Source organism: Georgenia thermotolerans (assembly GCF_009193185.1).
GTDB classification, from domain to species: Bacteria; Actinomycetota; Actinomycetes; order Actinomycetales; family Actinomycetaceae; genus Georgenia; species Georgenia thermotolerans.
Genome location: NZ_VUKF01000026.1, coordinates 1 through 56,639, shown reverse-complemented (window position 1 = coordinate 56,639; position 56,639 = coordinate 1). Strand labels below are relative to the sequence as shown.

53 protein-coding genes and 1 pseudogene (1 of these 54 running past the window's edge) are annotated in these 56,639 nt (G+C 75.0%); 15 read left to right on the top strand and 39 right to left on the bottom strand.

The window, feature by feature from the left end:
• The 3 genes from tyrS to argH all read right to left on the bottom strand — a co-directional run.
• A protein-coding gene (gene tyrS / locus GD970_RS13185) for a tyrosine--tRNA ligase (protein ID WP_152203361.1) crosses the window boundary here: on the bottom strand, positions 1–616 show its 5' end (the start). 653 nt of this gene lie to the left of the window's left edge; 616 of the gene's 1,269 nt are visible here — the first part of the coding sequence; the start codon lies at positions 614–616; its stop codon lies off the left edge, out of view.
• 145 nt (positions 617–761) lie between these two features.
• A complete protein-coding gene (locus GD970_RS13180; RefSeq protein WP_193314937.1) occupies positions 762–1,421 on the bottom strand; it encodes a DNA-3-methyladenine glycosylase in 660 nt (219 codons plus the stop codon).
• A 125-nt stretch (positions 1,422–1,546) separates the two neighbouring features.
• On the bottom strand, positions 1,547–3,028 hold the full coding sequence (gene argH / locus GD970_RS13175) for an argininosuccinate lyase (protein ID WP_152203360.1): 1,482 nt from the start codon (positions 3,026–3,028) through the stop codon (positions 1,547–1,549).
• Positions 3,029–3,328: 300 nt separating this feature from the next.
• Here argH and GD970_RS13170 point away from each other — a divergent pair, with 300 nt between their 5' ends.
• From GD970_RS13170 to GD970_RS13155, 4 genes are all read left to right on the top strand, one after another.
• Positions 3,329–8,041: a multicopper oxidase domain-containing protein gene (locus GD970_RS13170; RefSeq protein ID WP_152203359.1), complete on the top strand. Its 4,713-nt coding sequence runs from the start codon at positions 3,329–3,331 to the stop codon at positions 8,039–8,041.
• Between the two features lie 201 nt (positions 8,042–8,242).
• Positions 8,243–9,523, top strand: coding sequence for an arginine deiminase (locus GD970_RS13165; protein ID WP_152203358.1), 1,281 nt, complete (start codon positions 8,243–8,245; stop codon positions 9,521–9,523).
• Positions 9,524–9,549: 26 nt separating this feature from the next.
• Complete coding sequence (gene argF / locus GD970_RS13160) at positions 9,550–10,575, top strand: ornithine carbamoyltransferase (protein WP_152203369.1); 1,026 nt, start codon at positions 9,550–9,552, stop codon at positions 10,573–10,575.
• Positions 10,572–11,036: an SAM-dependent methyltransferase gene (locus GD970_RS13155; RefSeq protein WP_152203357.1), complete on the top strand. Its 465-nt coding sequence runs from the start codon at positions 10,572–10,574 to the stop codon at positions 11,034–11,036. Before argF ends, GD970_RS13155 begins: the two co-directional genes overlap by 4 nt.
• A gap of 94 nt (positions 11,037–11,130) precedes the next feature.
• Here GD970_RS13155 and GD970_RS13150 read toward each other — a convergent pair whose 3' ends face one another.
• The 6 genes from GD970_RS13150 to argC are packed head-to-tail and all read right to left on the bottom strand — an operon-like array spanning position 11,131 to position 17,447.
• On the bottom strand, positions 11,131–12,411 hold the full coding sequence (locus GD970_RS13150; protein ID WP_152203356.1) for an argininosuccinate synthase: 1,281 nt from the start codon (positions 12,409–12,411) through the stop codon (positions 11,131–11,133).
• A gap of 51 nt (positions 12,412–12,462) precedes the next feature.
• Entirely contained in the window at positions 12,463–12,993 is a 531-nt protein-coding gene (locus tag GD970_RS13145) for an arginine repressor (protein ID WP_152203355.1), read from the bottom strand.
• A 29-nt stretch (positions 12,994–13,022) separates the two neighbouring features.
• Positions 13,023–14,279 carry an acetylornithine transaminase gene (locus GD970_RS13140; RefSeq protein WP_152203354.1) on the bottom strand — a complete coding sequence of 419 codons (1,257 nt, stop codon included), beginning with the start codon at positions 14,277–14,279 and terminating at the stop codon, positions 13,023–13,025.
• Entirely contained in the window at positions 14,276–15,226 is a 951-nt protein-coding gene (gene argB / locus GD970_RS13135) for an acetylglutamate kinase (RefSeq protein WP_152203353.1), read from the bottom strand. The genes GD970_RS13140 and argB overlap by 4 nt, the downstream gene beginning before the upstream one ends.
• The gene (gene argJ / locus GD970_RS13130; RefSeq protein ID WP_152203352.1) at positions 15,223–16,386 is read right to left on the bottom strand and encodes a bifunctional glutamate N-acetyltransferase/amino-acid acetyltransferase ArgJ; all 1,164 of its coding nucleotides are present in this window, start codon (positions 16,384–16,386) and stop codon (positions 15,223–15,225) included. The genes argB and argJ overlap by 4 nt, the downstream gene beginning before the upstream one ends.
• A complete protein-coding gene (gene argC, locus GD970_RS13125) occupies positions 16,383–17,447 on the bottom strand; it encodes an N-acetyl-gamma-glutamyl-phosphate reductase (protein ID WP_152203351.1) in 1,065 nt (354 codons plus the stop codon). Before argC ends, argJ begins: the two co-directional genes overlap by 4 nt.
• Positions 17,448–17,597: 150 nt before the next feature.
• Between argC and GD970_RS13120 the strand changes: the two genes are divergently transcribed.
• The gene (locus GD970_RS13120; protein ID WP_152203350.1) at positions 17,598–18,581 is read left to right on the top strand and encodes a quinone oxidoreductase family protein; all 984 of its coding nucleotides are present in this window, start codon (positions 17,598–17,600) and stop codon (positions 18,579–18,581) included.
• 169 nt (positions 18,582–18,750) lie between these two features.
• Here the strand turns inward: GD970_RS13120 and GD970_RS13115 are convergent, their stop codons facing one another.
• The 7 genes and pseudogenes from GD970_RS13115 to GD970_RS13085 all read right to left on the bottom strand — a co-directional run bounded on the left by GD970_RS13115 (position 18,751) and on the right by GD970_RS13085 (position 25,620).
• Positions 18,751–19,278 (bottom strand): flavodoxin domain-containing protein, encoded by a 528-nt coding sequence (locus GD970_RS13115; protein ID WP_152203349.1) that lies wholly within the window; start codon positions 19,276–19,278, stop codon positions 18,751–18,753.
• Between the two features lie 40 nt (positions 19,279–19,318).
• Positions 19,319–20,164 (bottom strand): SDR family NAD(P)-dependent oxidoreductase, encoded by an 846-nt coding sequence (locus GD970_RS13110; protein WP_152203348.1) that lies wholly within the window; start codon positions 20,162–20,164, stop codon positions 19,319–19,321.
• Positions 20,164–22,797: a phenylalanine--tRNA ligase subunit beta gene (gene pheT, locus GD970_RS13105; RefSeq protein ID WP_152203347.1), complete on the bottom strand. Its 2,634-nt coding sequence runs from the start codon at positions 22,795–22,797 to the stop codon at positions 20,164–20,166. Before pheT ends, GD970_RS13110 begins: the two co-directional genes overlap by 1 nt.
• Before the next feature lies 1 nt (position 22,798).
• Positions 22,799–23,854: a phenylalanine--tRNA ligase subunit alpha gene (gene pheS, locus GD970_RS13100; RefSeq protein WP_152203346.1), complete on the bottom strand. Its 1,056-nt coding sequence runs from the start codon at positions 23,852–23,854 to the stop codon at positions 22,799–22,801.
• A gap of 383 nt (positions 23,855–24,237) precedes the next feature.
• Positions 24,238–24,618 (bottom strand): annotated as a pseudogene (locus GD970_RS13095) (VOC family protein); the annotation flags it as partial.
• A gap of 111 nt (positions 24,619–24,729) precedes the next feature.
• Positions 24,730–25,350 (bottom strand): 2'-5' RNA ligase family protein, encoded by a 621-nt coding sequence (locus GD970_RS13090; protein WP_152203344.1) that lies wholly within the window; start codon positions 25,348–25,350, stop codon positions 24,730–24,732.
• Positions 25,351–25,374: 24 nt separating this feature from the next.
• A complete protein-coding gene (locus tag GD970_RS13085; RefSeq protein ID WP_152203343.1) occupies positions 25,375–25,620 on the bottom strand; it encodes a hypothetical protein in 246 nt (81 codons plus the stop codon).
• 78 nt (positions 25,621–25,698) lie between these two features.
• Here GD970_RS13085 and GD970_RS13080 point away from each other — a divergent pair, with 78 nt between their 5' ends.
• Together GD970_RS13080 and GD970_RS13075 are read left to right on the top strand one after the other, a co-directional pair.
• Positions 25,699–26,142, top strand: coding sequence for a CBS domain-containing protein (locus GD970_RS13080; protein WP_152203342.1), 444 nt, complete (start codon positions 25,699–25,701; stop codon positions 26,140–26,142).
• A 27-nt stretch (positions 26,143–26,169) separates the two neighbouring features.
• Positions 26,170–27,051: a PfkB family carbohydrate kinase gene (locus GD970_RS13075; protein WP_152203341.1), complete on the top strand. Its 882-nt coding sequence runs from the start codon at positions 26,170–26,172 to the stop codon at positions 27,049–27,051.
• Here GD970_RS13075 and GD970_RS13070 read toward each other — a convergent pair.
• From GD970_RS13070 to infC, 5 genes are all read right to left on the bottom strand, one after another.
• The gene (locus tag GD970_RS13070) at positions 27,044–27,733 is read right to left on the bottom strand and encodes a nucleoside/nucleotide kinase family protein (protein WP_226925337.1); all 690 of its coding nucleotides are present in this window, start codon (positions 27,731–27,733) and stop codon (positions 27,044–27,046) included. The two genes, GD970_RS13075 and GD970_RS13070, sit on opposite strands and share 8 nt — an antisense overlap.
• Positions 27,726–28,667: a TrmH family RNA methyltransferase gene (locus tag GD970_RS13065; RefSeq protein ID WP_152203340.1), complete on the bottom strand. Its 942-nt coding sequence runs from the start codon at positions 28,665–28,667 to the stop codon at positions 27,726–27,728. The genes GD970_RS13070 and GD970_RS13065 overlap by 8 nt, the downstream gene beginning before the upstream one ends.
• Positions 28,668–28,702: 35 nt before the next feature.
• A complete protein-coding gene (rplT, locus tag GD970_RS13060; protein ID WP_152203339.1) occupies positions 28,703–29,083 on the bottom strand; it encodes a 50S ribosomal protein L20 in 381 nt (126 codons plus the stop codon).
• Positions 29,084–29,113: 30 nt separating this feature from the next.
• The gene (gene rpmI, locus GD970_RS13055) at positions 29,114–29,308 is read right to left on the bottom strand and encodes a 50S ribosomal protein L35 (RefSeq protein WP_152203338.1); all 195 of its coding nucleotides are present in this window, start codon (positions 29,306–29,308) and stop codon (positions 29,114–29,116) included.
• Between the two features lie 88 nt (positions 29,309–29,396).
• Positions 29,397–30,011, bottom strand: a complete 615-nt coding sequence (gene infC, locus GD970_RS13050) for a translation initiation factor IF-3 (protein ID WP_249043211.1) — start codon at positions 30,009–30,011, stop codon at positions 29,397–29,399.
• Between the two features lie 314 nt (positions 30,012–30,325).
• Here infC and GD970_RS13045 point away from each other — a divergent pair, with 314 nt between their 5' ends.
• Positions 30,326–30,940, top strand: coding sequence for a hypothetical protein (locus GD970_RS13045; RefSeq protein ID WP_226925336.1), 615 nt, complete (start codon positions 30,326–30,328; stop codon positions 30,938–30,940).
• A complete protein-coding gene (locus GD970_RS13040; RefSeq protein WP_226925335.1) occupies positions 30,937–31,659 on the top strand; it encodes a S1C family serine protease in 723 nt (240 codons plus the stop codon). The genes GD970_RS13045 and GD970_RS13040 overlap by 4 nt, the downstream gene beginning before the upstream one ends.
• 13 nt (positions 31,660–31,672) lie before the next feature.
• Here the strand turns inward: GD970_RS13040 and GD970_RS13035 are convergent, their stop codons facing one another.
• The 6 genes from GD970_RS13035 to GD970_RS13010 are packed head-to-tail and all read right to left on the bottom strand — an operon-like array spanning position 31,673 to position 36,550.
• Positions 31,673–32,557 carry an SseB family protein gene (locus tag GD970_RS13035; protein WP_226925334.1) on the bottom strand — a complete coding sequence of 295 codons (885 nt, stop codon included), beginning with the start codon at positions 32,555–32,557 and terminating at the stop codon, positions 31,673–31,675.
• Complete coding sequence (priA, locus tag GD970_RS13030; protein WP_152203336.1) at positions 32,554–33,288, bottom strand: bifunctional 1-(5-phosphoribosyl)-5-((5-phosphoribosylamino)methylideneamino)imidazole-4-carboxamide isomerase/phosphoribosylanthranilate isomerase PriA; 735 nt, start codon at positions 33,286–33,288, stop codon at positions 32,554–32,556. The genes GD970_RS13035 and priA overlap by 4 nt, the downstream gene beginning before the upstream one ends.
• A gap of 49 nt (positions 33,289–33,337) precedes the next feature.
• Positions 33,338–33,976: an imidazole glycerol phosphate synthase subunit HisH gene (hisH, locus tag GD970_RS13025; protein ID WP_152203335.1), complete on the bottom strand. Its 639-nt coding sequence runs from the start codon at positions 33,974–33,976 to the stop codon at positions 33,338–33,340.
• Complete coding sequence (locus tag GD970_RS13020; protein WP_152203334.1) at positions 33,973–34,788, bottom strand: hypothetical protein; 816 nt, start codon at positions 34,786–34,788, stop codon at positions 33,973–33,975. The genes hisH and GD970_RS13020 overlap by 4 nt, the downstream gene beginning before the upstream one ends.
• Positions 34,785–35,402: an imidazoleglycerol-phosphate dehydratase HisB gene (gene hisB / locus GD970_RS13015; RefSeq protein WP_226925333.1), complete on the bottom strand. Its 618-nt coding sequence runs from the start codon at positions 35,400–35,402 to the stop codon at positions 34,785–34,787. Before hisB ends, GD970_RS13020 begins: the two co-directional genes overlap by 4 nt.
• On the bottom strand, positions 35,399–36,550 hold the full coding sequence (locus tag GD970_RS13010; protein ID WP_152203333.1) for a histidinol-phosphate transaminase: 1,152 nt from the start codon (positions 36,548–36,550) through the stop codon (positions 35,399–35,401). Before GD970_RS13010 ends, hisB begins: the two co-directional genes overlap by 4 nt.
• Before the next feature lie 176 nt (positions 36,551–36,726).
• Between GD970_RS13010 and GD970_RS13005 the strand changes: the two genes are divergently transcribed.
• The 3 genes from GD970_RS13005 to GD970_RS12995 all read left to right on the top strand — a co-directional run bounded on the left by GD970_RS13005 (position 36,727) and on the right by GD970_RS12995 (position 41,475).
• A complete protein-coding gene (locus GD970_RS13005; protein WP_152203332.1) occupies positions 36,727–37,326 on the top strand; it encodes a TMEM175 family protein in 600 nt (199 codons plus the stop codon).
• Positions 37,327–37,471: 145 nt separating this feature from the next.
• Positions 37,472–39,184 carry an HNH endonuclease signature motif containing protein gene (locus tag GD970_RS13000; protein WP_152203331.1) on the top strand — a complete coding sequence of 571 codons (1,713 nt, stop codon included), beginning with the start codon at positions 37,472–37,474 and terminating at the stop codon, positions 39,182–39,184.
• The gene (locus tag GD970_RS12995; RefSeq protein ID WP_152203330.1) at positions 39,181–41,475 is read left to right on the top strand and encodes a RecQ family ATP-dependent DNA helicase; all 2,295 of its coding nucleotides are present in this window, start codon (positions 39,181–39,183) and stop codon (positions 41,473–41,475) included. The genes GD970_RS13000 and GD970_RS12995 overlap by 4 nt, the downstream gene beginning before the upstream one ends.
• A gap of 3 nt (positions 41,476–41,478) precedes the next feature.
• Here the strand turns inward: GD970_RS12995 and GD970_RS12990 are convergent, their stop codons facing one another.
• Positions 41,479–41,928, bottom strand: a complete 450-nt coding sequence (locus GD970_RS12990) for a nitroreductase family deazaflavin-dependent oxidoreductase (RefSeq protein WP_226925332.1) — start codon at positions 41,926–41,928, stop codon at positions 41,479–41,481.
• A 40-nt stretch (positions 41,929–41,968) separates the two neighbouring features.
• A complete protein-coding gene (gene hisD, locus GD970_RS12985; protein ID WP_152203328.1) occupies positions 41,969–43,312 on the bottom strand; it encodes a histidinol dehydrogenase in 1,344 nt (447 codons plus the stop codon).
• A 75-nt stretch (positions 43,313–43,387) separates the two neighbouring features.
• Here hisD and GD970_RS12980 point away from each other — a divergent pair, with 75 nt between their 5' ends.
• From GD970_RS12980 to GD970_RS12970, 3 genes are all read left to right on the top strand, one after another.
• Complete coding sequence (locus GD970_RS12980) at positions 43,388–43,618, top strand: RNA-binding S4 domain-containing protein (RefSeq protein ID WP_152203327.1); 231 nt, start codon at positions 43,388–43,390, stop codon at positions 43,616–43,618.
• A 153-nt stretch (positions 43,619–43,771) separates the two neighbouring features.
• Complete coding sequence (locus GD970_RS12975; protein ID WP_152203326.1) at positions 43,772–45,064, top strand: MFS transporter; 1,293 nt, start codon at positions 43,772–43,774, stop codon at positions 45,062–45,064.
• 61 nt (positions 45,065–45,125) lie between these two features.
• Positions 45,126–46,100, top strand: coding sequence for an EamA family transporter (locus GD970_RS12970; protein ID WP_226925331.1), 975 nt, complete (start codon positions 45,126–45,128; stop codon positions 46,098–46,100).
• On the opposite strand, the gene dnaE is transcribed toward GD970_RS12970, so the two are convergent.
• The 10 genes from dnaE to GD970_RS12920 form a co-directional block, all read right to left on the bottom strand.
• Positions 46,063–49,614: a DNA polymerase III subunit alpha gene (gene dnaE / locus GD970_RS12965; protein ID WP_152203325.1), complete on the bottom strand. Its 3,552-nt coding sequence runs from the start codon at positions 49,612–49,614 to the stop codon at positions 46,063–46,065. The two genes, GD970_RS12970 and dnaE, sit on opposite strands and share 38 nt — an antisense overlap.
• 111 nt (positions 49,615–49,725) lie before the next feature.
• Positions 49,726–50,301: a GNAT family N-acetyltransferase gene (locus GD970_RS12960; RefSeq protein WP_226925330.1), complete on the bottom strand. Its 576-nt coding sequence runs from the start codon at positions 50,299–50,301 to the stop codon at positions 49,726–49,728.
• A complete protein-coding gene (locus tag GD970_RS12955; protein WP_152203324.1) occupies positions 50,298–51,233 on the bottom strand; it encodes an RluA family pseudouridine synthase in 936 nt (311 codons plus the stop codon). Before GD970_RS12955 ends, GD970_RS12960 begins: the two co-directional genes overlap by 4 nt.
• Positions 51,226–51,882, bottom strand: a complete 657-nt coding sequence (locus GD970_RS12950; protein WP_152203323.1) for a signal peptidase II — start codon at positions 51,880–51,882, stop codon at positions 51,226–51,228. The genes GD970_RS12955 and GD970_RS12950 overlap by 8 nt, the downstream gene beginning before the upstream one ends.
• 71 nt (positions 51,883–51,953) lie before the next feature.
• Positions 51,954–52,562, bottom strand: a complete 609-nt coding sequence (locus GD970_RS12945; RefSeq protein ID WP_152203322.1) for a DivIVA domain-containing protein — start codon at positions 52,560–52,562, stop codon at positions 51,954–51,956.
• 105 nt (positions 52,563–52,667) lie between these two features.
• Positions 52,668–52,961, bottom strand: a complete 294-nt coding sequence (locus GD970_RS12940) for a YggT family protein (protein ID WP_152203321.1) — start codon at positions 52,959–52,961, stop codon at positions 52,668–52,670.
• Between the two features lie 5 nt (positions 52,962–52,966).
• Positions 52,967–53,455, bottom strand: a complete 489-nt coding sequence (locus GD970_RS12935) for a cell division protein SepF (protein ID WP_152203320.1) — start codon at positions 53,453–53,455, stop codon at positions 52,967–52,969.
• A 154-nt stretch (positions 53,456–53,609) separates the two neighbouring features.
• Complete coding sequence (locus GD970_RS12930) at positions 53,610–54,374, bottom strand: polyphenol oxidase family protein (RefSeq protein ID WP_152203319.1); 765 nt, start codon at positions 54,372–54,374, stop codon at positions 53,610–53,612.
• 17 nt (positions 54,375–54,391) lie between these two features.
• Positions 54,392–55,657 carry a cell division protein FtsZ gene (gene ftsZ / locus GD970_RS12925; RefSeq protein ID WP_152203318.1) on the bottom strand — a complete coding sequence of 422 codons (1,266 nt, stop codon included), beginning with the start codon at positions 55,655–55,657 and terminating at the stop codon, positions 54,392–54,394.
• A gap of 177 nt (positions 55,658–55,834) precedes the next feature.
• Positions 55,835–56,639 (bottom strand): cell division protein FtsQ/DivIB (locus tag GD970_RS12920; protein WP_152203317.1); only part of this gene is annotated, 805 nt, incomplete at its 5' end.

Here is a 56,639-nt window from a genome sequence, read left to right as displayed (position 1 = left end):
GGTCGACGCCGGAGATGAGGTTGCCCCACTGGTCGTTGCCACCGGTCTGGAACATGCAACCGTAGCGACGGTGCAGCTCGAGGAAGTCCAGGCCCTGAAGGATCTGGTAGCTGAACTCGGTGAAGGAGATGCCCTCCTCGCTCGCCAGCCGCCGGGCGACGGTGTCCTTCGCCAGCATCGTGCTGAGGCGGAAGTACTTGCCGATGTCCCGGAGGAAGTCAATCGCGGTCAGCTCGCCGGTCCAGTCGAGGTTGTTGACCATGCGGGCGGCGTTCTCCCCGCCGAAGTCGAGGAACCGCTCGATCTGGGCGCGCAGCCGGGCGGTCCACCCGGCAACGGTGTCCTTGTCGTTGAGGACGCGCTCGCCGGACATCCGGGGGTCGCCGATCATGCCCGTGGCCCCGCCGACCAGCGCGATCGGCCGGTGCCCGGCCAGCTGCAGGTGCCGCATGAGCACGAGCTGGACGAGGTGGCCGTGGTGCAGGCTCGGCGCGGTCGGGTCGAAGCCGCAATAGAAGGTGACCGGACCCTCGGCCAGCATCGCCCGCAGCGCGTCGATGTCGGTTGACTGTGCCAGCAGCCCGCGCCACTGGAGCTCGTCGAGGATGTCAGTCACTCTTGTGCCTCTCGTCGTTCCGCCCGGGACCTGTCCCCGGACACGCCTACCAGTGTGCCGCGCCCGACGGCGAAGCCCCGCATCCGGGCCACGGGAGCCGGGTCACGCCGCGGCGCGACGCCCGAGCCGCAGCCCCGGGTCGGAGTCACCGCCGCCGCGGCGCCGCCGGCCGGTACGTCGACACGGTGGCCTCGCCGTCGATCCAGAAGCGCCACGGATACCGGCCCGCGTCACCTCCGGGGCCGGCCACCCCCACCCGGGGCCCGGTCCGCACGCGGGCGGCGTCCACCGGGGCGCCCAGCTCGAGCTCGGCGCGGCCGCCGGGGGTGAGTGCCAGGCCGCTGTCGGCTCCGGTCAGGCCCAGGCTCTGGGCCAGCCGGGCCGGGCCGCGGGCGAGGTCGCGGTCGGTGCGCGCTGCCCGGCGGCGCTTTCGGGCCAGGTCGTGCCCGGCGACCACCTCGCCCCCGCGCAGGAGCACGGCGGACGCCTGCCCCGCCGGCCCGCACACGAGGTTGGCGCACCAGTGCATGCCGTAGGAGAAGTAGACGTAGAGGCGACCGCCGCCCTCGAACATCGGGGCGTTGCGGGTGGTGCGGCCCCGGAAGGCGTGCGAGCCGGGATCCACCTCCCCGCAGTAGGCCTCGACCTCGGTGAGGCGGATCGAGACGACGCCGACCCGTTCCCCGCCGTCGCCCTCCTCGCCCCCGCCCGGCCGCGACGCGTCGCCAGCCGGCGCAGGCTCCCGGACGGTGAGCACCGAGCCCAGCAGCCGGGGCGCGACGTCGAGGGCGGTGTGGCGCAGCAGCGCGGCCCAGTCCTCCCCCGCGCCCGGTGAGGCGGAGACGTTCGGCCCGGTGCTCCGGCGGCCAGCGCCGTCGGCCGCGCCGCCCCCGCCGTCGGCCTCGCCGCTCCCGCCGCCGGTCGCGCCGCTCACGCCGTCGCCGGCTCCCCCGCGTCGTGGCTCTCCTCGTCGACGCCCTCCGCCCACGCGCGCAGGCGCGCCGCGCGGTCGGCGGCGCGGGCCAGCTGCTCGACGACGCGCACGGGGGCGGTGCCGCCGTGCCCGTCGCGGGAGGCGATGGAGCCCTCCACGGTGAGGACCTCGCGCACCGCCGGCGTCAGGTGCGAGCTGATCGCGGCCAGCTCGGCGTCGGTGAGGTCCCACAGCTCCTTGCCCTGGCCCTCGCACTCGCGCACGCACGCCCCGGCGACCTCGTGGGCCTCCCGGAAGGGCACGCCCTGGCGCACGAGCCACTCCGCCACGTCGGTGGCCAGCGAGAAGCCCTGCGGGGCGAGCGCCGCCATGCGGTCGGTGTCGAAGGTCAGCGTCGCGACCATCCCGGCGACCGCGGGCAGCAGCAGCTCGAGGGTGTCCACGCCGTCGAACACCGGCTCCTTGTCCTCCTGCAGGTCCCGGTTGTAGGCCAGGGGCAGGCCCTTGAGCGTGGCCAGGAGCCCGGCGAGGTCGCCGATGAGCCGGCCGGCCTTGCCGCGGGCGAGCTCGGCGACGTCGGGGTTCTTCTTCTGCGGCATGATCGACGAGCCGGTGGAGTAGGCGTCGTCGAGGCGGACGAACCCGAACTCCTTGGTGGCCCAGACGATGACCTCCTCGCTCAGCCGGGACAGGTCCACCCCGGTCATCGCGACGACGAAGGCGAACTCGGCGACGACGTCGCGCGCGGCCGTGCCGTCGATGGAGTTCTCCACCGCGGCGGCGAAGCCGAGGTCGGCGGCGACGGCGTCGGGGTCCAGACCGAGCGAGGAGCCCGCGAGCGCCCCGGAGCCGTACGGGGAGACGGCCGCGCGGGCGTCCCAGTCCACCCAGCGCTGCACGTCGCGCAGCAGCGGCCAGGCGTGCGCGAGCAGGTGGTGGGCCAGCAGCACCGGCTGGGCGTGCTGCATGTGGGTGCGCCCGGGCATGACGGCCTCGGGATGGGCGGCCGCCTGCGCGACGAGGGCGTCGACGACGTCGAGCACGCCCGCCGCGAGGTCGTGGGCGCTGTCGCGCAGGTACAGCCGCACCAGGGTGGCGATCTGGTCGTTGCGCGACCGGCCGGCGCGCAGCTTGCCGCCCAGGTGCGCCCCGGCCCGCTCGATGAGCCCGCGCTCGAGGGCGGTGTGCACGTCCTCGTCGTCGGGGGCGGGGGCGAACGCGCCCGAGGCGACGTCGGCGTCGAGGCGGTCCAGGGCGTCGAGCATGCCGGCCAGCTCGGCGTCGTCGAGCAGGCCGGCGCGGCGCAGGACGCGGGCGTGCGCGCGCGAGCCGGCGATGTCGTAGCGGGCCAGGCGCCAGTCGAAGTGGGTGGACTTGCTCAGGGCGGCCAGGGCGTCGGCCGGCCCGCCGGCGAAGCGCCCGCCCCACAGGCTCAGGTGCGCGGTGGGCGTGGGCTGGTCGGCGGAGGAGGTGTCCATGGGGCGATCTTGCCGTGCCCGGGGCGTGCGGCGCACACCCGTCCATGCCGCCCGCGCCGGCCGCCCCGCCCCTCCGGACCGGGCGGACGCCGTCCGGGGGCCGCTCCGGGAGGGGTGTCCGATTTGCGGGCGAGGCGCTCACCCGCGTCCGATTCGTCCGTCACCCCGGTAATCGGGCCCCCGATCAACCCCCGGACCGCCCGCCGCGCACGTCCGGTTTCGAGACCCTCACACCGGGCACGACGACGACGTTGCGCCGCCTTGCCTGCTGCTTCCCGACGACGACGGCAGGAGACTCGCATGACCCCCCGACGAAGGACGGCGGCGCTGGCCGCCCTCGCGCTGTTCCCGCTGCTGGTGGGGCAGCTGCCCGCGGCCGCGGCGCCCGCCGCCGCCGTGGACCCGGCCACCGTGCCGCACTACTTCGGGCCCTGGCCCAACTGGGCGAACAGCCCGCTCACCCTCAACAACGCCGCGGTGACGATCGACGGAGAAGGCGCCGGCGCGACCGCCGTCGCGCAGGTGGACCCGGTGAGCGGGGGCATCGCCTCGGTGGAGATCACCTCCCCCGGCCACGGCTACGACCCCGCCACCACGACCGTGACCATCGACGGCAGCACGGGGACGGCCGCGAGCGCCACCGCCACCGTCACGGCCTCCGGCGTCGTCACCGGCTTCACCGACGTCGTCCCGGGCAGCGGCTACACCTCCTTCGGCGTGGAGCTGAGCGGCGGGGGCGGCGCCGGCGCGACGGCGGTCGCCAGCGGCGGCGTGGAGGCGGTCACCATCACCGACGGCGGCAAGGGCTACACCATGCCCACCGTCGACTTCGACCTGCCCGACGACCCGACCGGAACCCGGGCCACGGGGCACGTGCCCATGAAGGCCGCCGGCGACGCCGAGGACGGCATGGACGCCAACGGCACCATCACCACGGTCGTCGTGGACAACCCCGGTTCCGGCTACGCCACGGCGCCGGCGGTGGCCATCCGCAACGGCACCCAGTTCGACCCCGTGACCCTGGCCGACGGCGGCAGCCTCGCCGCCGTGCGCACGACCCTCCAGCTCACCGCCGTCAACGTCGAGGACTTCGGCAGCGGCTACACCGCCGCCCCGGCGGTCACCATCACGGGCGACGGCACCGGGGCGGGCGCCACCGCCGTCACGGACGTCGGCGCCGTCACCGCCGTCACGGTGGACGCGCCGGGCGACGGCTACCTCACCCCCGGCATGCGCAAGTTCGTCGACGACCTGCCCCTGACCTGCACGCCCGGCGACGCCGCCGCCCCGTGCCCGACGGACGGCAGCAGGTACATCCCCAACGCCGTCCCCGCCGAGAAGGACTACGACGGGGTGAAGTCCGACGAGTACGTCATCGGCCTGGTCCAGTACCGCACCCGCTTCTCCTCGGACCTGCCCGACGCCGGCACCCTGGTGCGCGGGTACGTCCAGCTGGAGACCCCGGACAACGCGGCGATCAGCCAGCACTACCCGCTGACGAACACGCTGCCGGACGGCACCCAGGCGCCGGTGACCAACGCGGACGGCACGCCCGTCCTCGCCGTCACGCCACCGCAGTACCTCGGCCCGTTCATCGGCGCCACCAAGGACAAGCCGGTGCGCGTCGTCTTCCGCAACCTCCTGCCCACCGGCGCCGCCGGCGACCTCTTCCTGCCCACCGACAGCTCCATGATGGGCTCGGGCATGGCGCCGACGACCATGGCGATGCCGGAGCCGGTCGACGGCTCCTCAGTCACCGACGAGGTGCGCAACCCCATGTGCAGCCAGTCACCCAAGAGCGACTCCTGCTTCCCGGACAACCGCGCGACCCTCCACCTGCACGGCGGGATCACGCCCTGGATCAGCGACGGCACGCCGCACCAGTGGATCACCCCGGCCAACGAGAGCACCTCGTGGCCCCAGGGCGTGAGCGTGCAGAACGTGCCCGACATGATCGACCCCGCCACCAAGGCGGCGGTGTGCGAGCCGGCCGACGACGGCTGCTCGACGTTCTTCTACACCAACCAGCAGAGCGCGCGGCTGATGTTCTACCACGACCACTCGTGGGGCATCACGCGCCTCAACGTCTACGCCGGCGAGGCCGCCGGCTACACCATCACCGACGACACCGAGAAGCGGCTGGTCAAGGACGGCGTCATCCCCGGCCCGGAGGCCACCCTGCCGCTCGTGGTCCAGGACAAGACGTTCGTGCCGTCCGACCGCCAGCTCTACGACACCACGGACGCCGGCGGCGCCGTCACCGGCTACGGCCAGGACCCCACCTGGGACAAGGCCCGCTGGGGCGGCGAGGGGGACCTGTGGTACCACCACGTCTACATGCCCGCGCAGAACCCCGGTGACCCCTCCGGCATGAGCGCCTACGGCCGGTGGATGTACGGGCCGTGGTTCTGGCCGCCGGCCGCCGACACAAAGTACGGCCCGATCCCCAACCCCTCCTTCGACCCCGCCTGCCGCCTGGACGACCCCGACACCTGGCAGTACCAGACCGACCCGTTCTGCGAGCCCGAGCAGATCCCCGGCACGCCCAACGTCTCGGCCGGCATGGAGCAGTTCAACGACACCCCCGTCGTCAACGGCGTGGCCTACCCGAAGGTGACGCTGCAGCCCAAGGCCTACCGGCTGCGCCTGCTCAACGCCGCCAACGACCGCTTCTTCAACTTCCAGTGGTACGTCGCCGACCCCACCCAGGGCGACGGGACGACGGAGGTCGCGCTCAAGCCCGCCGAGCTCGCCGCCGCCCAGACCGACCCGACCGTCTCCCCCACCCCGGTGGGGGCGAACGACAACGCCGCCGGCCCCGACTGGGTCCAGATCGCCTCCGAGGGCGGCTTCCTGCCCGCGCCGGCCGTCGTCGACGGCCAGCAGCCCACCACCTGGATCACCGACCCGACCCGGTTCGACGTCGGGAACGTCGACAAGCACTCGCTGCTGCTGGCCCCGGCCGAGCGGGCGGACGCCGTCGTCGACTTCTCGAAGTTCGCCGGCAAGACCCTCATCCTGTACAACGACGCCCCCGCCGCCTTCCCGGCGCGCGTGCCGTCCTACGACTACTACACCGGCGCCCCGGACCTCAGCCCCGTCGGCGCCCCGAAGATCCTGGCCGGCTACGGGCCCAACACCCGCACCGTGATGCAGGTGACGATCGCCGACGAGCCCCCGGCCGCCCCGTTCGACCTGACCAGGCTCCGCAACGCCTTCCGGCACAACTCCGGCGGCACCGGGGTCTTCGAGTCCGGCCAGAACCCCGTCATCGTCGGCCAGGACGCCTACGACTCCGCCTACGGCACCAACTTCCCGGCGGCGTCGAACTGCAACTCGCCCAAGACCACGAGCACCAGCTGCGACGGGCTCGTGCGCGTCAGCGACACCACGAGCTTCGGGTTCAACACCCTGCGGGCGCCGGGCACCAAGACCACCCTCAGGCTCGAGCCGAAGGCCCTGCACGACGAGATGAACTCGACGACCTTCGACGAGTTCGGGCGCATGCAGGCGACCATGGGCCTGGAGGCGCAACCGCCCACCCCCGGGGCGCAGAACGTCACGCTCTACCCGTACGTCAACCCGGCCACCGAGCTCATCGACGGCACCCAGCTGCCGCGGGCCGGGGTCGCGCTCGACGCCGACGGGCGCCCCTCCGGCGACGTCAAGGTCGCGCCGATGGGCTCCTCCCCGGACGGGACGCAGATCTGGCGGTTCACCCACAACGGGGTGGACACGCACCCGATCCACTTCCACCTCTACGACGTCCAGGTCCTCAACCGGGTCACGTGGGACAACATCGTCATCCCCACCGAGCCCAGCGAGCTGGGGTGGAAGGACACCGTCCGGATGAGCCCGCTGGAGGACACCATCGTCGCCCTGCGGCCCGTCATCCCCAAGGTGCCCTTCGAGGTGCCCAACGCGGTGCGACCGCTCAGCCCGATGATGCAGCTCGGCGCGACCACCGGGTTCAACAACATCGACCCGCAGGGCAACCCCACCACCGCGATCACCAACCGGCTGGTGAACTTCGGCTGGGAGTACGTCCTCCACTGCCACATCCTCAGCCACGAGGAGATGGACATGATGCGCCCGGTCTCGCTGGCGCTGCCGCCGGCGGCGTCGGACGGGCTCGCCTGGTCCGTGACCGGCACCGGGAGGAACGCCCGGATCAAGCTGACCTGGAACGACCGGTCGGTCACCGAGACGGCCTTCCTCGTCCAGCGCTCGGCCGACGGCAAGACCTGGGCGGACGTGGGCACGTCCGACTCACCGCTCGACCGGCCGAACGTCCACGGCACGCGCAGCTTCACCGACCCGACGGCGAACCCGACGACGCCCTACCGGTACCGGGTCGTCGCGCAGAACACCGTCGGCTACGGGGAGGCCTTCCCGTCCCTCACGGCCTCCTCGACGTCCGAGCCCGTCGGGGTCAACACCCCGGCCGCGCCGTCGAGCCTGGCCGCCACGCTCCAGGCCGGGCCGCGGGTGAGCCTGACGTGGCGGGACAACGCCTCCAACGAGTCCGGGTTCGTGGTCGAGCGCTCCGCCGACGGCGGCACCACCTTCACCCAGCTCGCCTCGGTGCCCGCACGCTCCGGCACGGGCACGGTGACGTACGCGGACACCTCGCCCTCCCTGGGCGCCACGTACGTCTACCGGGTCACGGCGGTGAACGTCGCCGGGGCCTCGGCCCCCGCCCGGCTCACCGTCACGGCCGGGCCGCCGGCCGCGCCCACCGACGTCAAGGGCACGGCCGCCCGGCAGGGCAACAACGAGCGGATGACGGTCACCTGGACCGACAGGGCCGACAACGAGACCGACCAGACGATCCAGTGGAGCGCCTCGGCCACGTTCGCGACGGTCGCCGGGACCGGCACCGCACCGGCCAACGCCACGACGTTCACGACGGGCACCGTGGCCCGGCAGCAGTGGTACGTGCGGGTCCGGGCCACCAACGCGCTCGGGGCCTCCGCCTGGTCCGCCCCCGTGGCGGTGCCCGGGGCCCCGTGAGCGGCTGAGCCCGATCCGGCGGGGCGAGACGGCCGGCGGCGTGGGGGGCGCCGCCGGCCGTCGCGCGCTGCGAGCGCGTGCGCCGCGGCCCGCGGGCGTGCGCTCGCCTCGCCGCCGGTGGCGGCGTAGTTCGTCTTTCCCGCGCGGGTGCGCCGTGAGACGGTGTGCCACGAGCACCGCCGCCCACCCGAGCGAGGAGACATGCTGAGGGAGACGCCCGCACCGGAGCCGGCCGCCGCCGAGGCCCCCGCCCCGTCCGCCGCGCCGGTCCTCGAGGTCGCCTCGGAGGTCGGGCGGCTGCGCCAGGTGATCGTCCACCGGCCGGGACGCGAGCTGCTGCGGCTGACCCCGCAGAACAAGGACGAGCTGCTCTTCGACGACCTGCTGTGGGTGCCGCGCGCCCAGGAGGAGCACGACGAGTTCACCGCGGCGCTGGCCGGGGTGGGCGCGGAGGTGCTGCACCTCTCCGACCTGCTGCGCGAGACCCTGGCCGTGCCCGAGGCGCGCGCCTACGTCGTCGACCACACCTTCGGCGGGCGCCTCTACGGGCCCAGCGCCGCGCCCGCGCTGCGGGAGATGGCCCAGGCGATGGACGACGCCGAGCTCACCGAGGTGCTCCTGGGCGGGCTGACCAAGCGCGAGATGCTCGACCGCATCGCCGCGCCCCGCTCGCTCGTGCTCCACGACCTCGCGCTCGACGCGCTCGTCCTGCCGCCGCTGCCCAACCACCTGTTCACCCGGGACACCTCCTCCTGGGTCTACGACGCCGTCGCGGTCCACCCCATGCGCATGCCCGCCCGGGTGCGCGAGTCCGTCCACTACGAGGCGATCTACCGCTGGCACCCGCGCTTCGCCGGCAGCACGCACCACCGCTGGTCCGCGCCGCTGGCCGACGCCCGCGCCACGGTCGAGGGCGGGGACGTGCTCGTGCTCGGCGGCGGCGCCGTCCTCGTCGGGATCAGCGAGCGCACCACCCCGCAGGGCGTCGAGCACCTCGCCACCCGGCTCTTCGCCGCCGGGGCCGCCGACCGCGTCGTGGCGGTGACCATGCCCAAGGCGCGCGCCTTCATGCACCTGGACACCGTCATGACCATGGTCGACGAGCGCTCCTTCCTCAAGTACGCCGGGCTGGGCATGCTGCCCTCCTCCACCCTCACCCCCGGCCCGGACGGGCTGCGGGTGGTCCACCACGAGGCCGAGCACATGCACGCGGCGATCGCCGAGGCGATGGGCGTCACCGGCCTGCGCATCCTCGCCCCGGAGCAGGACGCCCACGCCGCCGCCCGTGAGCAGTGGGGCGACGGGTGCAACGCCCTCGCCCTGTCCCCCGGCCTCGTCGTGACCTACGACCGCAACCCCACCGCCAACGCCTACCTGCGGGACATGGGCATCGAGGTCGTCGTCGTGCCGGGCGGGGAGCTCGGCCGCGGACGCGGCGGCCCGCACTGCATGAGCTGCCCTACCATCCGGGAGGGCATCTGACACCGAGGAGAACAGGGGTAGTGAGCGTGACCAGCGACCTGCGCGGACGGAGCTTCCTCAAGGAGCTGGACTTCACCCCCGAGGAGTGGCGCGCGCTGCTCGACCTCGCCGCCGACCTCAAGGCCGCCAAGAAGGCCGGCCGGGAGGAGCGCCGCCTCGCCGGCCGCAACATCGCCCTGATCTTCGAGAAGACCTCCACCCGCACCCGCACCGCGTTCGAGGTCGCCGCCCACGACCAGGGCGCCCACGTGACCTACCTCGACCCGGCCGGCTCCCAGATCGGGCACAAGGAGTCCTTCAAGGACACCGCCCGGGTGCTGGGGCGCTTCTTCGACGGCATCGAGTACCGCGGCGCCCGCCAGGCCGACGTCGAGACCCTCGCCGCGTACGCCGGCGTGCCGGTGTTCAACGGCCTGACCGACGAGTGGCACCCCACCCAGATGCTCGCCGACCAGCTCACCATGCGCGAGCACGCCGCCGTCGACGGCCGGCCCAGGGCCGACGAGGAGATCGCCTTCGCCTACGTCGGCGACGCCCGGAACAACACCGCCCACTCGCTGCTGGTCGCCGGGGCGATGCTCGGCATGGACGTGCGCCTGGTCGCCCCGGAGGGGCTCCAGCCCGAGGCCGGCGTGGTCGCCCAGGCCCGCGAGGTGGCCGGTCGCACGGGCGCCCGGCTGACGGTCACCGACGACGTCGCCGCGGGCGTGCGGGGCGTGGACTTCGTCTACACCGACGTGTGGGTGTCGATGGGCGAGAAGAAGGAGGCCTGGGACGAGCGCATCGCCCTGCTGCGCGACTACCAGGTCAACGCCGGGCTCCTGGCGGCCACGGGCAACCCGGACGTGAAGTTCATGCACTGCCTGCCCGCCTTCCACGACCTCGGCACCACGCTCGGCCGGGAGATCTACGCCCGCACCGGCCTGGACGCCCTCGAGGTCACCGACGAGGTGTTCGAGTCGCCCGCCTCGATCGTCTTCGACCAGGCGGAGAACCGGATGCACACCATCAAGGCGGTGCTCGTGGCGACGCTGGCCGGGCCGCGACCGTGACCATCGAGCTCACGCCGGTCGGGCGGGTCCGCTCGGCGCGCGCCGAGGTCCTCGACGACGACTGGGACGCCGTCGAGGCCGCCATCGAGCTCGACGCCGCGCAGTTCGGCCCGGACGCGCTGGCGCAGATCGAGGCCTTCAGCCACCTCGAGGTGGTCTTCCTCTTCGACCGGGTCCCGGCCGGGAGGGTCGAGCGCGGTGCCCGCCGCCCCCGCGGCAACCCCGCCTGGCCGGAGGTGGGCATCTTCGCCCAGCGCGGCAAGAACCGGCCCAACCGGCTGGGGGTGACCGTCTGCGCGCTGGAGGGCGTGGACGGCCTGACGCTGCGGGTGCGGGGGCTGGACGCCGTCGACGGCACCCCGGTGCTCGACATCAAGCCGTGGATGGCCGAGTTCGGCCCGCGCGGCCCGGTGCGCCAGCCAAGCTGGGCCACCGAGCTCATGGCCGGCTACTGGGGCTGACGCCTCCACGCCGGGGGACGCCGTCGTCGTCCCGGCGCCGGGACGACGACGGCCCCGCCCCCGCGGCGCGCGGGGCGGGGCCGTGCCGGGGCGCCTACTCGGCGGAGAGGTCGCCGGTGCCGAAGTCGACGCCGTGGCCGAACTTGACGTCGCGGGCGGCGGCGAGCTTCGAGGTCATCCCGAAGATCTCGATGAAGCCCTTGGACTGGGACTGGTCGTAGGCGTCGCCGGTGTCGTAGGTGGCCAGGTTGAAGTCGTACAGGCTCTGCTCGCTGCGCCGGCCGGTGACGGTGGCCCGCCCGCCGTGCAGCACCAGGCGGATGTCGCCCGAGACGTAGCGCTGGGTGTCGTCGATGAAGGCGTCGAGGGACTTCTTCAGCGGCGAGAACCACTGGCCGTCGTAGACCAGCTCGGTCCAGCGCTGGCCGACGCCGCGCTTGAACCGGGCCTGCTCGCGCTCGAGGGTGACGTTCTCGAGCTCCTTGTGGGCGGCGATGAGCGCCATGGCGCCCGGGGCCTCGTAGACCTCGCGGGACTTGATGCCCACCAGGCGGTCCTCGACGATGTCGATGCGGCCGATGCCCTGGGCCCCGGCGCGGCGGTTGAGCTCCTGGATGGCCTGCAGCGGGGTGACCGTGTGGCCGTCGATGGCCACCGGGATCCCCTCCCGGAAGGAGATGACGACCTCGTCGGGCGCCGGCGAGTAGGTGGGGTCGTCCGTGTAGCTGAAGACGTCCTTGGTCGGGGCGTTCCAGATGTCCTCGAGGAAGCCGGTCTCGATGGCCCGGCCCCAGACGTTCTGGTCGATGGAGAAGGGGTTGTGCTTGGTCGTCTCGATCGGCAGCGCGTGGGTGTTGGCGTACTCGATGGCGACGTCGCGGGTCAGGGCGAGGTCGCGCACCGGGGCGATGCAGCGCACGTCGGGCGCGAGGGAGGTGATGCCGACCTCGAAGCGGACCTGGTCGTTGCCCTTGCCGGTGCAGCCGTGGGCCACGGTGGTGGCGCCGAACTGGCGGGCGGCGCGCACCAGGTGCTTGACGATGACCGGGCGGGAGAGCGCCGAGACCAGCGGGTAGGCGTCCATGTACAGGGCGTTGGCCCGCAGCGCCGGCATGCAGTACTCCTCGGCGAACTCGTCGCGGGCGTCGGCCACGTAGGCCTCGACCGCGCCGCAGTCCAGCGCCCGCTGGCGGACCACCTCGAGGTCCTCCCCGCCCTGGCCGACGTCGACGGCCACGGCGATGACCTCCGCGCCGGTGCGCTCGCCGATCCAGCCGATGGCGACGGAGGTGTCCAGGCCGCCGGAGTAGGCCAGGACGACGCGGTCCTTCTTCGGCACGGTGGTGGACTCGGGCTGGGTCTGGGTGGCGGTCATGGGGTCTTCTCCTGGTGGTTCGGTCCCGCGCGGCTGGTGCCCGCGGGAGTTTCAGAGGGCGGCGGGCGTGGCGCCCGCGCCTGGAGGCTGGGGCCGCCCGCGCCCGGCGAGGGCGAGCAGGCGGGTGGTCAGGGCCTGGGCGGCCGCGGCGTCGCGGGTGATGACGAGGACGGTGTCGTCCCCGGCGATGCAGCCGAGCACGCCGGGCAGGACGGAGTGGTCGATGGCGGAGGCCAGCAGCTGGGCGGCGCCGGGCGGGGTGCGCAGCACCACCTGGTTCGCGGCGGTGTCCGCGGTGACGAGCACCTCGGCGCACCAGCGCTGCAGCCGCGCCGCGATCTGCTCCTGCTCGCTGACGGGCTGGGCGGTGCCCCCCTCGAGGGGCAGGGCGTAGACCTGCTCGCCGTCGAGGCCGCGGACCTTCAGCGCGCGCAGCTCGTCCAGGTCGCGCGAGAGGGTGGCCTGGGTGGCCTGGATGCCCCGCGCGGCCAGCGCCTCGCGCAGCTCGGACTGCGAGCGCACCGGGGTGCGCTCGAGGATCTCGGCGATGACGGCGTGCCGGGCCGCCTTCGTGGCCGGCATCCGGCTGGTCGGCTCCTCCAGGCCCGCGCTCACGGCCGGGCCCCGGCGACGTCGAGGGCGGCGGGCAGGGCGTCGAGGAAGGACTGCGCCTGCGCCGTCGTGAGGACCAGCGGCGGGGCCAGGCGCACCGCGTCCTCGCGCACCGGGTTGACGATGAACCCGGCGTCGAGCAGCGCCGCGGCGACTCGCGGGGCGACCGGCTCGGTGAGCTCGATCGCGATGAGGAGCCCCTCCCCGCGCACCCCGGCGAGGCGGGCGTGGCCGAGGCCGGCGACCTTCTCGCGCAGCCAGGTGCCCAGCTCGGCCACGTGCGCGAGCAGCCCCTCGTCCTCGATGGCGCCGATGACGGCGAGCGCCGCGGCCGCGGCCACCGGGTTGCCGCCGAAGGTGGTGCCGTGCTGGCCCGGACCGAGCAGGGTCGCGGCGTGCTCGCCCAGGGCCACGGTGGCGCCGATGGGGAACCCGCCGCCCAGGCCCTTGGCGAGGGTGACGACGTCGGGCACCACCCCGCCGCCGACGTGCGGCAGGTGGTGCGCCATCCAGGTCCCGGTGCGGCCCATCCCGGACTGGACCTCGTCGAGGACGAGCAGGGCGCCGGCGGCGCTGGTGAGCGCGCGGGCCCGGGCGAGGTAGCCCGGGGGCAGCGGCCGCACGCCGGCCTCGCCCTGGATCGGCTCGAGGAACAGGGCCGCGACGTCGTCGCCCATGGCCGCCTCCAGGGCGGCGAGGTCGCCGAAGGGCACGAACTCCACCCCGCCGGGCAGCGGCTCGAACGGCTCGCGGTAGGCGGCCTTGTGGGTCAGGGCCAGCGCGCCCATGGTCCGGCCGTGGAAGGCGCCCTCCAGGGCCAGGATCCGCGGGCGGGCGGCCCCGCCGTGGCGGCGGGCCATCTTGAGCGCGGCCTCGTTGGCCTCGGTGCCGGAGTTGGCGAGGAACACCCGCGAGCCGGCGGGCGCGCCGCCGGGGGTGACCAGCGCCAGGAGCTTCTCGGCCAGGCCGACCTGGGCCGGGGTGGCGAAGAAGTTCGACACGTGCCCCAGGGTGCCCAGCTGCTCGGTCACCGCCGCGACGTAGGCCGGGTGGGCGTGGCCCAGGGCGTTGACGGCGATGCCGCCGAGCAGGTCGAGGTAGCGCCGCCCGTCGGCGTCCCACACGTAGGCGCCCTCGCCGCGCACGAGCACCCGCTGGGGGGCGCCGAAGGTGTTCATCAGCGCGGCGCCGTAGCGCTGCGCCCAGCCCGGCCCGGTCGTGGCCGCGGCGGGGGTCGTCGTCGTCGGTTCGGTCATGCCTGTCCCTCCTCGTCCGGGAGGACGAGCGTGCCCACCCCGGCATCGGTGAAGATCTCCAGCAGCATCGAGTGCTCCTGACGCCCGTCGATGACGTGCGCCTGCGGCACGCCGCCGCGCACCGCGCGCAGGCATGCCTCCATCTTCGGCACCATCCCCGACTGCAGCGCGGGCAGCAGGGCCTCGAGCTCGCCGGCGCGCAGCTGGCTGATCAGCGAGGCCCGGTCCGGCCAGGCGGCGTAGAGGCCCTCGACGTCGGTGAGCACCACGAGCTTGGTCGCGCCCAGGGCCACCGCCAGCGCCGCGGCGGCGGTGTCGGCGTTGACGTTGAGCACCTGGCCGGGCTCGCCGGCGTCGACCGCGACGGTGGAGACCACCGGGATCCGGCCGGCGGCGAGCAGGTCCTCGACCGCCTGGGGGTCGACGGCGACGACGTCGCCGACGAGGCCGACGTCGACCGGCTCGCCGTCCACGAGGGCGGGGCGCCGCTCGGCGACCAGCAGCTGGCCGTCCTCGCCGGACAGGCCCACGGCGTGGGCGTCCTCGGCGTTGAGCAGGCTGACGAGCTCGCGCTGGACCCGGCCGGTGAGCACCATGCGCACGACGTCCATGACCTCGGGGGTGGTCACCCGCAGCCCGCCGCGGAACTCCGAGACGAGCCCGAGGCGGTCGAGCAGCTGGTTGATCTGCGGGCCGCCGCCGTGGACGATGACCGGCTGCAGGCCCACCTGGTGCAGGAACAGCACGTCCTGGGCGAAGGCCCGCTTAAGCCGGTCGTCGACCATGGCGTTGCCGCCGTACTTGACCACGACGCGGGCGCCGGAGAAGCGCCGCAGCCAGGGCAGCGCCTGGATGAGGACCTCGGCCTTCTGGAAGGCGAAGAGGTCCCGCTCGGTGTCGAGGTCCTCGGAGGGGACCTGGCCCAGGGTGTTGGTCTGCTCGCTCATGTGGAGTACGCGCTGTTCTCGTGGACGTAGTCGTGCGTGAGGTCGTTGGTCCAGACGGTCGCCGCGGCGTCGCCGGCGTGCAGGTCGACGTCCACCCGCACCTCGCGGGCGACGGCCAGGTCGACCAGGGCGCGGTCCTCCCCCACCCCGCCGGCCCGGCACACCAGCACCCCGTTGATGGCCACGTCGACGGCGTCGGCGTCGAAGGGGGCGACGTCGACCGGGACGGTGCCCACCGCGGAGAGCACCCGGCCCCAGTTGGGGTCGTTGCCGAAGACCGCGGCCTTGAACAGGTTCGAGCGGGTCACCGCCCGGGCCACGGCCACCGCGGCGGCCTCGCTGGTGGCGCCGCGGACGGTGACGGCGATGTCGTGGCTGGCGCCCTCGGCGTCGGCCACCAGCGCCCGGGCGAGGGCGGCGCACGCCTCCGTCAGCGCCTCGGTGAGCTCGGCGGCGCCCACGCGCGCGCCGGAGGCGCCCGAGGCGAGCAGCACGACGGTGTCGTTGGTGGACATGCACCCGTCCGAGTCGACCCGGTCGAAGGTCACGGCGGTGGCGGCGCGCAGGGCGGCGTCGGCGTCCTCGGCGGTGACGACCGCGTCGGTGGTGAGCACGCACAGCATGGTGGCCAGGCCCGGGGCGAGCATGCCCGCCCCCTTGGCCATGCCGCCGACCCGCCAGGCCCCGCGCTCGACGAGGACCTCCTTGGGCACGGTGTCGGTGGTCATGATCGCCGTCGCCGCGGCGGGGCCGCCGTCGGGCGCGAGGGCGGCGGCCGCGGCGTCGACCCCGGCCAGCAGGGCGGGCAGGTCGAGCCGCTCGCCGATGAGGCCGGTGGAGCACACGAGGACGTCCCCGGCGGAGACGGCGAGCGCGGCGGCGACGTGCTCGGCGGTGCGGTGGGCGTCGGCGAAGCCCTCGGGGCCGGTGCAGGCGTTGGCGCCGCCGGAGTTGAGGACGACGGCGTGGGCGACGCCGTCGCCGACCGCCGCGCGCGACCACAGCACCGGGGCGGCCACGACCCGGTTGGAGGTGAAGACGCCGGCGGCGACGTGCTCGGGCCCGTCGTTGACGACGAGGGCCAGGTCGGGCCTGCCGGAGGGCTTGAGCCCGGCGGTGACGCCGGCGGCCCGGAAGCCCCGGGGGGCGGTGACGCTCACGGGGCCACCCCCACGGTGCACAGGCCCGCGGTCTCGGGCAGGCCGAGGGCGAGGTTCATGGACTGCACCGCCGCGCCGGCGGTGCCCTTGACGAGGTTGTCGATGGCGCACAGGGCGACGACCCGCCCGGCCCGCTCGTCCACCGCCACCTGGACCAGGGCGGTGTTGGCGCCGGTGACCATCGCGGTGGTCGGCCAGGTGCCCTCGGGCAGCAGGTGCACGAAGGGCTCGTCGGCGTAGTACTGCTCCCACGCGGCGCGCACGGTGGCGGGGCTGATGCCCGCCGTCAGCGGCGCCGTCACCGTGGCGAGGATGCCGCGGGAGACCGGGGCGAGGACCGGGGTGAAGGACAGCCGCACCGACCCGGCGCCGGCGGCGCGCAGGTTCTGCTCGATCTCGGGTACGTGCCGGTGGGTGCCGCCGACGGCGTAGGGCGCCAGGGAGCCGAGCGCCTCGGCGGCGAGCAGGTGGGTCTTGGCGGCCTTGCCGGCGCCGGAGTAGCCCACGGCCAGCACGGCGACGACGTCGGCGGGGTCCACCAGCCCGGTGGCGACGCCGGGCTGGAGGGCCAGGGTGACGGCGGTGACGTTGCAGCCGGGCACCGCGACGCGGCGGGCGCCGCGCAGCCGGTCGCGCTGGCGGGCGCCCTGGTCGGCGAGGATGAGCTCGGGCAGGCCGTAGGGCCAGGTGCCGGCGTGGGCGGTGCCGTAGAACCGCTCCCAGTCGCCGGCGTCGGCCAGCCGGTGGTCGGCGCCGCAGTCGAGGACCAAGGCGTCGGAGCCGGCGGCGGCGAGGGCGGCGGCGATCTCGCCGGAGCGCCCGTGCGGCAGCGCCAGGACGACGACGTCGTGGCCGGCGAGGGTGGCGGCGTCGGTGGGCTCGAACACGCGGTCGGCCAGGGGCAGCAGGTGCGGGTGCGCCTCGCCGAGGCGCTGGCCCACGTTGCTGTGCGCGGTGACCGCGCCGACCTCGATCTCGGGGTGGCCCAGCAGGAGGCGCAGCACCTCGCCGCCGGCGTAGCCGGAGGCGCCGGCCACCGCTGCAGTGAATGTCACCTGCATAACGATACAGGGTGCTGCATGACCTGCCGGTGTGCGTCTCGCCATCCGGCGCGTGGGCCTGAGCGCCGGCCGCCTGCCGCCGTGCCGTCGCGGCGCCGTGTCGTCGCGGCCACCGTGCCGCCGGTCACGGTGTTGCGGCATCCTGGGCCCATGCGCGCCATCCACGCCACCGAAGCCGGCGGCCCCGAGGTCCTGTCCGTCGTCGACGTGCCCGCGCCGGGCGCCGGGCCCGGCCAGCTGCTGGTCCGGCTCGCCGCCGCCGGGGTGAACTTCCGCGACACGTACGAGCGCTCGGGCGTGTACCCCATGTCCTTCCCGCACGTGCCGGGGGCCGAGGGCGCCGGCACCGTGACCGCCGTCGGCGAGGGGGTGACCGACTTCGCCGTCGGGGACCGGGTGGCGTGGGCCGACGCGCGCGCCTCGTACGCGGAGGAGGTGGCGGTGCCGGCCGCGGTGGCGCTGCCGGTCCCCGACGGGCTGGACCTGGAGACCGCGGCCGCGCTGCCGCTGCAGGGCATGACGGCGCACTACCTCGTCGCCTCGACGTTCCCGCTCGGCCCGGGCCAGACGGCGCTGCTGACCGCCGCGGCCGGCGGCGTCGGGCTGCTGCTCACCCAGATGGCCACCGCGCGCGGCGCCCGGGTCATCGGCCTGGTGGGCAGCCGCGAGAAGGAGGTGCTGGCGCGCGAGGCCGGCGCCGCGGAGGTGGTGCGCTACACCGAGCTCGACGACCTCACCGCCGAGCTGCCCGCGATCGTGCGCGAGATGACCGGCGGCGCCGGCGTCGACGTGGCGTACGACGGCGTGGGCCGCACCACCTTCGACGCCTCGCTGGCCTCGCTGCGCCGCCGGGGCATGCTGGTGCTCTTCGGCGGCGCCAGCGGGCAGGTGCCGCCCTTCGACCTGCAGCGGCTCAACGCCGCCGGGTCGGCGTTCGTCACCCGCCCCAAGCTCGCCGACTACACCGCCGAGCGGGAGGAGCTGCTGTGGCGCGCCCGGGAGGTGTTCGACGCGGCGGTGTCCGGGCGGCTGACGGTGCGCGTGGGCGAGCGGTTCCCGCTGGCCGAGGCCCGGCGCGCCCACGAGGCGCTCGAGGGCCGGGCCACCACGGGCAAGGTGCTCCTCGTCCCCTGACCCCCACAAGGCGCGAGACGTCAAACAGTGCGCGAGACGTCAAACACGCCGTGAGAGGTCAAGTAGTGCACGCCAGGCCCCGTGCAGAACTTGACCTCGCGCGCACTTCTTGACGTCTCACCGCATGTCGTGAGCTCTCGTGCACTTCTTGACGTCTCACCGCTGGGGGTCAGCGCAGGAGGAGCGGGCGCTCCGCGGTCGGGGCGTGGGCGAGCAGCGCGGCCGCGACCTCCCGGGCCCAGGCCCGGATCTTGTCCCACTCGCGGTAGTCGCCCTCGGCGGCGCTGCCCAACCGGGTCACCGACCGCTCCCGCAGCCCCAGCGCCCCGGGGTCCAGCCGGCCCTTGAAGGTGGCGTAGCCGGACGGCTCGATGCCGCGCACCAGCGCCGACGCGCGCGCCGGGTCGGGCACCTCTCCCCCGGCGGCGACCCCGGCCAGGCCCGAGGAGAAGACCCACACCGGCAGCCTGCGCAGGACGTCGGCGTGGCGGGCCACGAGGGCGCGCATCGGCTCCATCCACTGCGTCATGTACACGGCCGAGCCGAGCACGACCGCGTCCACGCCGGCGAAGGTGCGCACCTCCGCCGGGCTGACGCGGCGGGCCTGCAGCCCCGCGGCGCGCAACTCGGAGACGATGGCGTCGCCGATCTCGGCGGTGGCGCGGTGCTTGGACGCGACGACGACGAGGACTCTCACCCCTCCACTGTGCGGCCTCGCCCCCGGGAGAAAGGGGGACCTATGTCCTCGCGTCCGGCCAGTCGGTCACCCGCAGCCGCCGGGCGTCGCCGAGCTCGCCGAGGGAGGCCCGGAAACGCAGCGACGCCGGGGTGTCGGTCCCGGCGCGAAGGTACCGGCCGGACAGGTCGTCCAGCCCGCCGCGGGCGATGACGACGGCGAGCTCGACGACGTCGGCCACGTCCGTCCACTCGGTGCGCCCGGCGTGGGCGCGCATCGAGCGGGTCATGTCGGTGACGACGACGCCGGGGGCCAGCTCGAAGGTGCGCAGCCCGCGGGCGTGGCCGGCCTCGTGCAGGCTGCCGCCGATGCGGAACAGGGCGGTCTTGGCGACGTTGTAGGCAGTCGCGTCGGCGTTGTCGCGCGTGCCGGCCCCCGAGCTGAGGTCGATGACCCGCCCGCCGCCGCGGGCGAGCATGCCGGGCACGACGGCGCGGGCCAGCAGGAAGGGCCCGCGCACGTTCGTCTCCACGACCGACCACCACTCCTCGACGTCGGCCTCCCACAGCGGCACCTCGGTGTCGATGCGCCCGGCGTTGTTGACCAGCAGGTCGATCGAGCCCAGGTCGGCCTCGGCGGTCTCGACCGCCGAGGTGACCGCGGCGGGGTCGGTGACGTCCGCGGCCACCGCCACCGCCCGCCGGCCCAGGGCGCGGATCTCGGCCGCGGTCGCGGCCAGCCGCTCCGCGTCCCGGGCCAGCACCGCCACGTCCAGCCCGGCCCTCGCCAGGCCGACGGCCAGCGCCCGCCCGATCCCGCGGGAGGCGCCGGTGACCAGCGCGGTGCGGGCGGGCGGGACGACGGGGTCGACAGGCCCCTGCCGCCCGCCCGTCACCGGCGTGGACATCAGCTGCGCAGGACGGCGCCGACCCGCTTGCCGGCGACCTTGACGATCCGGGTGCGCACGGCGGCGGTCTCCTCCGCGGTGAGCGTGTGGTCGGCGGCGCGCAGGCGCAGCGCGAAGGCCAGGGACTTCTTGCCCGCGCCCAGCTGCTCGCCGGTGAACACGTCGAACAGGCGGACCTCCTCGGCCAGCTCCCCGGCGCCCTCGCGCACGGCGGCGAGCACGTCCGCGGCGGGCACGGCGGCGTCGACCACCAGGGCCACGTCCTCCTTGGCCAGCGGGAAGGTCGAGACGGGCGCGACCTGCAGCGGCTCCTGGGGGCTGGCCGCGAGCACGGCGTCGAGGTCGACCTCGAAGGCGACCGTGCGCGCGGGCAGCTCGAGCGCCTCGCACGCCTTGGGGTGCAGCTCGCCGGCGTGGCCGATCACCCGCCCGCCGGGCAGCACCAGCTCGGCGCAGCGCCCGGGGTGCCACGGCTCCTGGGTGCCGGCGCGCACGGTCAGGTCCACCCCGACCGTGCGGGCGACCACCCGGGCGGCCTCGACGGCGTCGGCCCAGTCGGCCGGCCGGCCCGGGCCCCACACCCCGTCGGGCACCCGCGGCCCGGCCAGCACGCCGGCGACGTGGCGCGGCTGGGCCGGGACGGCCGCGCGCAGGGCGGCGAGCTCGTCGTCCGTCGGGCGCCGGTCCACGCCCGGCGCCTCCCCGGCCACCAGCCCGTCGGGGCGGGTGACCAGGCCGATCTCGAAGACGCCCAGCTCGGCGGCGCCGCGGCTGACGTTGCGCCGGGCGGTGTCCAGCAGGGTGTCGAGCAGGGAGGTGCGCATGGCGGGGGCGTCGTCGGCCAGCGGGTTGACCAGGCGCAGCGCGCGCCGGCGGGGGTCCTCGGCGGCCAGGCCCATCTTGTCGTGGACGTCGCCGATGAACGGGTAGGACAGCACCTGGGTCAGCCCGTGCTCGGCGAGCGCGCGGGCCACGTCCCGGCGCTGGCGCTGGGCGGTGGTCAGGCCGTGCCCGGCCGGCGCGGTGGGCAGGATCGAGGGGATCTCGTCGTACCCGGCCAGGCGGGCCACCTCCTCGACCAGGTGGGCGGGCCCGACGAGGTCGGGGCGCCAGGTCGGCGGGGTGACGGCGACCGCGCCGGTGGCGTCGTCGGCGCCGTCGTCGTCGGCGGTGGTGGCCGGGTCGGCGGCCGGGGCGACGGCGCAGCCGATCTGGCGCAGCAGGTCCAGGACCTGCTCGCGGGGGTAGGCCACGCCGACCAGGCGGGTGGCCTCGGCCGGGTCGAAGACGATCGGGGCGGGCGCCGTGGTGGTGTCCAGGTCGGACACGGCCGGGTCGGCCGTGCCGCCGCCGTGCGCGACGAGCAGGTCGACCACCCGCTGGGCGGCCACGGCCTGCAAGGCGGTGTCCACCCCGCGCTCGAAGCGCTTGGCGGCCTCGGTGGGCAGCTTGTGGCGCCGGGCGGTGCGCGCGACGGAGACGGGGTCGAAGTGGGCGGCCTCGATGAGGACGTCGGTGGTGGTGGCCGAGACCTCGGTGTCCGCCCCGCCCATGACGCCGGCGAGGCCGAGCACGCGGGCGCCGCGGGCGCCGTCCGGGGAGTCGGTGATGAGGAGGTCCTCGGGGTCGAGCCGGCGCTCGACGTCGTCGAGGGTGGTCAGCCGCTCCCCGGCGGTGGCGCGGCGCACCACGATGGGGCCGGCGACCTGGGCCAGGTCGTAGGCGTGCAGCGGCTGGCCGAGGTCGAGCATGACGTAGTTCGTCACGTCCACGGCCAGGGAGATCGGCCGCATGCCGGCCTGGACGAGCCGCTCCTGCATCCACTCCGGGGACGGGGCGGCCGGGTCGATGCCGCGCACGACGCGGGTGACGAACCGGTCGCAGCCGGGCACGCGGTTGATCGGCGCGGCGTCGTCGACCTCGACGGGGAAGCCGTCCGGCGTCGGCGCCGGCACCGCCCCGCCCGGGAGGTTCTCGGGCAGGCCGGGGTCGGTGAACGCGGCGCCGGTGGCGTGGGAGTACTCCCGGGCCACGCCGCGCATGGCGAAGCAGTAGCCCCGGTCGGGGGTGACGTTGATCTCGAGGACCTCGGTGCCCAGGCCGAGCAGGCCGAGGGCGTCGGTGCCGGGCGCGGGGACGGCGTCGGCGCCGAGCATCCGCTCGAGGACGATGATCCCGGAGTGGTCCTCGCCGATGCCGAGCTCGCGGGCCGAGCAGATCATGCCGTCGGAGATGTGCCCGTAGGTCTTGCGCGAGGCGATGGGGAACGGCCCGGGCAGGACGGCGCCGGGCAGGGCGACGACGACGTGGTCGCCCTCGGCGAAGTTGTGCGCGCCGCAGATGATGCCGCGAGAGGCAGGGACCTCGGGCGCTCCCTCCTCACGCGCGGTGCCGGGGGCGTCGTTGTGCGCCCCGACGTCGACCCGGCAGTAGTTGATCGTCTTGCCGTTCTTCTGCTCCTCCTTGGCCACGGTGAGCACGCGGCCGACGACGAGCGGGCCGGTCACCTGCGGCGGGACGATGCGCTCCTCCTCCAGGCCGACCCGGACGAGGGCGGCGGCGAGGTCGGCGGCGGTGGTGCCGGCGGGCACCGCGGTGTGCTCGGCGAGCCAGGTCAGCGGGACGTACGGCATGTCAGTTGCCCCTTCCGGTGGTGCCGAACTGCTGGGAGAAACGGATGTCGCCCTCGACCATGTCGTGCATGTCGGCGATGCCGTGGCGCAGCATGAGGGTGCGCTCGACGCCCATGCCGAAGGCGAAGCCGGAGTAGACCTCGGGGTCGATGCCGGCGGCGATGAGGACGTTGGGGTTGACCATCCCGCACCCGCCCCACTCGATCCAGCCGGGCCCGCCCTTCTTCTGGGGGAACCACAGGTCCATCTCGGCGCTGGGCTCGGTGAAGGGGAAGAAGCTCGGGCGCAGCCGGGTGCGCGCCTCGGGCCCGAACATCGCCCGGGCGAAGTGGTCCAGGGTGCCCTTGAGGTGCGCCATGGTCAGGCCCTTGTCGACGGCGAGCCCCTCGACCTGGTGGAACACCGGGGTGTGGGTGGCGTCGAGGGCGTCGGTGCGGAAGACCTTGCCGGGGCAGGCGATGTAGATCGGCACGTCGCGGGTGAGCATGGTGCGCGCCTGCACCGGGGAGGTGTGGGTGCGCAGCACCAGGTGCGGCTCGCCCTCGACGTAGAAGGTGTCCTGCATCTGCCGGGCGGGGTGGTCGGGGCCGAAGTTCAGGGCGTCGAAGTTGAACCACTCGTGCTCGACCTCGGGGCCCTCGGCAATCTCCCAGCCCATGGCCACGAAGAAGTCGGAGATGTCCTCCATGAGGGTCTCCAGCGGGTGGCGGGCGCCGCGCGGCTCACGGTCGGTGGGCAGGGTGACGTCGACGGTCTCGGTGCGCAGCACCTCGGCGTCGCGCTCGGCCTCGAGCTCGCCCTGCCGGGCGGCGATCGCCTTGGTCAGGCGCCCGCGGGCCCGGCCCACGAGCTTGCCGGCGGCGGCCTTGTCCTGCGGGGCCAGGGCGCCGATGGCGCGGTTGGCCAGCGCCAGGGGGCTGCGGTCGCCGGTGTGGGCGAGGCGGGCCTCCTTGAGGGCGTCGAGGGAGGAGGCGGCGGCGACGGCGGCGAGGCCGGCCTCGAGCGCGGCGCTCACCGCCTGCTCGTCCAGCGGGGAGATCACGGCGGAGTCAGACATGCATACCTTCCGGGCGGGTCGGGGCCGGCAGGGCGGCACGCCAGAGGAGGGGCCGCGCGCTGCCAGCGGGTCAGTCTAGTAACAGCGCCCGCCCGGGCAGGTCTCAGCGCACGTCGACCGGGCCCTGGGCGGGCCCGGTAAATCGCCGGGAGGCGGCGGTCACGGCGCGGAGCACGCCGTCATCGTCTCACACCGCTCCCGGCCGGTCGCCTCCCGGTGCAGCCGGTCGGCTCACCCGTTCACCCGGTCGGCTCGCTCGTGGTCGGGCCGCCCTCCTGCTGCCCGCCGCCCTGGGCGGCGTCGAGCTCCTCTGCCGGCGTCAGCCGCTGCCCGCCCTCCGTCGTGCCGGCCGCGCCCTCGGTCGCCCCCCCGGCCGCCCCCGCCTGGGCGGTCTGCCACAGCCCGACGATGTTGCCCTCGGGGTCGCGGAAGTAGGCGGCGAAGCCCATGTCGCCCACCGGCTGCCGGCCGAGGACGGTCTGGCCGCCCAGCGCCGCGATCGTCTCGAGGGCGGCGTCGATGTCCTCGACGTCGACGGTGACCACGGGCGAGGTGATCTCGCCCTGGCGCTGCATCATGCCGCCGCCGATGTAGCCCGGCTCGGTGGGCATCCCGCCACCCTCCGGCACGGGACCGGTGGAGACCATGTGGTAGCTGAGCTCGGGCAGGTCCTGGATCTGCCAGCCGAACGCCTCCCGGTAGAAGCGCCGGGCGCGCCCGGCGTCGTCGAACGGGATCTCGAAGTGCACCACGCGTCCAGACATGACCTCTCCTCGCGTCGGGGCGCCGGGGCGTCGGCCGGCCCGGCGGCGCGGGCCGCGGCGGGCCCGGGCGCGCCAGCGTAGGGCAACCCCGGTTGGGCGCGGAAGAGCCCGTCACCCGCCGCCGAGGCGGAAGCGGTCGACCACCTCGTACAGCGGGCCGCCGCTGCGCCCGGCGCCCGGCCGGGAGGAGACGAGGTCGACGTCGGTGGCCGTCCACGGCGGGCCCGCGTACACCGAGAGCGCGTGCGCCCGGCCCGCCAGCTCGTCGGCCTCCGGACGGCGCGCGCTGAGCCGGGCCAGGGTCACGTGGGCGCGGTGCCGGTCGCGCCGCTCGACGCGGGCGAAGCGCTCCCCGACGTCCTCGCACGCGGACATGAGCGTGACCAGCCCGTCCGCCTCGCCCCGGCTGGGACCGGGCTGGGCCGCGCCGTCCGCGCGCTGCTGCTGCACCCCGATCCACAGGGTGCGCCGGGAGAAGACACCGGCGCCGCGCAGCTGCAGCCGCAGCGGGGCGAACCCGGCCAGCGCCTGGGCGAGCTCGCCGCGCAGGGCGGGCACCGCCCCCTCGGGCACCTCGCCGTAGAAGGCCAGGGTGATGTGCCGCTGCTCGATCGGCACCCAGCGCAGCGGGTGCGGGCCGGCGCGCTCGTCCTCGCCGAGGAGCGCGCCGGTGGCGAGGTCCAGGTGACGCTGGACGTCGTCCGGCAGGGCGAGCGCGACGAAGAGCCTCATCGCCTCATCGTGGCACCGCGCCGCTCAGGAGACCCGGGGCTGGGCGGGGTCGGCGACGTCGGCGAGGTGGGCCAGGGCCCCGGCGAGGGCGGCGACGAGCTCGCCGGCCTCGTCCGCCCGCAGCCGCACGGTGGCGACGCACTCGTCCGCGCGCCACACGCTGAGCACGACCATCCCGGCGTCGTCGTGGGTGCTCACGCGCACCCCGCGGCCGCCGCCCCGTGGATCCGCGATCCACCGGGAGTGCGACGCGAGCGGGACGACGCGCATGGCCGGATGATCCTCCCCGGATCGGCCGCCGTCAACGGCTGGTAGTGACGTACCTCACCTTCGGCGGTACAGTTCGGCATGCGCATCTCAGACGTTCTCCGTCGCAAGGGCGCGACCGTGACGACCATCCCCGGCGACGCCACCGTCTCCGAGGTCATCGAGCTGCTGGTGACCCAGCGCATCGGCGCCGTCGTGGTGTCCGACGACGGCGCCCGGGTGGACGGGATCGTCAGCGAGCGCGACATCGTCGCGCGCCTGCACGCCGGCGGGACGGCGCCGGGCGAGGTCCGCGTCCGGGACATCATGAGCGCCGACGTGGTCACCTGCGGCCTGGAGGACGACCTCGAGTCCCTCGCCCGGACGATGACCGACCGGCGGGTGCGGCACCTGCCGGTGGTGGCCGAGGGGCGCCTGGCCGGCATCGTGAGCATCGGTGACGTCGTCAAGCAGCGGCTCGACGAGCTGCAGGACGAGCGCGACGAGCTGTTCAAGTACGTCCAGCAGGGCCGCCCGGCGACCTGACCGCCGCGCCCGTGCCACGATCGGCCCATGGCCGGAGTCGTGTGCTGCGGGTTGACCACCCTGGACGTCACCCAGGTCGTCGACCGCCTGCCCGCCGCGGACGAGAAGCTGGTCGCGCGCTCCCTCGCGGTCGAGGTGGGCGGCCCCGCGGCGAACGCCGCCCGCACCGCCGCCGCCCTCGGCGCGGACGTCATCCTCGTCACGGCGCTCGGCCCAGGACCGGTCGCCGACCTCGTGCGCGCCCAGCTCGCCGCCGCCGGCGTGCGCGTGGTCGACGTCGCCGCCGACGCGGCGGGGCCGGCGCTGTCGACCGTGCTGGTCACCGCCGGCACCGGCGAGCGGGCGGTGGTCTCGACCAACGCCGTCGGGCGCCCCACCTCACCGCCCCCGCCGGCGGTGCTGGACGGCGCGGGCGCGCTGCTCGTCGACGGCCACCTCCTGCCCGCCCAGGTGGCGCTGGCCCGCGAGGCCCGCGCGCGCGGCGTCGCCGTCCTGCTCGACGGCGGCTCGTGGAAGCCGGGGCTGGAGGAGCTGCTGGGCCACGTCGACCTCGCCGTGGTCTCGGCGGACCTCGCCGTGCCCGCGCCGGTGGCCGGCGGGGCCGGCGCGCCGGCGGGCACGACCGGCGTGCCGGCGGCGGTGGCCGCGCTCGGGCCGGTCATGGTCGCCCAGACCCACGGGGCGGGGCCGGTGGCGGTGCTGGAGAAGGGCCGCCGCTACGCCCTGGAGGTGCCGGCGGTGCCGCCCGGGGAGGTCGTCGACACCCTCGGCGCGGGGGACGTCCTGCACGGGGCGGTCGCGTTCCACCTGGCCGCCGGGGCGTCGTGGCGCAACGCGCTCGCGCGGGGCACCCGGGTGGCGAGCCGCTCGGTGCGCTTCGCCGGCGCGCTGGGCTGGGCGGTCAGCTGACGCCGGTGTGCCAGCGCACGACGACGTCGGCGCGCTCGCGGGTGGTGGCGATGAGCCGGGCGTTGCGCTCGTCCGAGCCCTCGGCGAACGCCCGGGCGTCCTCGGGGCTGCGGCCGTGGGCGACGTGGCGGGCGAGCAGGCGCGCGCGCCGGTCGCCGTCGTCGGCCTCGACGTACCAGGTCTCGTCGAGCAGCTCCCGCAGCCGGCGCCACGGCTCCTCGTCGAGCAGGAGGTAGTTGCCCTCGGTGAGCACCACCGGGGTGGTGGCGGCGACGGGCACGGCGCTGCCGATGGCGTTCTCCAGGTGCCGGTCGAACAACGGGGCGTACACCGTCGCCGAGTCGGGCCGCTGCACCCGGATGCGGCGCACCAGCGCCACGTACCCCTCGGCGTCGAAGGTGTCCGGCGCGCCCTTGCGCTGGGCGCGGCCGAGACGCTCGAGCTCCGCCTGGGCGAGGTGGAAGCCGTCCATCCCGACGACGGCGCAGCCCGTGCCGCCCGCGCGCAGGGCGGCGGCGAGCAGGTCGGCGACGGTGGACTTCCCCGCGCCCGGGGCGCCGACGAGGCCGACCAGCGCCCGGCCCCCGCGGGCCAGCCCCCCGCGCTCGCGCACCGCGTCGAGGCGCGCGCGCAGTGCCGCGAGGTCGTGCGGGGCGGCCTCGAGCACGACCGGCTCAGCCACGCCCGTCCCCGCGGCGCTGGGCGCGGGCCGAGGCGTACAGGCACAGGGTCGCGGCGGTGGCGAGGTTGAGCGACTCGGCCTGGCCGTGGATGGGCACGCGCACGACGGCGTCGCAGGCGTCCCGCTCGGCCGGGGCGAGGCCGTGGGCCTCGTTGCCGAACACCCACACGGACGGGGCGGCCAGGTCCGGGGCGAGCAGGTCCGTGGCGGGCAGGGCGTCGTCCCAGGTGGTGAGGGCGCCGATGGCGGCGGAGTGGGCGCGGTCCTGCAGCTCGTCGAGGTCCCACTCCCCCGCGGCGTCGGCGGCGAGGACGGTGGGGGGCGCGCCGGCGGCGGCGCCGCGCTCGCGCAGCTCGGCGAGGGTGGCGTCCAGCGAGGCACCGGTGACCACGGGCAGGTGGAACAGCGACCCGGCGGTGGAGCGCACGACCTTGGGGTTGAGGGCCTCCACGCTGCCCGCGGTGAGGACGACGGCGTCGGCGCCGGCGGCGTCGGCGGCGCGGATGACGGTGCCGGCGTTGCCGGGGTCGGCCACCCCGGTCAGGACGGCGACGAGACGGGGCCCGGCGCCGTCGGCGGCGGCGAGGTCCGCGAGGGTGGCGGAAGTGGTGGCGCCGGCGGCCTCGAGGACGGCCAGGACGCCCTGGGCGTCCTCGCTCATCGCGGCCAGGACGTCGGCGGTGGCGGTGTGCAGGTGCAGCCGGGCGGCGCGGGCGGCGGCGACGATCTCGGGGTACCGCTCGGCCGCGGCCGCGGTGAGGTAGACGTCGCGCACCTGGCGCGCGGCGTGGACGACGGCCTCGCGCACGCCCTGGGGGCCCTCGACGAGGAACTGCCCGTGCCGCCGACGCGCCGAGCGCCTGGACAGCCCGGCGGCCCGTCGCACCCGCTCGGCGCGGGGGTTGGTCAGCTGGGCGTCCAGGCGCTCGGTCATGGGCGTTCCGCCGCGAGGGCGGACGTGGGGTCGGCTCAGGCGGCCGGGGCGTTGACGTCCGCGGGCAGCGCCTCGCGGGCGGTGGCGACGAGCGCGGCGAACGCGGCGCTGTCGGACACGGCCAGCTCGGCGAGCATGCGGCGGTCCACCTCGACACCCGCGGCGTGCAGCCCCTGGATGAAGCGGTTGTAGGTCATGCCCTCCGCGCGCACCGCGGCGTTGATGCGCTGGATCCACAGGCGACGGAAGTCGCCCTTGCGGGCCCGGCGGTCGCGGTAGGAGTAGGTCATCGAGTGGGTGACCTGCTCCTTCGCCTTGCGGTACAGGCGCGAGCGCTGGCCGCGGTAGCCGCTGGCGCGCTCGAGGGTCGTGCGGCGCTTCTTCTGGGCGTTGACCGCCCGCTTGACGCGTGCCACGTCAGTCTCCTTCTAGGTGTGGGGGCGGCGTTACTTGCCGAGCAGCTTCTTGATCTTCTTGGTGTCGGCCGGGGCGACGACCTGGTCCTGCGACAGGCGGCGGGTCCGCCGGCTCGACTTGTGCTCGAGCAGGTGGCGCTTGTTGGCCTGCTCGCGCATCAGCTTGCCGCTGCCGGTCGTCCGGAAGCGCTTCTTCGCACCGGAGTGCGTCTTCATCTTCGGCATGTTCGTCCCTCGGTTGCTGCGCCGGCGGCACAGATCTGTCCTGCCCCGGGCCGGCGGGCGCCGGGGCGTCTTGCAGGTATGCGGTGCGCTAGGAGGCGGTGGGCTCGGCCGGCGCCGCGCCGCCGGCCGCGTCGGCCGGAGCCGCCTCGGCGGGGGCTGCGTCGGCCGGGGCCGTGCCCTTCTTCTCCGCGCGCTCGGCCTCGCGCTTGCGGCGCTGCTCGTGCTTGGCCTCGGCCTTCTTCTTGTGCGGGCCGATGACCATGGTCATGTTGCGGCCGTCGAGGCGCGGGGCCGACTCCACCGAGCCGAGCTCGGCGACGTCGTCCGCCAGGCGCTGCAGCAGCCGCATGCCCATCTCGGGGCGGGACTGCTCGCGGCCCCGGAACATGATCATGACCTTGACCTTGTCGCCGCCCTTGAGGAACCGCACGACGTGGCCCTTCTTGGTCTCGTAGTCGTGCGGGTCGATCTTCAGGCGGAAGCGGATCTCCTTGAGAACCGTGTTCGCCTGGTTGCGGCGGGCGTCGCGTGCCTTCATGGCCGACTCGTACTTGAACTTGCCGTAGTCCATGAGCTTCGCGACCGGCGGGTGCGCGTCGGGCGCGACCTCGACCAGGTCGAGGTCGGCCTCCTGCGCCAGGCGCAGGGCGTCCTCGACCCGGACCACGCCGACCTGCTCGCCGGCGGGGCCGACGAGACGCACCTCGGGAACGCGGATCCGATCGTTGATGCGGGGCTCGCTGATGCTGTGCTCCTTCTGCCTCGTTCGTGCCCTCGACCCGCAGGGACGAAGAAGGCCTCCGCCGTGCGGTGCACGCGGAGGCCTCGAGGTCGGCGCCGGACGCCCCAGGGGGTGCCTGCGCGCGAGGGGTCCAAGTCCCCTCGCTGACCTGACCCGGCCTCTGCCCGCCTTTCGGACGGTCGAGACCTAGGTGGGAGAATCTCCACTTGCACACCCGGGCCGACCCGCGCATGGCGCGGCCGACCCCGGTTGGTCGATCTGGAACACTACCACGCATGCAGCCTGACGACGACGGGAGCGGGGCGCCCACCGGCGAGAGCCCGACCACACTGCTGGCCCCTGCGGAGCCGGCCCCCGCGGTACCGGCCCCCGCGGCCCCGGCCCGTCCGCGGCGCCGGTGGCCCACGGTGCTGCTCGCCGTCGTCCTCGTGGTCACGCTCGCGGCGGGAGCCTACCTCGCCGTCCTCGCCCGGGCGTGGTCGGCGCGGGCCGACGAGCTCGACGCCACCGCCGCCGACCTCGGCCGCCAGCTGGCGCAGACCCAGGCCGACCTCGACCAGCGCACCAGCGAGCTCGGCACCGTCCAGACCCAGCTGCAGACCGCCCAGGACCGCCTGGTCGAGCTCGCCGACGAGAAGGCCCAGACCGGCGACGACCGGGAGGCCCAGCGCCAGCTCGCCGCGTACCAGGCGCGGGTGTCCGAGGCGGCCGGGGCGGTGGCCTCCGCCCTGCAGGAGTGCGTGCGCGGCCAGGAGCAGCTCATCGGCTACCTCAAGGACCAGGAGCGGTACGACCCGGCGTCCCTGGCCGGCTTCGAGGGCGACGTCACCAGCCTGTGCGACCAGGCCGAGACCGCCAACGCCGACCTGCAGCGCGAGCTGGACCGGTGAGCCGGCGCGCCGCGCTCGGGCTCGCCGCCGTCGCCGCCATGTCGCTGGCCGGCTGCGGGGCCCTGCCCCCGATGCCCGGGCCCCTGCCCGACTACGTCCCCGAGGCGCCCGCCCCGCAGGTGGCCGCGTCGGGCTCGCTGACCCCCGACGGCGTCGCCGCGGCCGAGCGGATGGCGGTGCGGGTGCGCAACGTCGGCTGCGGATCCCTCTCGGTCGGCTCCGGCTTCGCCCTGGACGAGCACACGGTGGTGACCAACCGGCACGTCGTCGCCGACTCGGCCGAGCTGCAGGTGTCCACCTACGACGGGCGCGACGTCGACGTCGTCACCGTCAGCTCCACGCCGGTGGCCGACCTCGCCCTGGTGCGCACCGCCGAGCCGCTGCCCCAGGTGCCCGGCCTCGCCGAGGGCGACCCGGCCGTCGGCACGCCGGTGACGGTGGTGGGCTACCCCAGCGGCGGGGCGCTGACGACGTCGGCCGGGGAGGTGCTCGGCACCGTGGCGGACCCGCTGGGCACCGGGATGGACGAGGTGATCGTCACGAGCGCGGCGGTGGTCGGCGGCAGCTCGGGCAGCGCCGCGCTGGACGCCGACGGCCGGGTGGTCGGCGTCGTCTACGCCGGCGACGACCGGGGGCAGAGCTACCTCGTCCCGCTCAGCCTGCTCCAGACGCTGCTGGCGGACACCTCGGCGTTCGAGCCGCTGACGTCGTGCCGGTGAGGACGGCCTCGGCTCAGCCGGCCTCGACGGCCACCGGGTAGAGCTCGAGGGAGTCCACCCGCTCGCGCACCTGCGGCTGCTCCCCCAGGGCCTGGCTGGCCCGGCCGACGGCGTCGCGCAGCTGCTCGGCGGACAGCCCGGGGCGCACGGCGAGGACCACCCGCAGCTCGGCCCGCTCGCCGCGCTCCAGGCGCACCCCGACCAGCCCGGCGATCCCGGCCAGGGCGGTGGTGACCAGCTGCGGCAGCTCGGGGTCCGCCCAGGACGGCGTCCAGGGCTTCTGCTGCGCCAGCGCCCACACCGCCGGGCGGGGCACCAGCACGGTCACCTCGCCGGCGGGGTCGAGCACCATGAGCGAGTCGGTCTCCCCCACCGCCGACAGCGCCGCGCGGGTGGCCTCGACCGGCACCGGCCGGGCGGTGGCGTCCCAGGCGAGCAGCGCCGCGACGCTGGAGAAGATCGGCAGGGCCGCGCGCCCGTCCGGGGTACGCACGGAGACCATCGCCGCGGAGGCCATGGCGTCCGCCGCCCGGTCCCCGGTGCGGAACTTGTCGGCGTCGTGGCTGCGGACCGCACCGTCCTCGGTGGTGCCGGGATGCTCGTGGGCGACCACCGGCACCAGCACGCGACCGGTGCGCAGCGCCTCGACGACGGCGCGCAGCCGCTCGCCGTCGTCGGCCAGCGCCAGCGCGGCGGCCATGGCCGGCTGGACCTGGCCGTCGTCGCCGGAGAAGGGGTTGGGCTTGAGCGCCCGCCCGGCCCAGGGCTGCCCGGCGGAGTCGGCCGGACCGGCGAGGTCGTCGTGGGTGAGCCCCTCGGCGATCCGCAGCGGCTCGCGCCCGCCGGGCTGGACGAGCCCGCCGTCGGGGCGGGGCACCAGGGGGTCGTCCTGGCTCACGGCCGGCCCGCGACGTCGAGCGCCTCGGCCAGGGTGAAGGCGCCGGTGTAGAGCGCCTTGCCGACGATGGCGCCCTCGACGCCGAGGTCGGTCAGCTCGCGCAGCGCCTCGATGTCGTGGAGGTTGGCGATGCCGCCGGAGGCGACCACCGGGGCCTCCGTGCGCGCGCACACCTCGCGGAGCAGCTCGACGTTGGGGCCGCGCAGGGTGCCGTCCTTGGTCACGTCGGTGACGACGTAGCGCGAGCAGCCGTCCGCCTCCAGGCGCGCCAGCACCTCCCACAGGTCCCCGCCCTCGCGGGTCCAGCCGCGGGCGGCCAGCGTGGTGCCGCGCACGTCGAGCCCGACGGCGACGCGGTCGCCGTGCTCGCGGATGACCTTCGAGGTCCACTCGGGGTTCTCCAGGGCGGCGGTGCCGAGGTTGACGCGCCGCGCGCCGGAGCCGAGGGCCCGCTCGAGGGACTCGTCGTCGCGGATGCCGCCGGAGAGCTCGACCTTGACGTCCAGCTCCCCGACGATGCGGGCGAGCAGGTCGTGGTTGCTGCCGCGCCCGAAGGCGGCGTCGAGGTCGACGAGGTGGATCCACTCCGCGCCCTCCTCCACCCAGGCGCGGGCCGCCTCGGCCGGGTCGCCGTAGGAGGTCTCCGAGCCGGCCTCGCCCTGGAAGAGCCGGACGGCCTGGCCGTTCACGACGTCGACGGCGGGCAGCAGCTCCAGGCGCGGTGTGCTCATGCGGGTTCGTACCTCTTCTCTTCGGGCGGTCCGCCGTGGGGTTCGGCGGTCAGCCGAGCGTGGAGACCCAGTTGCGCAGCAGCTGGGCGCCGGCGTCGCCGGACTTCTCGGGGTGGAACTGGGTGGCCGACAGCGCGCCGTTCTCCACGGCGGCGACGAACCGGGAGCCGTGCTCGGCCCAGGTGACCAGCGGCTCGCGCAGCGGGGTGTCCCCGCGCAGCGCCGCGGCCGGGTCGGTCTGGACGCCGTAGGAGTGCACGAAGTAGAACCGTTCGTCCTCCACGCCCCGGAACAGCACGGTGTCCTCGGGCGCCTCCACGGTCGACCAGCCCATGTGCGGGACGACGTCGGCGCGCAGCCGCTCGACCTCGCCGGGCCACTGGTCCAGCCCGGCGGTGGTGATGCCGTGCTCGGTGCCCTTGGTGAACATCACCTGCAGGCCCACGCAGATGCCCAGCACCGGCCGGCCGCCGGCCAGGCGCCGCTCGATCATCCGGTCCCCGCCGACGGCGCGCAGCTGCTCCATGACGGCGGCGAAGGCGCCGACGCCGGGCACCACCAGCCCGTCCGCGGCGGCGACGGCGGCGGGGTCGGCGGTCAGCTCGACGTCGGCGCCGATGCGCTCGAGCGCGCGCACGGCGGACCTGACGTTCCCCGACCCGTAGTCGAGGACCACGACCTTGCTCATGGCTTTCTCCGTCGCAGACCGCGGGCGAACATGCGGGCGGCCTTCCAGCGGGGCAGCGTGCCCGAGCGCTGGTGGCCCTTGACGTCCTGGGGGCGGACCCGGCCGAGCAGGAGGTCCTCGACCACCTGGTCGGCGTTGGCGAGCACCAGCCCGGCGGGCACGTCGCCCTCGGGGTCCCCGCCGGTGTACTGGCGGGCGTGGATCTGCCCGGACAGGCCGGACTCGATGCCCACGTCCGTGGCCAGCTCGGCGGTGAGGAGCACGACGCCGGCCCGGGCCAGCCGGGACAAGGTGGTGGCCAGCTCCTCCGCCTCCGGCGGCAGGCTGGGCCCGCCGCCGTGGCCGACGAGCTCGCTGATGTCCCACTCGTCCGTGACCGGCTTCGGGGCGACCTCGAGCACGGCGACCGCCCCGGAGGTGGAGGGGACGACGTCGACGTCGATGCCGCTCATGGCGCACAGCCCGGCCAGCGCCGGCGCCGAGGCGACCGGGGTGAGCACGAGCGCGATGGCGCCCGGGCGCTGGTCGGCGGCGGGTGCCGCCGCCGGTGCGCCGCCCGGTTCGGTCGTGCCGGGCTCGGTGCCGCCGGGCTGCGTGCCGCCGGGCTCGGGCACCTCGGCCGCCGCGCCCAGCGCGGCGAGCATGCGCTCGACGTCGGCCTCGGTCAGCGGCGCGTCGCCCGGGGTGCCGCGGTCCGGGATGTCGCCGGGCACCGACGGCGTGGCGTCGCCGGGGCGGTCGCCGGAATCGGGACGCTCGCCGTCGTCGGGCCGCCGGTCGCCGTCGTCGGATCGCCCGCCGGCGGGGCTCACAGGGCCCCCTTGGTCGAGGGCACACCCTCCACGCGCGGGTCGAGCGCGACGGCGGCGCGCAGCGCCCGGGCCAGGGCCTTGAACTGCGCCTCGACGATGTGGTGCGGGTCGCGCCCGGCCAGCACCTTCACGTGCAGGCAGATGGCGGCGTGGTGCGCGATGGACTCGAACACGTGCCGGGTCAGCGACCCGGTGAAGTGCCCGCCGATGAGGTGGTACTCCTGCCCCGCCGGCTCGCCGGAGTGGACGAGGTAGGGGCGCCCGGAGACGTCGACGACCGCGAGCGCCAGGGCCTCGTCCAGCGGCACCATGGCGTCGCCGAAGCGGGAGATGCCCTTCTTGTCCCCCAGCGCCTCGCGCAGCGCCTCGCCCAGGCAGATCGCCACGTCCTCGACGGTGTGGTGCGCGTCGATGTGGGTGTCCCCGGTGGCGTGCACCGTCAGGTCGATGAGGGAGTGCTTGCCCAGGGCGGTGAGCATGTGGTCGTAGAAGGGCACCGACGTGGAGATGTCGGTCCGTCCGGTGCCGTCGAGGTTCAGCTCGACGACGACGTCGGACTCCGACGTCGTCCGCGTGATCCGCGCCGTGCGCGTTCCCACCAGCTGCTGCGTCACCAGCCCAGCACCTCCTCCAGGGCCGCCTTGAAGGCGGCCGTCTCCTGCGGCGTCCCGACCGAGACGCGCAGCCAGCCCGCGGGCCCCACCTCACGGATGAGGACGCCGCGCTCCAGCAGACCATTCCACACCGCGTGGCGATCCTCGAAAACTCCGAAGAGCACGAAGTTCGCGTCCGAGTCCGCCACCTGCGTCCCGTGCCCCCGCAGCCAGGTCACGAGCTCGTCGCGCTCGGCGCGCAGCGAGGCCACCTGGCCCATGAGCTCGCCGCGGTGGCGCAGCGCCGCCAGGGCCGCGGCCTGGGTGACGGCGGAGAGGTGGTAGGGCAGCCGGACGACGCGCAGCTTGTCCACCAGCGCCGGCGTGGCGGCCAGGTACCCCAGGCGCAGCCCGGCCATGCCGAAGGCCTTGGACATGGTCCGGGAGACCGCCAGGTGCGGGAAGCGGTCGAGCAGGTCCAAGGCCGTGGGGGTGCCCTCGCGGCGGAACTCGCCGTACGCCTCGTCGACGACGACGACCGAGGCGGTGGGGCCGCCGTCGGCACCGGCGGGGCCGGTGGTCGCCGCCGCCTCGCAGATGGCCTCGATGGTGCTCAGCGGCAGGGCGGTGCCGGTGGGGTTGTTCGGGCTGGCGAGGAGGATGACCGCGGGGCGGTGGGCGGCGATCTGGGCGACGGCGTAGCCGGGGTCGAGGCTGAAGTCCTCCTCGCGCCGGCCGGCGATCCACGCGGTGAGGGTGTCGCGGGCGTACTCGGGGTACATCGAGTACGTGGGGGCGAAGGACAGGACCGCGCGCCCGGTGCCGCCGAAGGCCTGCAGCAGGTGCTGCATGACCTCGTTGGAGCCGTTCGCGGCCCAGATCTGGTCCGGGCCGAGCGCGACGCCGGACTCCACCCGCAGGTACTCGGCGAGCTCGGCGCGCAGCGTGCCGAAGTCGCGGTCCGGGTAGCGGTTGAGGCCGTGGGCCGCCTCGACGACGGCGGCGGCGATGTCCGCCACGACCGCCTCGGACGGCGGGTAGGGGTTCTCGTTGACGTTCAGCCGCACCGGCACGTCCAGCTGCGGCGCACCGTAGGGCTCGAGGCCCTCGAGCTCCGGGCGCAGCGGCAGCCGCACGTTCTCGGTCGCCTCGGTGGAGGGGGTGGTCACCCCACGAGTCTAGGTGCCGCGCGCGGGGGCGACGGCGGGTGGCCGAGTGCCGGACGGCGGCCCGCACGCCGGAGCGTTTCCACGGAAACGTGCCGGAGCTCGCCTCACCGCCCGACGGGCCAGGCATCCCTCGCCGTCGCCGGGTCGTCCCGCCCGGCGTCGCCTAGCGTCGACTCGTGTCGACCAACCGCATGGAGGCGTTCAGCGACGCGGTCATCGCCATCGCCATCACGGTGATGGTGCTCGAGCTCCCCACGCCGCACGACACCACCTGGCACGCCCTCCGGGAAGCGTGGCCGGTGCTGCTGTCGTACGTCCTGAGCTTCGTCATCCTCGGCATCTACTGGAACAACCACCACCACATGCTGCAGGCGACCGCCCGCGTGACGGGGCCGATCCTGTGGGCGAACCTGCATCTGCTGTTCTGGCTCTCGCTCGTCCCGTTCACGACCGCCTGGATGGGCGAGAACGCGTTTGCGCCGGTGCCCACCGCGGCGTACGGGATCGTGCTGCTGGCCGCGGCCGTGGCCTACTACGTGCTGCAGAGCATGATCGTCCGGGACCAGGGCGCGGGGTCCGTCGTCGCCGCGGCGGTGGGCCGGGACCTCAAGGGCAAGCTCTCGCCGGTGCTCTACGTGATCGGCATCGGGCTGTCCTTCCTCAGCAGCCGGGCCGCGGTCGCGGTCTTCGCCGCGGTCGCGATCATCTGGCTGATCCCCGACCGCCGGATCGAGCGGGGCCTGGCCGCCGGCCGTGCGGGCGAGCGCGGGGAGTGACGGCGGGCCGCCGAGTGACCGACGGGCCGCCGACGTTTCCGCGGAAACGCCGCCGGTGCACTGTCCACACCCCTCCTCCGGCCCCGACAGCGATGTCACACCCCACCCGTAGTGTCGAACACAGTTTCGACGACGGAGGTGCGTGATGCTGCTGGCGACAGGGGACCGGCCCGCGACGGTGCTCTCCCCCGGGCTTCCGGCGTCGCGGCCACCAGCGCCGCCGGGCGGTCCCGTCCCGGACTCCGACGAGGCGCTCATCGACGAGCTGACCACCCTGGCGGCGCACATCGCCGCCGCGACCTGCCGCTTCCTCGTCCTGCTCGGCGAGTTCGACGCGCGCGAGGCCTGGGGCGACTACGGCATCCTCTCCGCGGCGCACTGGCTGGGCTGGCGCTGCGGGATGGGGCCCGCGGCCGCCCGGGAGCACGTGCGCGTCGCCCGCGCGCTGCGCGCCCTGCCGGTCACCGTCGGCGCCTTCGCGCAGGGCCGGCTCTCCTACTCCAAGGTCCGGGCCATCACCCGCGTGGCCACGCCGCGGACCGAGGCCGACCTGGTCGACATCGCCCTGCACGCCCCCGCCCACCACCTCGAACGCCTCGTGCGCGGCCTGCGCACGGCGCAGAGCCTCCAGGACGTCCTCGACCGTCACGCGAGCCGGCGCCTGTCCTGGCGGTGGGCCGAGGACGGCTCGCTGCTCCTGTCCGGGCGCTTCTCCCCGGAGGACGGCGCGCTCATCGTCCAGGCGCTCGAGGCGCGCCGAGACCGAGCCGTGGCCGAGCTCGCCGGCACGGCGCCGCCCGAGGCGGACGCCCCCGGGAGGGAGGAGGACGAGCAGCCCGACCCGACCCTCACCGATAGCCGGTCGCTCGCCGACGCGCTGGTCGAGCTGTGCGCCGAGACACGGGACGTGGGTGACGACCGGCCGCGCACCAGCCGCTCCCCGGAGACCGTCGTGCACGTCACGCTCGCCGACCTGCGCTCGCCCGGCGCTCCGGCCGGCGCCCCGCCGGTCCCCGCCGCCGACGACAACCTCCCCCGAACTGCCGCGTCCGCACCCGACGCCCGCCCGCCGGCCCCGACCGAGCGCGCCGCGGCCCCGCCGCCACAAGCCCTCGCCGCCGACGCCCTACCCGCGACGCCTCGCCTCGACGACGGCCCGCCCCTGCATCCCGAGACCGCCCGGCGGCTCGCGTGTGACGCGGGGATCGTCGTCGAGGTCCACGACGACGGCGTGGGGGTCTCGGGCCGCACGCTCGAGGTGGGCGCGAAGGTGCGCAGACCCACCGCGGCCCTGGTCCGGGCCCTGTGGGGCAGGGACCGCGGCTGCCGCTACCCCGGCTGCAAGCGCCGGCACTTCCTGCAGGCCCACCACGTCCTGCACTGGGCCGACGGCGGCCTGACGGTGCTCACCAACATGGTGCTCCTGTGCGGCACGCACCACCGGCTCCTCCACGAGGGCCGGTACTCGCTCACCCTCGATCCCGACGGATCGCTGACGGTGCGCGACCGGCGCGGCGCGGTCGTCCAGGCGGCGCCGGCGTTGACAGGGCGGCTCGACGACTGGCACCCCGCCGTCGCCGTCGACGCCACGACCCTCACCCCGGAGTGGTCCGGAGAGCCGCTGGACACCGCCTACGCCACCACGGTGCTGCTCGAGAGCTGGGCGCTCGCCGAGGAGCTCGCCGCCGCCCATGCCGTCGACTCTGTGCTCGACGCGCCCGACGGGGAGGCCGCCGACCCGTGTCTCGCCGACCCGGATCTCAGGCCCGGCGACCGGGACCCGGGCCGCCCACACCCCGGCGACGGCGGACGCGTGGACTGTGAGAGCGTGGACGCCGACGGAGGGGACGATTCATGACGGAGTCAGCAGTGGCCAGCTCGGGCACGGAGACGGCCGCGGCGCTCAGGGAGCGGGCCGAGACGGCACTGCGGTCCCTGGTGGACCGCGAGGACGCCCGGCTGCGCGAGGACCAGTGGACCGCGATCGAGGCGCTGGTGGCGGGTCGGCGCCGGGCGCTGGTGGTCGAGCGCACCGGATGGGGCAAGTCGGCGGTGTACTTCGTCGCGACGATGCTCCTGCGCGGCGGTGCCGCCGGCCGCCCGCCCGCGGGCCCGACCGTGATCATCTCCCCGCTGCTGGCCCTCATGCGCGACCAGATCAACGCCGCGGCCCGCGCCGGGATCCGCGCGGTGACCATCAACTCCTCCAACGTCACCGAGTGGGACGGGGTGCACGCCGCCATCGCCGCCGGCGAGGTGGACGTGCTGCTGTGCTCCCCCGAGCGGCTGAACAACCCGGCCTTCCGCGACGAGGTGCTCCCGAGCCTGGCCGCCAGCGCCGGGCTCGTCGTCGTCGACGAGGCCCACTGCATCTCGGACTGGGGCCACGACTTCCGCCCCGACTACCGCCGCATCCGCACCCTGCTCGGGGACCTGCCGGCGGGCATCCCGGTGCTCGCGACCACCGCGACCGCCAACGCGCGGGTGAGCACCGACGTCGCTGAGCAGCTCGGCGTGGGCCGCCACGACGAGGATGTCCTGGTCCTGCGCGGCTCCCTCGACCGGCCCTCGCTGCACCTGGGGGTGCTGGGCCTGCCCGACCAGCCCAGCCGGATCGCCTGGCTGGGCCAGCAGCTGGCCCGCTACGCCGGCTCCGGCATCATCTACACGCTCACGGTCTCCGCCGCCCAGCAGGTCACCGAGCAGCTGCGGGCCGCCGGCCACGACGTGCGCGCCTACACCGGCCAGACCGACACCGCCGAGCGCGAGCAGCTCGAGGCCGACCTCAAGGACAACCGGGTCAAGGCGCTGGTCGCCACCTCCGCGCTCGGCATGGGCTTCGACAAGCCCGACCTCGCCTTCGTCATCCACCTCGGCGCCCCGTCCTCCCCCATCGCCTACTACCAGCAGGTCGGCCGCGCCGGTCGCGGCGTCGACCGGGCGGACGTCGTCCTGCTCCCCGGGCGCGAGGACCAGGACATCTGGGACTACTTCGGCTCGCTCGCGTTCCCGCCGGAGCACGCCGTGCGCGAGGCGCTGGCCGCCCTGGCGGCGGGCGGCACCATGTCGACGGCGCGGCTGGAGACGCAGGTTGACCTGCGCCGCAACCGCCTCGAGACCATGCTCAAGGTGCTCGACGTCGACGGCGCCGTGCGCCGGGTGCGCGGCGGCTGGGAGGCCACCGGCCGGGAGTGGGTCTACGACGGCGAGCGCTACGCCCGGGTGGCCGCCGCCCGCGAGGCGGAGCAGCAGGCGATGCTGGCCTACGAGCGCCTCGACGGTGCGGGGTGCCGGATGGCCTACCTGCGCGCCCAGCTGGACGACCCCGAGCTCGAGCCGGGCTGGCGGTGCGGGCGGTGCGACCTGTGCGGCGGGCTGAGCCTGGACGCCTCGGTCGACGTCGGCGCCGTGCAGCAGGCCCGCGCGGCCATGGACCGGCCCGGCATCGAGGTCACCCCGCGCCGGCAGTGGCCCACCGGCATGGAGGCGCTCGGCCTGGACCTGCGCGGGAAGATCGCCGACGCCGAGCGCGCCGAGGACGGCCGGGCCTTGGCGCGGCTGGACGGGCTGGGCTGGTCCGTGCCGCTGCGCGAGCTGTTCGAGCCGGCCCACGGCACCGGCGCGCCGACGCCGGACGACCCCGGTGCGGAGCCGGCGCCCGACGCGGCCCCCGCGCCCACGGCCGGGCCCGTCGAGGCGGCGCACGGCCGGGACGGGCTGCTGCCCGCCGCGCTGCAGCGCCCGGTCCAGCAGGTCCTCGAGGAGTGGGCGCCGAGCCTGCGCCGCGGGGACGGCTCCGCCGGCGTCGACGGCGTCGTCGTCCTCGCCTCCGCCGCCCGGCCCGAGCTGGTCACCCACCTCGCCCGGGGCGTCGCCCACATCCTGCGCGCGCCCGTCGTCGGCGAGGTTGCCCCCGACCCGGACCGCCCGGCCGGGCGTCACGACGTCAACTCCGCGCAGCGGCTGGCGGGCATCCAGCGCCGCCTGCGCCTGCGCCTGTCGGAGGCGGCCCTGGCCGGTCTGCCCGGGCGCACGGTGGTCCTCGTCGACGACTACACCGACTCCGGCTGGACCCTGGCGGTGGCCGCGCGACTGCTGCGCCAGGCCGGCGCGGCGGCCGTGCACCCGTTCGTGCTCGCCCAGCGCTGAGGGTCACAGCCGCGGCGAGCGCAGCCGGACGAGCGGCACGCGTCCGGCGATCTGCTCGAGGGTGCCGGGTCGGTCGAGGTCGGCGATCCCGAGGGCGCGCGCGAGGAGCCGCGCGCGCCAGGGGTGCAGGCGCCGGTAGCGCTCGAGCACCCGGGCCCCCTCGGCGGCGCCGAGCAGCTCGGCACGCCCCCGGACCCCGACGGCGCGGCGCCACCACAACCGCACCCGGGGGTCGGCGGCGAGGTTGCGGTACCACTGCGACGTCGGGCCGTACCCGGCCGCCACCACCACCGCGCCGGGCTCGCGCAGCACGACCTCGAGCACCACGTAGCGCCGCCGCCCGGTGCGCCGCCCGAGGTGCTCGACGAGCACGAAGGCGGGCAGCAGCGGGCCGAGCCCGGCGCGCAGGAGCGGGATCGGCGCGCGGGCCAGCCACCGGCGGATGCGAGGCACGCCGCCCATGGTGCCGCGTCTCGCGCGGCACCACGGCGGATCAGAACCGCGCGTTGACCGCCTCGCCGTGCGCGGGCAGGTCCTCGGAGGTGGCCAGCGCGGTCAGCGGCGCCGCCAGCTCCTTGAGCGCGGTCTCGCCGTACTCGATGACCTGCACGGACTTGATGTACGCGGTGACGTTGAGGCCGCTGGCGAAGCGCGCGGTGCCGCCGGTGGGCAGCACGTGGTTGGACCCGGCGAGGTAGTCGCCCAGCGGCACCGGGGTGTACGGGCCGACGAAGATCGCCCCGGCGTTGCGGATTCGGTCGGCCACCGCCGCGGCGTTCTCCGTCTGCACCTCGAGGTGCTCGGCGCCGTAGGCGTCCGCCGCGGCCACGGCGTGGTCGAGGTCCGTGACCAGCACGGTGCCGGACTGGGGGCCGGACAGCGCGGTGCGCACCCGCTCGGCGTGCTTGGTGGCCGGCACCCGCCGCTCGATCTCGGCGTCGACGGCGTCGGCGAGCTCGACGGAGTCGGTGATGAGCACCGACGCGGCCGCCGGGTCGTGCTCGGCCTGGGAGATGAGGTCGACGGCGACGAACCGCGGGTCCGCGGTCGCGTCGGCGAGCACCGCGATCTCGGTGGTACCGGCCTCGGCGTCGATGCCGACCACGCCGCGCACGGCCCGCTTGGCCGCCGCGACGTAGACGTTGCCCGGGCCGGTGACGACGTCCACCGGGGCGCACAGCTGGTCGCCGTCCAGCCCGGCGGCGGCCCGGTCGGCGTCGGTCTCGGCGCGGGCGCCGTAGGCGAACATGGCGACGGCCTGGGCGCCGCCGACGGCGTAGACCTCCTCGACCCCCAGCAGCGCGCAGGCGGCGAGGATCACCGGGTGCGGCAGGCCGCCGAACTCCTTCTGCGGGGGGCTGGCGATCGCCAGCTCCTCCACGCCGGCGACCTGGGCGGGCACGGCGTTCATCACGACGCTGGAGGGGTAGACGGCGAGGCCGCCGGGCACGTACAGGCCCACCCGGCGCACCGGCACCCAGCGCTGGCGCACCACGCCGCCGTCGACGATCGGCGTGGTCGTCTCGCGCGGCAGCTGTGCCTCGTGGCCGGCGCGGTTGTGCGCGATGGAGATCTCCAGGGCCGCGCGCACCGCCGGGTCGAGCCGCTCGAGCGCCTGGGTGATCGCGGCGGCCGGCACCCGCAGGTGCTCGGGGCGCACGCCGTCGAACCGCTCACCGAGGTCGCGCAGGGCGGCCGCACCGCGGGCCCGGACGTCGTCGATGACCGGACGGATCTGGGCCATCGCCGCCTCGACGTCGAGCGCGGCGCGCGGCAGCACGCCGGCGAGCTCGGCGGAGGTCAGGGTCTGGCCACGAAGATCGATGCGCTGGAGCATGAGGTCGATCCTAGTTGGCGCCCGGGGCGCCGCCGGTGGGACCTCCGCCCACGGCGGCCTGGCAGGATCGCCCGCATGAGCGCTGACGACGTCCCCACCATCCCCACGCAGGGCACCATCCGGCTGGGCCAGTTCCTCAAGCTGGCGAACCTGGCCGAGTCCGGCGCCCAGGCGCGCGAGCTCATCGCCGACGGCGAGGTCAGCGTCGACGGCGAGGTCGAGACCCGTCGGGGCCGGCAGCTGGCGCCCGGGATGCTCGTGGAGGTGGCCCTGCCGACCGGCACCGCGGCGGCCCGGGTCGGGTAGCCCGAGGGACCCGCATAATCAGCCAACACCCTCCTTTTCGACCACCAGAATCGTCGGCCCTACTCGTTGCATCTGCCAGAAGCCCGTGCCTAAGGTCCCACCTCGTGTGACGGCGGCCACTCCGACCGCCTCGATGGACCGACAGGAGATTTCATGGCGACGGCGCCGACCGCACCCACCACCACAAGGACCCTCTCGAGCTCGGCGGCGCCCCCGCCGCGCAGCCGCCGTGCCGCCCTGGCCGCGGTGATCACGGCGTGGCTGTTCGTCGTCTTCGACGGCTACGACCTCATCGTCTACGGCACCGTGCAGGCCCGGCTGCGGGAGGAGTGGTCCCTCGACAGCGCCCAGGCGGGCACGGTCGGCTCGGTCGCCTTCCTCGGCATGATGCTCGGCGCGCTCGGCGCGGGGCGCCTGTCCGACGCCCTGGGCCGCAAGCGGACCATCATCGGCTCCGCCGTCGTGCTCTCGATCTTCACCACGCTGTGCGCGCTGGCCCCCGGGCCGGTGCCCTTCGCCGTCTTCCGCTTCCTCGCCGGGCTGGGGCTGGGCGGGCTGGTGCCCAGCGCCAACGCCCTGGCGGCCGACCTGGTGCCCCAACGCTGGCGCGCCGGCGTTGCGACGCTGATGATGTCCGGCGTCCCGATCGGCGGCTCGATCGCCGCGCTCCTCGGGATCCCGGTCATCCCCGCCTGGGGCTGGCGACCGATGTTCGCGTTCGCGCTGGTCGCGCTCGTGGTGCTGGTGCCGCTCGCCTGGCGGGTGCTGCCCGGCGACGGCCCGCGCACCGGCGCCGCCCGCCCGCTGGGCGCCTCCCGCACCGGCTTCGGGACCCTGCTGCGCGCCCCGTTCCTCCTCGTGACGACCCTGTTCACGCTGACCACCGTCGTCACGCTGATGGCCTGGTACGGGCTGGGCACCTGGCTGCCGAACCTCATGGAGATCGCCGGGTACGACCTGGGCTCGGCGCTGACGTTCGCGCTCGCCCTCAACCTCGGCGCCGTGGCCGGCTCGGTGGTCACCGCCTGGGCGGGCGACCGGTTCGGCACCGTGCCGACGAGCATCGTCGCCGCCGGCCTCGCCGGGCTGGCGCTGCTCGCCCTGCTCACCCAGCCGCCGGTGGCGGCGGTGTACGTCATCCTCGTCCTCGCCGGCGTGGGCACGCACGGCACCCAGGCGCTGATCATCGCCGCGGTCGCCACCTACTACCCGCAGCACGTGCGCGGCACCGCCCTGGGCTTCGCCCTCGGGGTCGGGCGGATCGGGGCGGTGGCCGCCCCGCAGGTGGGTGGGCTGCTGCTCGCCGCGGGCCTGGGGGTCGGGTCGAACTTCCTGCTCTTCGGCGGGTGCGCCGTCGTCGCGGCGCTGCTGCTCACGGCGATCTGGCGGCGCTTCGGCGTCACTTACGAGGCCGACGCCCGGCCGGCCGCGCTCGCCGCGCACTGAGGGCCGCTACCGTCGAGGCCGTGAGCCTGCCGCCCACCCGCACCGCCGGCCGGGCCGCGCCGTGAGGCCCGGGCCCACCGCCGGCAGCCTGTGCGTGCTGGCCGCGGCCCTGCTGTGGGGCACGACGGGCACCGCGGCGGCGCTCGCCCCCGCCGTCGGCCCGCTCGCGGTGGGGGCGGCGGCGATGGGCGTGGGCGGGCTGCTGCAGGCGGCGGCCGCGCACCGCGGCGTGCGCGCCCACGGCGCCGGCCTGGCCGCGCAGTGGCGCACGCTGGCGGTCTCCGCCGCCGCGGTGGCGGTGTACCCGCTGGCCTTCTACACCTCGATGCGCCTGGCCGGGGTCGCGGTGGGCACGGTGGTCTCCATCGGGTCGGCCCCGGTGGCGGCCGCGGTGATCGAGCGCGTCGTGGACCGCCGGCCGCTCTCGCGCCGGTGGGCCCTGGCCGCCGCGGCCGGCGTGCTCGGCGTGCTGGCGCTGGCCGTGGCGCGCGCCGCCGGCGCGGGGGCGGCGCCCACCGCCGGTCCGGCGCCCGGCGCAGGTCCTGCGACCGGCGTCGCCGGCCACCCGGTGCTGGGCGTCGCGCTGGCCCTGGTGGCCGGCGTGACCTACGCGCTGTACTCCTGGGGCGCCGCGCGGATGATGCGCCGCGGGCTGCCCTCCCGGCCGGTCATGGGCGCGGTCTTCGGCCTCGGCGGCGTGCTGCTGCTGCCGGTCCTGCTGCTCACCGGCGGCCCGATCGTCGCCTCCTGGCAGCACCTCGCCGCCGTCGCCTACCTCGCCGTCGTGCCCATGTTCCTCGGGTACGTGCTCTTCGGCCGCGGCCTGGGCGCCGTCCCCGCCAGCACCGCCACCGCCCTGTCCCTGCTCGAGCCCGCCGTCGCCGCCGCCCTGGCCGTTCTCGTCCTGCACGAACGGCTCCCGGCCTTGGGCTGGGCGGGCGTGGCCCTCCTGCTCGCCGGCCTGGTGGTGCTCACCGCGCCGCCGCGCGCGCCCCGCCTCAGTGCACGAGACAGCTGGGGCCCAGCAGCGCCTTGAGGTCGCCGAACAGCGCCGAGCTGGGCGCGACGCGCAGGCTGTCCGCCAGCTTCATCACCGTCGCCCGGCCGGGGCTGGTCAGGCGCAGGCGCACCTCCGACGGCCCGGGGTGGTTGCTGAGGATCCCGCGCAGCTGCTCGACCACCGGTCCGGTGCACCGGTTGGCCGCCAGGGTCAGGCTCACCGGCCCGTCCTCGGCGTCGGAGACGTCCGGCAGGGTCATCTCCTGGGCGTAGATCGTCGGGATGTCGTCGCGGCGGTTGAGCCGCCCGCGCACGGTGACGATCGTGTCCTCCGCCAGGGCGGTGGAGACGGTCGCGAAGGTCTGCGGGAAGAACAGCACCTCGATCGAGCCGGACATGTCCTCGACCGTGGCGATCGCCCACGGGTTGCCGTTCTTGGTCATCTTGCGCTGCAGCGAGGTGACCAGGCCGGCGATGTTCACGCTCGACCCGTCCGGCCGCGCCTCGTCCTCGAGCAGGGACGCCACCTGGGTGTCGGCCGCCCGCTGCAGGACGTGCTCGAGCCCGGCGAGAGGGTGGTCGGAGACGTACAGCCCCAGCATCTGCCGCTCGAAGGTGAGCTTCTGCTTCTTGTCCCACTCGGGCAGGTCAGGGATCTCCACGCTGAAGCCCGCCCCGGGGGCGCCGTCGTCGCCGCCGAGGGCCGCGAAGAGGTCGAACTGACCCACGGCCTCGTTGCGCTTGACGTCGACGACGGCGTCGACCGCCTCCTCGTGCCGCGCCACCAGCGCCCGGCGGGTGTGCCCGAGGGTGTCGAACGCGCCGGCCTTGATGAGGGACTCGATGGTGCGCTTGTTGCACACCACCACCGGCACCTTGTCGAGGAAGTCGTTGAAGGAGGCGTAGGCGCCCTTCTCCTCGCGGGCCTCGATGATCGCCTGCACGACGTTGGCGCCGACGTTGCGGATGCCGGCCAGGCCGAAGCGGATCTCGTCGCCCACCGGGGTGAAGTTCGCCGCAGAGGTGTTGACGTCGGGCGGGAGGACGGTGATGCCCATGTGGCGGCACTCCGCCAGGTACATCCCGAGCTTGTCCTTGTTGTCCTGCGTGGAGGTGAGCAGGGCGGCCATGTACTCGACCGGGAAGTTGGCCTTGAGGTAGGCGGTCCAGTACGACACCACGCCGTAGGCGGCCGAGTGCGCCTTGTTGAAGGCGTAGTCGGAGAAGGGCAGCAGGATGTCCCAGAGCGTCTTGACGGCCGCCTTGGAGTACCCGCGCTCGAGCATGCCCGCCTCGAAGCCGGCGAACTGCTTGTCCAGCTCCGACTTCTTCTTCTTGCCCATGGCGCGGCGCAGCAGGTCGGCCTGGCCGAGCGTGAACCCGGCGACCTTCTGCGCGATGGCCATGACCTGCTCCTGGTAGACGATCAGGCCGTAGGTCGTGCCCAGGATGTCCTTGAGCGGCTCCTCGAGCTCGGGGTGGATCGGCTCGATCTTCTGCTGGCCGTTCTTGCGCAGCGCGTAGTTCGTGTGCGAGTTCGCGCCCATCGGGCCGGGCCGGTACAGGGCGCCGACGGCGGAGATGTCCTCGAAGTTGTCCGGGCGCATGAGCCGCAGCAGGGTGCGCATGCCGCCGCCATCGAGCTGGAACACCCCGAGGGTCTCCCCGCGGGAGAGCAGCTCGTACGTCTTGCGGTCGTCCAGGCCCAGGCGCTCGAGGTCCGGCGCCTCCTTGCCGTTGAAGGCGATGTTCTCCAGGGCGTCGCCGAGCACGGTGAGGTTGCGCAGGCCCAGGAAGTCCATCTTCAGCAGGCCCAGGCCCTCGCAGGTCGGGTAGTCGAACTGCGTGATGATGGCGCCGTCCTGGGGGCGGCGCATGATCGGGATGATGTCGATCAGCGGGTGCGAGGACATGATGACGGCGCAGGCGTGCACGCCCCACTGCCGCTTGATGCCCTCCAGGCCCTGCGCGGTCGCGACGATCTTCTGGGCCTCGGGGTCGGCGTTGTAGACCTGCCGGAACTCCTCGGCCTCGGCGTAGCGCTTGTCGCTGGGGTCGAAGATCCCGGACAGGGTGATGTCCTTGCCCATGACCGACGGCGGCATCGCCTTGGTCAGCTTCTCCCCCATCGCGTAGGGGTAGCCCAGCACGCGGGAGGAGTCCTTCAGGGCCTGCTTGGCCTTGATGGTGCCGTAGGTGACCACCTGGGCGACCCGGTCGTCGCCGTACTTCTTGGTGACGTAGTCGATGACCTCCCCGCGCCGGCGCTCGTCGAAGTCGACGTCGAAGTCGGGCATGGACACGCGGTCGGGGTTGAGGAAGCGCTCGAAGATCAGCCCGTGGGCGAGCGGGTTGAGGTCGGTGATGCGCATGGCGTAGGCGACCATCGACCCGGCGCCGGAGCCACGGCCCGGCCCCACGCGGATGCCGCGCGACTTGGCCCACTTGATGTAGTCGGCGACGACGAGGAAGTACCCCGGGAAGCCCATCTGGGTGATGATCCCGACCTCGTACTCGGCCTGCTTGCGCACGTCGTCGGGGATGCCGTCCGGGAAGCGGTAGTGCAGGCCCCGCTCGACCTCCTTGACGAACCAGGAGTGCTCGTCCTCCCCCGGCGGGACCTCGAAGACCGGCATGTAGTTCGCGCCGTCCCGCGTGGTGCGGAACTGCACGTCGCACTGCTCGGCCACGAGGAGGGTGTTGTCGCACGCGTCGGGGTGGTCGCGCCACACCTCGCGCATCTCCGCCGCGGAGCGCACGTAGTAGGTGTCGCCGGTGAACTTGAACCGGTTGGGGTCGGCGAGCACCGAGCCGGAGTTGATGCACAGCAGGGCGTCGTGGGTGCTGTGGTCCTCGGCCTTGACGTAGTGGGAGTCGTTGGTGGCCAGCAGCGGGGCGCCGATGTCCTGGGACAGGCGCAGCAGGTCCGGGATCACCCGGGACTCGATGTCCAGCCCGTGCTGCATGAGCTCGATGTAGAAGTTCTCCTTGCCGAAGATGTCCTGGAACTCCCCGGCGGCGCGGCGGGCCTCCTCGTACTGGCCCAGCCGGATGCGGGTCTGCACCTCCCCCGAGGGGCACCCGGTGGTGGCGATCAGGCCCTTGCCGTAGGTGGTGAGCAGCTCGCGGTCCATGCGCGGGGCCTTGCCCATCTGCCCGTCGAGCGAGGCGAGGGAGGCCATGCGGAAGAGGTTGTGCATCCCCTCGGTGGTGCGGGCGAGCAGCGTCATGTGGGTGTAGGAGCCGCGGGCCGAGACGTCGTCGTCGGCCTGGGACTCGTCGCCCCAGCGCACCCGGGTCTTGTCCGCCCGGGCGGTGCCGGGGGTGAGGTAGGCCTCGACCCCGACGATGGGCTTGATGCCGGCGCTGGTGGCCTTGGACCAGAAGTCGTAGGCACCGAACATGTAGCCGTGGTCGGTCATGGCGATGGCCTTCTGCCCGAGCCGGTTGACCTCGGCGAACAGCGGGTCCAGCTTGGCGGCACCGTCGAGCATCGAGTACTCGGTGTGCACGTGGAGGTGGACGAAGTCTGCTGATCCTCCGGATGCCATGCGGGCCAGTCTAGGTGGCCCCGGTGACATGCCCGGGCGACCCGCTGGCGTGTCCGGGGAGGGGCGCGCCACAGCGGGTCGGGCGCCCCGGGCGCGCCGCCCGGCGGACGGTCAGCCGGTGACGCGGTGGGCCATGTCCCGGTGCCAGATGCCGGCGTCGAGGTAGCGCTCGCCGGGCAGCACCTCGTAGCCCAGCCGGCGGTAGAAGCCCAGGGCGTGCTCCTGCGCGGAGAGCTCGACGGTCACGGCGAGCGCGCCGGCGTCGTCGGGGACCGCGTGCCCGGCGAGGGCCAGGGCCTCGATGGCGACGACGAGGCGCGCCCCGACGCCCCGGCCGCGGGCGGCGGCCCGCACGGCCAGGCGGCCCAGGTGCACCTCGCCGGGATGGGCGGGGTCGCTGAGCAGCCGGCCGGTGCCGAGGACCGTGCCGGCGGTGTCCAGGGCGAGCACGTGGGTCGTCGACGCGGCGGTGTCGAGGGCGTCGATCTCCTCCTCGACGGGCACGCCCTGCTCCTCGACGAAGACCTCCGTCCGCACCCGCCAGGCCTGCTCGAGCTGGGCGCGGGTGGTCACGCGCACGACGGCGACCCCGCTCGCGGCGCCGTCGTCGAGCACCGCGGCGTCGTCCAGCGCCGGGGCGTCGCGGAGCAGGGCGGCATCGTCCACCATCGGTCGGTCCGCGCTCACCGGTAGCTCCCTTCCCGCATCGTCTCCAGCGCCCGCTCCAGGTCCTCGGGGTAGGGGCTGGTCACCTCCAGCCACCGCCCGGTGGCGGGGTGCTCGAAGCCCAGCCGGACCGCGTGCAGCCACTGGCGGGCGAGCCCGAGCCGCTCGGCCAGGCGCGGGTCGGCGCCGTAGGTGACGTCGCCCAGGCAGGGGTGGCGCACCGCGGCCATGTGCACCCGGATCTGGTGGGTGCGCCCGGTCTCCAGGTGCACCTCGAGCAGCGACGCGCCGGGCATCGCCTCGAGGGTCTCGTAGTGGGTGACCGAGTCCTTGCCGCCGGCGACGACGGCCATCTTGTAGTCGTGGGTGGGGTGGCGCCCGATGGGCGCGTCGATGGTGCCGGTGGAGGGGTCGGGATGGCCCTGCACGAGCGCGTGGTAGACCTTGTCCACCGTGCGCTCCTTGAACGCCCGCTTGAGCACGGTGTAGGCCCGCTCGGACTTGGCCACGACCATCAGCCCGGAGGTGCCCACGTCGAGGCGGTGCACCACGCCCTGACGCTCGGCCGCCCCGGAGGTGGAGATGCGGTGGCCGGCGGCGGCCAGCGCCCCGACCACGGTGGGCCCGTCCCAGCCCGGGCTGGGGTGGGCGGCCACCCCCACCGGCTTGTCGACGACGACGACGTCGTCGTCCTCGTAGACGATGCCCATCCCCGGCACCGGCTGCGGCGCGGCGGCGGCCGGCGCGGCGACGTCGGGCAGGGTGACCTCGAGCCACGCGTCGGCCACCAGCCGGTCGGACTTGCCGAGCTGGCGCCCGTCGAGGGTGACGTGCCCGGCCGCGGCCAGCTCGGCAGCCCGGGTGCGCGAGAGCCCGAGCAGGCGCGCCAGGGCGGCGTCGACCCGCTCCCCCCCCAGCCCGTCGGGCACCGGCAGCGACCGCACCTCAGGCACGCGCGCTCCCCCCGTGGGCCTCGGTGTCGGTGGCGGAGGGAAGGTCCTTACCCGGCGCGGCGTCGTCGACGCCCGGGGCGTCGCCCGCGGTGGCGCCGTCCGCGGCGCCGTCGTCCGCGGCCCGGCCGTGCGCCCGGGTGCCGTCCACCTCCCGGCCCAGCACCGCCAGCAGCGCGACGGCGACGGCCGCACCGACGATGGCGATGTCGGCGACGTTGCCGACGAAGTACCCGGCGTAGCTGATGAAGTCCACCACGTGCCCGACGGCGAAGCCCGGCTCGCGGAAGAGGCGGTCGTAGAGGTTGCCCAGGCACCCGCCCAGCAGCAGGCCCAGGGCCAGGGCCCACCCGAGGGAGCCCAGCCGCCGCGAGATGCGGACCACGACCACCACGACGACGACGGAGACGAGGGTGAAGATCCACGTCATCCCGGTCGCGAGCGAGAACGCGGCGCCGGGGTTGTAAACCAGCTGCAGCCCCAGCAGGTCCCCGAGCAACGGCGTGAGCGTGCCGGACACCAGGCGCTGCTCGGCGAGGTACTTGGTGACCTGGTCGACGGCGAAGACGACGACGCCGAGCCCCACGAGGAGGGCGAGGAGGCGCCGCCGGCGCGCGGGCGCCACGGCGGGGGTCTGAGGCTGCTTTTCCATCCCGGGAAGTGTCCCACGAACGACGGCGGCGACGACCCGCCGGGTCGTCGCCGCCTGTCGTCAGAGGGACGTCAGAGCGCCTCGGCCTTGGCGCCGCCCTCGACGTTGCTCAGCAGCGACTCGAGGTAGCTCTTCAGGCGGGTGCGGTAGTCGCGCTCGAAGGTGCGCAGCTCGTCGATCTTGCGCTCGAGGAGCGAACGCTCCTGCTCGAGCTGGGTGAGGGTCCGGTTGTGCTGGTCCTCGGCCTCCTTGATGATCCGCTGCCCCTCGATCTGGGCCTCGGAGATGATGCGGTCGCCCTCCTCCTTGCCGTTGCGCACGTACTCGTCGTGCAGGCGCTGGGCCAGGGCGAGCATCCCGGTGGCGGACTCGGGCTCGGACGCACCCGCCGCGGCCGGCGCGGGGGCCGCTGCCGGGGCCGGGGCCGGCGCGGGTGCCGGCTGGGCCTGGGGGGCCGGGCGGGCGGGGGCCTCGGCGCCCTCGCCCCGGCTCAGCTCCGCGACACGACGCTCGGCGGCGGCCAGCTTGGCCTTGAGCTCCTCGTTCTCGCCGCTCACCACCCGCAGGGTGTTGACCACCTCGTCGAGAAAGTCGTCGACCTCGTCCTGGTCGTAGCCCTCACGGAACTTCGTGGGCTGGAACTTCTTGTTGAGGACGTCGTCTGCCGTGAGCAGCGCCATGGATCGTCACCTCGGTGTCGTGTCGTTCGGTCGTGAGCCCTGGTCCCCACTCACGGAGCAAACCGTAGCGGACCATCGGCGGCGGGTGTCGGCTGAGAGTATCAGTCAGCTCGCCGCGAGAACCGCCGCGATGTTCCTCAGGAACGACACGGCGATGAACAGGATGAGGAAGCCCAGGTCGATGGAGATCTGCCCGATGCGCAGCGGCGGGATGAGGCGCCGCAGGAACCGCAGGGGCGGATCGGTCAGCGAGTAGATCACGTTGGCGATCACGAGCACGACGCCGGTGGGCCGCCAGCTGCGCGCGAAGACCTGGATCCAGTCGAAGACCAGCCTCGCCACGAGGACGAGCATGTACAGCAGAAGCAGAAAAGCAAGAATCTCGAAGAAGATGCTCACACAACTCAGCTCTGGTTGAAGAAGCGGCCGGGGATCCGCTCGTCGGCACGGTCGGACTCAACCTCGACGGTGGCCGGCGAGAGGAGGAACACCCGGTTGGTCACCCGCTCGATCGCGCCGTGCAGCCCGAAGACCAGCCCCGCCGCGAAGTCGACCATCCGCTTGGCCTCGCTCTCGCTCATGCCGGTGAGGTTCATGATGACCGGCGTGCCCTCCCGGAAGGCCTCCCCGATCACCCGCGCCTCATTGTAGGTGGCGGGGTGGACGGTGACGATGCGTCGCAGGTCCTCCACGGCGGCGGGCTCCTCGGTGTGCAGCGCCACGGCGCGGGAGATGGGGGTGACCTCGGCGCGGTGCTCGGCGCGCTCGGTGACCTCGGTCCGCACGTCCTCCTCCTCGCGGTAGCCCTCGGCCTCGGGGCCGTCCTCGTACAGCTCGTCCTCCGGCTCGGCCAGGGAGAGGTACTCCATCATCTTGCGCATCGTTCCGGCCATCGCTGCTCCTCGTCGCTCATCCCGGCAGGACGTCGGGTCACGCCGTACCGCTCGTTCCGACGCTAGACCAGCGCCACCGGCCGTCATCGCACGCCGGACGGCGTGTCGCGGCGCCGGGCCGCGGCGACGGCCCCGCCGCCGGCGGGGCCCGGCCTCAGGCGGCGGTGCGGACCACCCCGGCGAAGCGGCCGGTGGTGCCGGCCTCGCGCTCGCCGGCGCGGCGGTAGGAGTAGAAGCGCTCGTCCTCGCGGGTGCACGCCGCGAGGTGGTGCACCCGGGTGACGCCCCGGGCGGCCAGCTGGCCGAGCACGCCGGCGGGCAGGTCCAGGGCCGGGGTGCCCCACGCCGTCGTCGTCGCCGTGCCGGGGACCTGGGCGGCCACGTCCTCGCGCAGCGCGGCGGGCACCTCGTAGCAGCGCCCGCAGATGCTCGGCCCGACGGCGGCGTGCAGGGCCGCGGCCGGCACGCCGAGCTCGGCGAGTCGGTCGAGCGCGGCGGGCAGCACCCCGCGCACCAGCCCCTGCCGCCCGACGTGGACGGCCGCCACGGCGGACCCGTCGGCGGCGGCGAGCAGGACCGGCACGCAGTCGGCGACCAGCACCCCGGCGGCGACCGGGCCGGCGGTCCCGGCGCGGGCGACCAGCCCGTCGCACTCGCCCTCGGTGCGCGGGTCGGGGGCGCCGTCGAGGACACGGACGACGGCGCCGTGCACCTGGTCCATCCAGCCCACCGGCGCGCCGAGCGCGGCGGCCACCCGCTCCCGGTTGGCGAGCACGGCGGCCGGGTCGTCGCCCACGTGCAGCCCGAGGTTGAGCCCGCCGCCGGTCTCGCCGGCGAACGGTCCCCCGGAGACGCCGCCGGCGCGCGCGGTGAAACCACCGCGCGCGCCGGGACCGAGGTCGGCGGGGAGGAGCTGCACGAGGTCCTCCGCCGGGCTCACTTGAGGAAGTCGGGGATGTCCAGGTCCTCGTCGCGCCGGCGGGCCGGCTCCTCGTCGAAGACCCGCGGCACCTCGAAGGAACGGCTGCGCTGGAACTCGCCGTCGCCGATGAAGGCGGGCACCTGCTCCCCCGGCGCGGCGGTGGCGGGCGAGGGCGCGACGATCGTCGGCTCCTCGGCCACCGGGGCCGCGCGGTGAGCGGGCTCGGCCGGCTCGGGGGTGGGGGCGCTGGGCGTGACCGTGGCGGGGGCGAGCACCTGCGGCGGGGCGACCGGGGCGCGGCCGCCGAGCTTGGCCGTCGATCCGGAGGGGCCGCTGCCGTCGTCGAAGCCGGCCGCGATGACGGTGACGCGCACCTCGTCGCCGAGGGCGTCGTCGATGACGGCGCCGAAGATGATGTTCGCCTCGGGGTGGGCGGCCTCCTGCACCAGCCGGGCCGCCTCGTGGATCTCGAACAGGCCGAGGTCGGAGCCGCCCTGGATGGACAGCAGCACGCCGTGGGCGCCGTCGATGCTCGCCTCGAGCAGCGGCGAGGAGATCGCCAGCTCGGAGGCCTGCACCGCGCGGTCCTCCCCGCGGGCGGAGCCGATGCCCATGAGCGCGCTGCCGGCGCCCTGCATGACGGACTTGACGTCGGCGAAGTCGAGGTTGATGAGGCCCGGGGTGGTGATCAGGTCGGTGATGCCCTGGACACCGGAGAGGAGCACCTGGTCGGCGGACTTGAAGGCGTCGAGCACCGACACGCTGCGGTCGCTGATGGAGAGCAGGCGGTCGTTCGGGATGACGATGAGGGTGTCGACCTCGGCGCGCAGCGCCTCGATGCCGGACTCGGCCTGCACGCCGCGCCGCCGGCCCTCGAAGGTGAACGGGCGGGTGACGACGCCGATGGTCAGGGCACCGAGGGAGCGGGCGATGCGGGCCACGACCGGCGCGCCGCCGGTGCCGGTGCCGCCGCCCTCGCCGGCGGTGACGAAGACCATGTCGGCCCCGCGCAGGACCTCCTCGATCTCCTCCGCGTGGTCCTCGGCGGCCTTCTTGCCGACCTCGGGGTCGGCCCCGGCGCCCAGCCCGCGGGTGAGCTCGCGGCCGACGTCGAGCTTGACGTCGGCGTCGGACATCAGGAGGGCCTGGGCGTCGGTGTTGACGGCGATGAACTCGACGCCCTTCAGACCGACCTCGATCATCCGGTTGACGGCGTTCACGCCGCCACCGCCGATGCCCACCACCTTGATCACTGCCAGGTAGTTCTGCGGTGCCGCCACGTCGGTCCCTCTCGTCGTCTTTCCCGAGCCCAACCCTCAACCTCTACTTCAGGGTTAGACTTATGTCATTTGGTGCCCAACCAGGACGCTAGGTGCCCGGCTGGGACGGGGCAATCACCGCGCCAGGTGTGTCGCGCGTCGTGTGGCGCGCGCCTCTCCCGGCGCCCGGTCGCCCGGTCATTCGGTGGTCGGTGAGCGGGGCACGCTCACGTCGTACACGCCCGCCGGCTGCTGGCGCAGCACGCGCAGCACCTCGGCCTTGAGCTCGTTCTCCTCCGCGCTCCCCCACCGCACGGTGGCGCCGTCGTCGAGGGTGAGGGTCACCTGCGCGGTGCCGGTGGCCCCGGCCTGGGCCACCTGCCCGAGGAGGTCCCCGGGCAGCGCGGCGAGCACGCCGAGCACGGCGTGCAGGGCGGGGGCCGTCTCGGCGCTGTCGCCCAGCGGGACGGTCACCTCGGGCAGCCCCTCGGGCACCGCGCCGACCGACCCGACGCGCACGCCGTCGCCGTCCACGAGCGCCCAGCCGCCCTCGGGCGCCGGCGCGGCGGCCACCGGCTCGCGCGCGGTGACCCGCACGGTCAGGCCGTGCGGCCAGGCGCGGACGACCTCGGCGTGCTCGACCTCCGTGATCCGCCCCAGGCGCTCGGCCAGCCCGGCCGCACCGACCCGCAGCAGCGGCGTGCCCACCGCCGGGGCGAGGACGTCGCGGACCTCGGCCTCGTCGACCGTGGTGCCGGTGAGGCGCACGTCGATCTGGTCCGCGCGCAGGGCGAGCAGCGGGGAGACGAGCAGCGCCCAGGCGACGGCGCCGAGCAGGACGACGACGCCGGCCGCCACGGCCAGGCGCACGCGGCGTAGGCGGCGCGCCGCCGCGTCGCGCTCGGCGAGGCGGGCGGACAGGCCGGTGACCGCCCGGCCCAGGCCGTTGCCGGTACCGACCGGCCGGGCGCCGGGCTCCACGCGGGCGGCGGTGCGCGCCGCC

Bases quoted from the DNA above. Each gene is read 5' to 3' on its own strand.
- GD970_RS13085 (WP_152203343.1), bottom strand. From the start codon at position 25,620: ATGCGCGTCGTCCCGCTCGCGTCGCACTCCCGGTGGATCGCGGATCCA.
- GD970_RS12980 (WP_152203327.1), top strand. From the start codon at position 43,388: ATGAGCGCTGACGACGTCCCCACCATCCCCACGCAGGGCACCATCCGG.
- GD970_RS13080 (WP_152203342.1), top strand. From the start codon at position 25,699: ATGCGCATCTCAGACGTTCTCCGTCGCAAGGGCGCGACCGTGACGACC.
- GD970_RS13165 (WP_152203358.1), top strand. From the start codon at position 8,243: ATGCTGAGGGAGACGCCCGCACCGGAGCCGGCCGCCGCCGAGGCCCCC.
- GD970_RS13090 (WP_152203344.1), bottom strand. From the start codon at position 25,350: ATGAGGCTCTTCGTCGCGCTCGCCCTGCCGGACGACGTCCAGCGTCAC.
- dnaE (WP_152203325.1), bottom strand. From the start codon at position 49,614: ATGGCATCCGGAGGATCAGCAGACTTCGTCCACCTCCACGTGCACACC.
- GD970_RS13140 (WP_152203354.1), bottom strand. From the start codon at position 14,279: ATGACCGAACCGACGACGACGACCCCCGCCGCGGCCACGACCGGGCCG.
- GD970_RS13145 (WP_152203355.1), bottom strand. From the start codon at position 12,993: ATGCCGGCCACGAAGGCGGCCCGGCACGCCGTCATCGCCGAGATCCTC.
- GD970_RS13045 (WP_226925336.1), top strand. From the start codon at position 30,326: ATGCAGCCTGACGACGACGGGAGCGGGGCGCCCACCGGCGAGAGCCCG.
- GD970_RS13120 (WP_152203350.1), top strand. From the start codon at position 17,598: ATGCGCGCCATCCACGCCACCGAAGCCGGCGGCCCCGAGGTCCTGTCC.
- GD970_RS13170 (WP_152203359.1), top strand. From the start codon at position 3,329: ATGACCCCCCGACGAAGGACGGCGGCGCTGGCCGCCCTCGCGCTGTTC.
- argC (WP_152203351.1), bottom strand. From the start codon at position 17,447: ATGCAGGTGACATTCACTGCAGCGGTGGCCGGCGCCTCCGGCTACGCC.
- GD970_RS13110 (WP_152203348.1), bottom strand. From the start codon at position 20,164: ATGTCCACGCCGGTGACGGGCGGGCGGCAGGGGCCTGTCGACCCCGTC.
- GD970_RS12935 (WP_152203320.1), bottom strand. From the start codon at position 53,455: ATGGCCGGAACGATGCGCAAGATGATGGAGTACCTCTCCCTGGCCGAG.
- GD970_RS12950 (WP_152203323.1), bottom strand. From the start codon at position 51,882: ATGGAAAAGCAGCCTCAGACCCCCGCCGTGGCGCCCGCGCGCCGGCGG.
- hisD (WP_152203328.1), bottom strand. From the start codon at position 43,312: ATGCTCCAGCGCATCGATCTTCGTGGCCAGACCCTGACCTCCGCCGAG.
- GD970_RS13000 (WP_152203331.1), top strand. From the start codon at position 37,472: ATGCTGCTGGCGACAGGGGACCGGCCCGCGACGGTGCTCTCCCCCGGG.
- GD970_RS12945 (WP_152203322.1), bottom strand. From the start codon at position 52,562: ATGGCGCTGCTCACGGCAGACGACGTCCTCAACAAGAAGTTCCAGCCC.
- argH (WP_152203360.1), bottom strand. From the start codon at position 3,028: ATGGACACCTCCTCCGCCGACCAGCCCACGCCCACCGCGCACCTGAGC.
- GD970_RS13065 (WP_152203340.1), bottom strand. From the start codon at position 28,667: ATGACCGAGCGCCTGGACGCCCAGCTGACCAACCCCCGCGCCGAGCGG.
- rpmI (WP_152203338.1), bottom strand. From the start codon at position 29,308: ATGCCGAAGATGAAGACGCACTCCGGTGCGAAGAAGCGCTTCCGGACG.
- argB (WP_152203353.1), bottom strand. From the start codon at position 15,226: ATGAGCGAGCAGACCAACACCCTGGGCCAGGTCCCCTCCGAGGACCTC.
- pheS (WP_152203346.1), bottom strand. From the start codon at position 23,854: ATGTCTGACTCCGCCGTGATCTCCCCGCTGGACGAGCAGGCGGTGAGC.
- priA (WP_152203336.1), bottom strand. From the start codon at position 33,288: ATGAGCACACCGCGCCTGGAGCTGCTGCCCGCCGTCGACGTCGTGAAC.
- pheT (WP_152203347.1), bottom strand. From the start codon at position 22,797: ATGCCGTACGTCCCGCTGACCTGGCTCGCCGAGCACACCGCGGTGCCC.
- GD970_RS13150 (WP_152203356.1), bottom strand. From the start codon at position 12,411: ATGACCGCCACCCAGACCCAGCCCGAGTCCACCACCGTGCCGAAGAAG.
- hisH (WP_152203335.1), bottom strand. From the start codon at position 33,976: ATGAGCAAGGTCGTGGTCCTCGACTACGGGTCGGGGAACGTCAGGTCC.
- GD970_RS12975 (WP_152203326.1), top strand. From the start codon at position 43,772: ATGGCGACGGCGCCGACCGCACCCACCACCACAAGGACCCTCTCGAGC.
- GD970_RS12995 (WP_152203330.1), top strand. From the start codon at position 39,181: ATGACGGAGTCAGCAGTGGCCAGCTCGGGCACGGAGACGGCCGCGGCG.
- GD970_RS13075 (WP_152203341.1), top strand. From the start codon at position 26,170: ATGGCCGGAGTCGTGTGCTGCGGGTTGACCACCCTGGACGTCACCCAG.